This is a genomic window from Agrobacterium sp. ST15.16.055, from assembly GCF_027956555.1.
Lineage (GTDB): Bacteria > Pseudomonadota > Alphaproteobacteria > Rhizobiales > Rhizobiaceae > Agrobacterium > Agrobacterium salinitolerans.
Window position 1 is genome coordinate 56,258 of record NZ_JAQKGN010000010.1, and the last position, 53,676, is coordinate 109,933.

Consider the following 53,676-nt stretch of genomic DNA (forward strand, 5'->3'; position numbering starts at 1 on the left):
GGACACCGTCATGGACCGCAAGAAAATCCTGCCCCTTAACGAAGACGCCATGGACGAGGATTTGCTCGATCTCGACATCGACTCCCTGCCCGCCAAGGGAGAGATTCCGCAATCCATCGAACAGGAAATCGAGGAAGAAGAGGCGGAGACCGAGGACGACCCCTATCAGGAAAGCGACGAGGCCCTGCCCGACGATGCCGAGGAACGGGTGATCAACCGCAACCCTTCGCGGGAAGGCGGAGCTTTCGACGAGGTTTAGGGAAGATTCAGGGCGCGACGGGACGAAAGGCGCGTGAGCATATGGCGTAGATGATCCTGCCCGCCGAAAAAGACTGCAAGAATACGCACGATTTTTTCGCCCTCATCGACATCGAAATAAAAGACAGCCTGATTTTTCGTTACCCGGCGAAGGCCGGGTAATATTTCGGGCAACAATGTCCCCTGAAAAGGCGCTTTGTGAAGCGCTTCCATGTCCGCTTCAATCGACCCCACGCGTCGCGCGGCGCGCGTGAAAGCCGCTGGCAAGGCATCGCCGAGGTAGAGATAGGACTGGATAAGATGATCGAGAATGAGGTCGAGGTCCTGATCCGTCTGCGTCGAACGCAGGACCTTAAAGGCCATGGCTGGCCTTCCGGGCTGCTATCATCGCTGCCGTTCTTTGCTTGCCGTCTTCCACGGAGACGAAGTCACCCTGCCCTCGCTCAACCAGCAAATCACGAAGCGCGGCAAGTTCGGCGTCCCGCAGCTCCGTTTCCTGCCGAAGCAGTTCCAGCCCACGCTGCACGACGGCACTGAGGCTGGCATAACGCCCTTCCTCCACCAGCCTGCGGGCGAAGCTATCCTGTTGATCGGAGATGGAAACTGACGCCTTGACGGACACTGTGGCACTCCCGGTTCAAAAGAGATACTACTCAGTAGCATATTTCGCCCATTGTTCCAATGGGTGTTCTCAGGCGGGATCGATCATGCTGATGACACGACCGGCGATTTCGTCGATCGTCGCATCGTCAAGGGTTTCGATATATTTCGCTTTCTTCTGGGCGGCACGGGCAACAATGTCCATGCTTCTCACCTGGTTGCATAGTGCGACACCGGTTGTCTTATGGCCCGATATGTTCACGGCAAGCCCCGCCCTGCGCGTGAATAGCCCGCCCGTGGTCACGGGAACGACAAGGCACAGTCCAACCGCGTTGATTTCTCTGGGCGTGATGACGATACAACGATGTTCGTCCCTGATTTCGCTGCCGATCACAGGATTGAGGTCGACCAGATAAACGTCGCCACGTTTTGGAACCTGACTGCGGACCATCAAAGAGCTTCTTTGCCGACTGGCGGCGCTTCGTCCCATTCCCGCGCGCCGGCATTGAGAGCGGCGACTTCATCGGCCCCCTCCAGCAATTCGGCAAGCGTGAAGCGTTTCTTTTCCTGCCGAACAGGGCTTGCGACCAGCGCGCCGTTATCGACCTCCAGCGTCAATTGCTCACCGATTTCCAGTCCCAGCATTTTCAAAAGAGCGGGCGGGATGGTCATCACCGCCGCACCGCCCTGACGTCTTATTCTCGTCGTTACGGTCATCAGTCTGCGCTCCATTTTGTGCAATATATGTAGCACATTTTCAAGCCTGCGCAAACGGAGGTCGTGCCTCAACCCGCCCGTTCCGGCGAATAACCGGCTTCGCGGATCGCCGCTTCCGCGGTTGCGGCGTCACCCGCCACGGTCAGCTTGTGGGCATGGAGGTCGATGCTGACGGATGCGCCGGGAAGAGCCTCCGTCAGAGCGCCGCGCAGCGTCTTTTCGCAATGGCCGCAGGTCATGTCCGGAATGAGGAAGGTGGTTGCACTCATGGTTTTCTCCTTCTGGCCGGTAGCGATATTGTCGCGCCGGTTGTCATTAAAGTTCAGTGAGTTCTGGCTGGCTTGTCGTCTGTCTTGTCGGCACCCGCGAGATCATCGAGGATGGGGCAATCGGGCCGGTGGTCGCCGCCGCAGCAATGGGCGAGATGAGAGAGCGTCTTCACCATGCTCTTCATCTCGGCGATCTTCTGCTCGAGATCGGCGATGTGGACGAGCGCAATCTCCTTCACCGCCGAACTCTCACGGCTTTTGTCCTGCCAGAGTTTCAGCAGCGTCTCGGTTTCTTCCAGCGAGAAACCGAGCGTGCGCGCCCTCTTGATGAAGCGCAGATTGTGCACGTCCTGCTCGCCATAGACCCGGTAATTATTGCCGGTGCGGGCGGCAGGCGTGATGAGGCCGATCTGCTCGTAATAACGGATCATCTTGGCGGAAACGCCCGATGCTTCCGATGCCTGCCCGATATTCATGACGTCACCTCCCGATGGACCACCTTCGCCCGTTTCAATCTCAGCGCATTGGCGAGAACGAAGACGCTGGAGAGCGCCATCGCACCCGCGCCGATCATCGGCGACAGGGTGATGCCGAAGGCCGGATAGAGCACGCCCGCCGCAACCGGTATCAGCGCCACGTTATAACCGAAGGCCCAGAACAGGTTTTCCTTGATGTTGCGCATGGTCGCCCGGCTCATTTCGATGGCGTTGACTGCGCCCAGAAGATCGCCGCCAACCAGCACCACATCGGCGCTTTCGATGGCGACATCCGTGCCCGTGCCGACGGCAATGCCAATATCGGCTTCGGCGAGCGCCGGCGCATCGTTAATGCCGTCCCCCACGAAGGCCAGCACCTTGCCGCCTGCCCGCATCTCATGGATCGCCTTCACCTTGCCCTCGGGCAGTACTTCCGCCACCACGCGGGAAATGCCGACCTGCCGGGCTATGGCGTTTGCCGTGCGTTCATTGTCGCCCGTCACCATCGCCACTTCTATGCCCATCGCCTGCAATGCTTTGATCGCAGCGATACTCGAGGGTTTCAGCGGATCGGCGACGGCAATCGCAGCCGCCAGCCTGTTGTCAATGGCGGCATAAAGCGGCGTCTTGCCTTCATCTCCCAGCCTTGCGGCGACCTCAGCGAAAATATCGACGGAATGGCCGAGTTTGGCCATATAACGATCCGCACCGACTTCCAGCCTGCGGCCATTGACGGTGGCGGCGATGCCGTAACCCGTCACGCTCTCGAAGTTTTCGACGGTTGTGGGTTCGAGTCCCTCCGGGGTCGTCACATTCTTTTCTTCCGCAGCCCGGACGATGGCTTCGGCAATCGGATGTTCCGAGCGGTCCTCGACGGCGGCGACCAGCCTCAGCACCTCGTTGTCGGCAAATCCTTCGGCAACCACAAGATCGGTCAGTTCCGGGCGGCCCTTAGTGACAGTGCCGGTCTTGTCGACCACGACGATTTCAGCCGAACGTAGCTCCTGCAACGCCTGCCCCTTGCGAAACAGCACGCCCAGCTCCGCCGCCCGACCGGTGCCGACCATGATGGATGTCGGCGTGGCGAGACCCATGGCGCAGGGGCAGGCGATGATGAGCACCGCGACCGCATTGACCAGCGCGAATGTATAGGCGGGTTCGGGGCCGAAGATCGCCCAGACGATGAAGGTCAGAACAGCGATTGCTATGACAACGGGCACGAAAAGCGCGGTGACGCGGTCCACCAACAGCTGGATCGGCAGCTTGGATCCTTGCGCCTCCTCCACCATGCGGATGATCTGCGACAGCATGGTATCCGCGCCCACCTTGGTCGCCTTGAACTTGAAGGCGCCTGTCTTGTTGATAGTGCCGCCGACGACCGTTGCGCCGATCTTCTTTTCCACCGGCACGGGTTCGCCCGATATCATGGACTCATCGACATAGGACGAGCCTTCGACGACTTCGCCATCCACCGCCAGCCTCTCGCCGGGCCGGATGACGACGATATCGCCCATCACCAGATCGTCAGGGGAAATATCGATGGTGGCGCCGTCGCGCTCTACGCGGGCAGTCTTCGCCTGCAGGCTCATCAGCTTGCGGATGGCGTCTCCCGTGCGGCCGCTGGCGCGGGCTTCGAGAAGCCGTCCGGTCAGGATCAGCGTCACGATGACGGTTGCCGCTTCATAATAGACGAACTGCGCCTCCGCCGGCAGCAGATCGGGCGCGAAAGTCGCCACGACGGAATAGGCGTAAGCCGCCGTGACGCCCAGCGCCACAAGCGAATTCATTTCCGGCGCACCGCGCAGCAGGGCCGGAAAACCGGTCTTGAGAAAGCGCAGGCCCGGCCCGAAAATCACCGCCGTCGCCAACACGAAATAGATGTAATAGAGGTTCTGCGTCTCGATGATGCCCATCAGCCAGTGATGCATCGGCTCATAGAGATGGCCGCCCATTTCCAGCACGAAAAGCGGCGCGGTCAGGATCGCGGCAATCGTCAGGTCGCGTTTCAGCGCGCCCTCTTCGCCCGCATGCTGCATATGGTCGTGGCCGCCAGTCGCGCCCGCCGCCATCTGGCCGTGGCCCTGATGATGTCCGTGGTGCTGGCCGTGACCTTGATGGGCGGAATTGTCGCGCGGTCCCGGCGTCTTCAGCGCAAAACCGGCGAGCTTTGCCGTTTCCACCAGCGTATCCCGTTCACGTCTGCCGCCAATCGTTTCCACGGAGGCCTTGCCGGAGGCCGCATCGACCTTGACGACGATTGTGGTGGCGACCGCTTCCAGAACGGCCTTCAGCCGCCCGGCCTCAGCCTCGCCCCGCAAGCCTTCCACCGCGAATTCGTGACGCTCCGGCGCGATGTCGTAACCGACCTTCTTGATGGCGGCATCAAGCGTTCTGGCCGAAAAACCTTCGGCCGGCTCGACGGTGAGCTTCTTCGTGGCGAAGTTCACGGAACTCGACATGACACCCGGCACCTTGGCCGCGGCCGTTTCCACCCGACGCACGCAGGAAGCGCAGGTCATGCCCTCCACAGGAATGGAAACCGGTTCATGTCGATGGGCGTGTTTGACTGTCTCGTTCATGGGAAATCCCCTTTCGAGACCCTATGTAGAGATTCCCATGATGGGAAGGTCAAGGGAAGCGGAAACTTTTTGTCGAACACACAATCGTGAGTGCGGCCGGGCTTGTTGTCGTCGCCCGCGCGGCAAAGGAGAATACGAAGGGGCAGCAATACACTCGTTGAATTTGATGCTCATTTGAGCTACATACAGCTTTTTATAAAAGGAGGTCGATCATGACCGCAAATGCTTATGTGAGAGCGCGCATCGATCAGGCGCTCAAGGATGACGCGACTGCCGTGCTCGACAGTCTGGGGCTGACTGTTTCCGATGTCATGCGAATGATGCTGACGCGCATTGCCCGAGAAAAAGCACTGCCGATAGAACTGACGCAACCGAACGCTGAAACGCTCGCCGCGATTGAAGAAGCGCGCGCCATCGCGGCTGCCAGGCGCAATCGTTTCGGCACGGCGGAAGCCCTGTTTGACGCCCTTGATGGTAACAAACGGTGACGGATAAAAAAGGTCACGGAAAAGACGCGGCATCGAAACGAACGGTGTTGCCGCGTAGTTCGGATTTCACCAGGCAATTTATCAAGGACTGGCAACGGCTGAACAATTCCGGGCGCTATGACATGGTGAAACTGAAGGAGATCATGCTCCTTCTCATCGCCGGCGAAGCGCCATTACCGGCGCAGTTTCGTGACCATGAACTGAACGGAGAATGGCACGATCATCGCGAATGCCATGTCGGCGGGGACTTTCTGTTGATCTATAAACTTGATGAGAAGCAGAACCTTCTCATCTTCACCCGCGCAGGAACGCACGCCGAGCTTTTCAGGTAAACGCGCAATCCGAAAGATATTGAGGTCGATCTCGCTATCGGTGCACGGCCAGCCGGGGAATATCGCGCAGGAAGGCATCGCGCACGGCGGGGCCGAGTGGCTCGTTTGACGGTTTGTCGGAAACGCGCAGTCTCGCAAAGACGATGTGCTGGCCTTCGCGCTCCGCCCAGCCGACGAACCAGCCGAAGGGACGGTTGCGGTCGGGATCGCCCTTTTCGTCGCGCATGTAGCCGGTTCCGGTCTTGCCGTGCACGGCCCAGCTTTCCGGCCCATCGAAGACCGGCACGATTGCCCTGGTCTTCGCCTGCGCATCGCGCGAAACCGGCAGATTGCCGGCCAGAAGGCGGCGCAGGAAGCCGACCTGTTCCACCGGCGAGACCGTCAGCGACGATCCGAGCCAGGAATGGGTCAGGCCGTTATTCTTGCCCGGCTCACCGGAGACATCGGCATTGCCGTAACCGAGACGCTTCACATAGGCGGCGAATTTTTCCGGACCGAGGCGGCGGGTGATCTCACGCGAATACCACAGGACCGAATCCTGTTCCCATATGGAGGGATCGACCGTCTTGCGGTCGGAGGCGCGCGCCTCCGTGCCGGGTTTCCAGTCCCAGGCGGGCGTCTTTTCATCCTGAAGGATGCCGGCGTCGTAACCGATCAGCGCCAGCGGCACCTTGAAGGTGGAGGCCGGCGCAACGCGCTGGTCACAGGCGCCCTGCTGGTTGATGATGGCACCGGTCTCGATGGACGTGACCAGCGTGCATTCGAAGGCCTGTGGCTGTTGCTGGGCATCAGCGGAAAACGGCAGGAGCCCCGGAAGGGCAAGGCATGAAAGAACGATGGCGGGCAGCCGGTAGCGCATGCGTTTCGATGTCCCTCGTCCGCTTCTGCGGATCATTTGCCGGAATGGCCGGAAGCTGTCTTTGTTTTCAGACAAGTCGTACCCCGAAACCGTGACACGCTTTCGGATGACATGCCTTTAGGAGACGGATGGGGCAGGAATAGGACCAAACAAAAATTGACGTTTTCCGTCAGGTCCGTTCCTTTTCGCCCGCCCTCTCGCCGACCGTCTCACCCACTGTCAGGGGCCAGTCGACCACATAATCCTCGAAGTCGTCAACATCCACATCGGCCTCGCTGACGGTGCGGCCGCGGGCGGAAATGCCGGCCTGATGCACCGTTTGCGTATCGCCGGAGACGAGATAATGCCACCAGTAGAGATCCTTGCCGTCGCGCACCAGCGCATAGGCACAGGTTGGCGGCAGCCAGCCGATCTCATGCACCTTCTTCAGGTCTAGCTGAATACAGTCCGGCACCGTGGCGCGGCGGTTTTCGTAATCGGAGCATCGACAGCTCTCGCCGTCGAGCAGCACGCAGCGGACCGAGGTGAACACGACTTCGCCGGTGTCCCAGTCTTCCAGCTTGTTCAGACAGCACAGGCCGCAGCCGTCGCACAGGCTTTCCCATTCCTCGCCGGTCATCTCCGTGAGTGATTTGGTTTTCCAGAACGGCGCGTCATTCATCGTTAACATTTCCGTTTCATTTTGATCTCTTGGACGGGAGTGTTTAACCGGTCCCTAATCCTTTATATCGTATCGCCAAGGGCTGGTTTGTACGATATTTTAGCATATTGGCAGGCGGCTGGGGGTCATTGGCCCGCGAAAGGCCGCCGCGTCAAGCACTTCCGACACAACCATGCCACGGTTTTGCGTCGGGAATGGGTTGAAGCGCAGAATATCGATGATCGCGTTGCGTTGAACAGGAAAACATCGCCAGGTGCAGGAAGAAAAAAACGAAAAAAAAGGCCGTAAAAAACGGCACATCCTGCTCCGGATCGATAGCTTCATCGACTCCGGCCTGTGGACGGCTGCGGCAAGACTGGTGGATTTCTGGGAAGACGTCACCATCGCCTCGCGCAAGCTGCATGTGCGGGGCTGGAAGAAGCTTCTCGTCAACCTGACCTGCGACGCACTGACGTTCGGAACGGCGGGGTCCGTCGTGCTTCTGGCGCTCGCCATGCCCGCCTTCGAGGAAACCAAGAAGGACTGGCGGTATCGTGGCGACTTCGCCGTCACCTTCCTCGACCGTTACGGCAACACCATCGGCCACCGCGGCATCATCCACGAGGATTCCGTTCCGATCGACCAGATGCCGGATCATTTCATCAAGGCGGTTCTGGCGACCGAGGACCGGCGTTTCTTCGACCATTTCGGCATCGATTTCATCGGCCTTGCCCGCGCCATGAGCGAAAACGCCCGCGCCGGCGGCGTGGTGCAGGGCGGCTCGACGCTGACGCAGCAGCTCGCCAAGAACCTGTTCCTGACCAATGAGCGCTCGCTGGAGCGCAAGATCAAGGAAGCCTTCCTCGCGCTGTGGCTCGAGACCAACATGTCGAAGAAGGAAATCCTCAGCCTTTATCTCGACCGCGCCTATATGGGCGGCGGCACCTTTGGTGCTGCTGCGGCGGCGCAGTTTTATTTCGGCAAGAATCTTACCGACGTGACGCTCGCCGAATCCGCCATTCTGGCTGGCCTGTTCAAGGCCCCGGCCAAATATGCGCCGCATGTCAACCTGCCCGCCGCCCGTGCCCGCGCCAACACCGTGCTGTCCAACCTGGTGCAGAGCGGGTTGATGACCGAGGGGCAGGTGATCGGCGCGCGGCGCAACCCGGCCACCGTCATCGACCGCGCCGATGTGAAGGCGCCTGATTATTTCCTCGACTGGGCCTTTGACGAGGTGCAGCGGCTGGCCGCGGAAGGCAAGTTCAGGGACCACACCGTGGTCGTGCGTACCACAATCGATACCGGCCTGCAGCAGGCGGCCGAGCAGGCGATGGAAATGGGCCTGCGCGAATTCGGCGAAGGTTACCGCGTCAAGCAGGGCGCGATGGTGATGATCGAGAACGGCGGCGGCGTGCGCGCCATGGTCGGCGGGCGCGACTATGGCGAAAGCCAGTTCAACCGCGCCACGGCGGCGCTGCGCCAGCCGGGCTCCTCCTTCAAGGTCTACACCTACTCGGCCGCCATGGAAAAGGGCATGAAGCCGGAGACGCTAATCTCCGACGCGCCGGTGACCTGGCGCGGCTGGTCGCCGCAGAATTACGGCCGCTCCTATGCCGGCAAGGTGACGCTGCAGATGGCGCTCGCCAAATCCTACAACACCGTGCCCGTGCGTCTTGCCAAGGACGTGCTCGGCACGCAGGTCATCGTCGATACCGCCAAGGCCATGGGTGTCGCCACGCCGCTGCGCAGCGACAAGACGATTCCGCTCGGGACATCGGAAGTCACGGTGCTCGATCAGGCCACCGCCTATGCCGTTTTCCCGGCCGACGGCATGCAGTCGCGCCGCCACGGCATCGAGCAGGTGCTGGATTACGAAGGCAATGTCCTCTACGATTTCAGCCACAACGAAGCGCCCGCCAAACGGGTGCTTTCCGAAGACGCCAATTCGAAGATGAACCAGATGCTGGTGACCATTCCGGTCATGGGCACGGCCCGGCGAGGCGCGCTGGATAACGGCATCGTTTCCGGCGGCAAGACCGGCACCTCGCAGGCCTATCGCGATGCCTGGTATGTGGGTTTCACCGGCAATTACACCACGGCCGTCTGGTTCGGGAACGACGATTTCACGCCGATGAACAATATGACGGGAGGCGCGCTTCCGGCCATGACTTTCAAGCGGCTGATGGACTATGCCCATCAGGGCATGGAGCTGCGCCCCATTCCCGGCATCCAGAACCCGTTGCCGACAGGTGCGCGCCCGCAACCTTCGGCGCAAGTGGCGGCCGCAGCCGCCAGTACCCCCGCTTTGCCGGCCCTCACCCGCCCACGCTCGCTCTCGGCCGAGGCAACGCGTGTGATCCGTTCCATCGCCAGGAAGATGAAGGACGCTTCGGCCTTGAGTGTGACGACGCAGAAAGTGGCGGATGCGTCTTTGCGCGAGGGCAAGGAGGATGCGGCACGGCGGTGAGGTTCACCCCCCTCTGCCCTGCCGGGCATCTCCCCCTCAAGGGGGGAGATCGGCAGGAGGCGCTACCGCCACTTCATTCGTAAACGTTGAGATGGGCGAGACCTATCCGCGCGTCGATCTCCCCCCTTGAGGGGGAGATGCCCGGCAGGGCAGAGGGGGGTAAAGCCATGCACCCCATCGCCACCGCTTCTCCAAACCGCAACTTATCGCAACAACACTCCCCTCGCCGTCTCCACCACATGCGACGTCAACACCCCCAGCCGCTCCGCCGCGAGCCGGTTGACCTGCCAGTAAAGCGGAATATCGAGCGGCGTGCCGGGAACGACCTCCACCAGCCTGCCCGTCTTGAGGTGATCCCCCACAAGCTGCACCGGATTGAGCCCCCAGCCCATGCCGGAAAGGCTCGCCTTCACGAAACCGTCCGTCGAAGGCAGCCAGTGGGTGGGATAGGCGATTTCCTCGCCCAGCACCTTCCTGACCCAACTCGCCTGCAGCCTGTCCTTCTGGTTGAAGGTGAGCCCGGGCGCGCGGGCAAGGGCGGCGGGCGTGACACCTCCGGCGAAATGGCGGGCCATGAAATCCGGGCTGGCGGTGGCATGATAGCGCAACACGCCGAGCGGCGTTACCCGGCAACCCTGCACAGGCTTGGCATGGGCCGTGACAGCGGCGAGCACCCTGCCGCCGCGCAGCCATTCCACCGTGTGGTCCTGATCGTCCACCGCGATATTGACGAGATAATCGCTGCCGCCGGTGAATTTCGAAACCGCATCCAGAAACCATGTGCCGAGGCTGTCAGCGTTTGTGGCGATGTTGAGCGTCACGCGCTCCTGCGCTGCGCCGGCTTCCGCCAGCACCGGAAGCTGTCGGAACAATTCGCTTTCCAGCATGCCGACATGATCGATGTGACGGCAGAGCCATTCGCCCTTTTCCGTCGCCACGCAGGGGTTGCCGCGCACGATCAGCACCACACCCAGCCGCTCCTCCAGTTGCTTGATGCGCTGGGAGACGGCCGATGGCGTGACGCACAGCACCTGCGCCGCCTTTTCGAAGCTGCCGGTCTGGGCCACGAGCGCCACGGCCCGCATGGAGGGATAGTCGAGCATTACGGCACCTCATGCGGGGTTTGGAGGTGGCGTGATGGCCTTGGAAGCCATAGGCGACGGCCTCTCCTTCCCTCATTCTTGTTCCGGGGAACAGGAATGACGGTGGAGAGATGGCAACGTGGCGGAAAATCGAGACGTTGAAGAGAGAAGTGCGCCATTAGCTAAGCTTATCTGGATTGAGTTTATTTAACTGGATTAAACCATCTGGCGGAAATATCCAAGCACTCGGTCGGGAGCAACGCCCCCGGCCATTCCACAATGGACAGAGGCAGGGGCCGCGACGCGCATGGACATCCAGATTTTCTTCACCGGCCTGACGATGGGCCTCAGCCTCATCGTCGCCATCGGCGCGCAGAATGCGTTTGTGCTGAAACAAGGGCTGGCGCGTTCGCATGTGTTTGCCGTCTGCACCACCTGCGCCCTTGCCGATGCGCTGTTGATTACGGTGGGCGTGTTCGGCTTTCAGCGGATCAGCGCCATCATGCCGGCGCTCGATCCCATCATGCGTTATGCGGGGGCCGCCTTCCTCGTCTGGTATGGCGCCAAAAGCCTGCATTCGGCGCTGCGCTCTTCCGCGGCGCTTTCGGTGTCGGAGCGGCAGGAGGCGAGCCTGTGGCAGACTTTGGCCATTTGTCTCGCGCTGACCTTTCTCAATCCGCATGTCTATCTTGATACCGTCGTGCTGCTCGGCACCATTTCAACGCAGTTTCCCGGCTTCGAAAAAACCTTCGCGGCGGGCGCGGCCACCGGTTCGCTGGTGTTCTTCTTTTCACTTGGTTACGGCGCGCGCTGGCTGCGGCCAATCTTTGAAAAACCCTCCGCCTGGCGCATTCTTGAAGGCGTCATCGCCGTCACCATGTGGGCCATCGCCTTCAAGCTTGTCATGGGGGCCTAAAGCGGCGGCGTGTCGCCGGCTCCGATATCCCAATAGAGCCCGGCCATAAGGGTAAGCGCCTCGCGTACGATCTCCTTCGGCAAATGTTCGTTCGGCGCATGCTGCGAGCAGCCGGGATAGGAATGTGGCACCCAGATGGTGCGCAGTTTGAGGATATCGGCAAAGATATCGTTGGGCAGCGAACCGCCGAGATTGGGCAGAAGCGCCGGTTTTCTGCCCGTGGTGCGGGCAATGGAGCGCAGCGTGAAATCCACCCATGGATCCTGCGGATCGAGCCGGGTCGCGCGGAAAATCTCGTCGCCGGCAGGCGCGATTTTCACCATGGCAAAACCCTGCCGGTCGAGATGACGCCGCACGGCGGGCAGAACCGCCTCCGGATCGATACCGACAACGAAGCGCAATTGCAGCCGCGCCCACGCCCGAGGCGGAATGGCGTTGACCGGCGCACGCGGATTGCCGGTCTCGAAAGCCAGCACTTCCAGCGCGCACCAGCCGAACACCCGCTCGGCGGTGGAAAGGCCGGGCTCGCCCCAGTCCGGATCGATCTTCGGGCCGTCCGGCCCGCCATCGATTTCACAATCGGCAAGAGCCTCACGCACCGCTTTCGGCAATTCCTCCGGCACCAGTTCCGGCACGCGGATCTGGCCGGTCGGGCCGACGAGACTTGCGACGGCATGGGCCAGCTGCACGCCGGGATTGGAGAGCGCCCCGCCCCAATTGCCGGAATGATGGCCGCCCTCACGCGCCTCGATCACCAGATCGAAGGTGATGCCGCCGCGCGCGCCGAGAAAAACCGTCGGCCGTTCCGCATTCAGGCGCGGGCCGTCGGAGGCGATCAGAAGATCGGCTTTCAGCCGCTCGCCATGGTTCCGGCAAATCTCCCTCAGGCCGGGAGATCCCCTCTCCTCGCCCATCTCGATCAGATATTTGGCGTTGAAACCAAGCCTGCCGCGTGTCTCGAGCACGGCCTTCAACGCCGCCATATTGACGGAATGCTGCCCCTTGTTGTCGGCCGTGCCGCGCCCATACCACCTGCCATTGCTTTCAGACATCACAAAGGGCGAAAGGCCCTCGGCCCAGCCCTCGTCCTGACCGCGCACCACATCCCCGTGGCCGTATCCCAGCACGGTCGGTAGCGTGTCGCCCTCGAAACGCTCGGCGATCAGAAACGGCAAATCCGCCGCCGGATCGCGCAGGATGGTGCAGGAAAAACCCATGGCGGCGAATGCGGGCAGCATTTCCTGTTCCAGATAAAGCGTCAGTTCCTCGCCCTGCTCCTCATTCTGGCTTTCGGTCCGTCGCAAAACGCGTCGCGACAAATCCCGCTCGAAGCCGCCATCGTCAAAACAGGCGGCGGCACGGTCGATTGCGGATTGTCGCGACATGATGGAATATCCCCGGTTGTGATCATTTTCACGAAGACTAAACAAGCCGCGCCATTTTCCAAACAGGGAATCAGTGATAGTCCTCGACCTGTTCAAAAACGGGAAAACAGCGTGTTCCGAGTTCCATTCCTTGTCGGCATCGCCCTTCTGATCGCCTTTGGCGGCGGTATTGCCGCAACGCTGGCAGCCCTTGAGGCGACATCCGGCTTTGGATCGATCCGCGTCGGCTCCTGGGACGCCTTTCCCGTCGCGCAGACGATCGAGGCCGATCCTTACGCCAAATCGCACCGCGCCGACGCCGGCAAGCTGCTTTACGGAACCGCGGAAGGGCTGGCCTTCACCGCCTCCGTCGACAGCGATGGGCAACGCTTGAGCGGCGAGTGCCGCTACCGGCTGGCCGGCGCCGTGCCGCCCGCACGGTTCTGGACGATTTACACCGCCGATCAGCAGGGCAATGTGCTGGCGGAAGATGCGGGGCGGCCCTTCGCGCTGAATTCCCGCACGCTTTTGCGCAGCGCCGATGGCGGCGTCGACATCACCATCGCCGCTGACGCCCAGACCTATAACTGGCTGTCGGTGCCGCAGGGCCAGACCTTCAGGCTGGTCATGACCCTGCTCGACACGCCCGTTGCGGGCAGTTCCGGCCTGATCGACATCTCCATGCCGCAAATCCGCAAGCTGGGGTGTGGCAATGCTTAGGGTTCTGCTCGCCATCCTCACCGGTCTCGTCGGCGCAGCCGTGCTGCATGTCATCATTCTTCTGGCGATACCGCATTTCAGCAATCGCGACGCCTATACGCGCGCGGTGGCGGAAGGAAAGCCGCATCAGTTTCATCTGCTCGAAGAGACGGCGGAGAAAAAGACGCTTGGCAGCGGCGATCCCTTCATGCGGGTCGCGGTCTGCACCTTCGATATCGAGGACAAGCCGGTCAGGCTGACTGCCATCGGGGCCGTGCCCTTCTGGTCGGTCGCGGTTTACGACAAGGCCTCGAATGAGGTTTTCAGCATGAATGACCGCACGTCCGCCGGCGGGGTGATGGATATTCTGGTGGCGGATGCGGTGCAGATCGCCGCCATCCGCAAGGCGCAACCACCCGCGCTTTCGCAGGCCATTCTGGCGGAATCGGATCAGACGAAAGGGTATGTGGTGTTGCGGACCATGGTCCCGCAGCCGAGTTTCGGCGAAGAGGCGGAACGGTTCCTGAACGAGGCGAAATGCCAGCCGACGGCGTGGAAATAACGTCGGTTGTCGTGCGCCGTCAGGATTTGAGGGCAGTTTCCGCTGCGGATTTGCCCTTGCGCGCGACTTTTCCGGTCGGCTCGGTATCGCGTTTTTCATAGCGCACGCCGGTAAACAGCACGACTTTCGCCGGGCCGATCACGGTTGCCACCGCGCCGGCGGGGCGCAGGTTTCGTCGGGCGTCGCCGATTGGAATAATCTCTGCCATGCTCATCTCCTCTTCGGGACATGATTGTCAATGTTGCCCATGGGAACCGCGCAAGCCTCGTCTTGCGTCGGGAATTTCATCACCATCACATTGCGCATAGGCCAGTCCACAGACTGGTTTTCGCACGATCCAAAAATCCAAGGCGATTCTTATAAGGGGACCGTGCGCAGATTCAGGCTTCACATGCCATTTTCTCATTTATTCCGTCGATAAGAATAACATGGAATCCTAATACTGCCCATGAAATTACAAACAGACAGAGGTTAATGATCCGTTAACCTTAATTGCCGGACCCCAACTTATTCCGGCCGGAGCTGCCCGCCTTGAAAACAAAGGCGATGCGGTAAAGTTCCACGGTCCTGCGTCCGTCATCAAGGTTTTAAAATTTCCTTGTTGAAAGATGCGGATTCTCTCTTGCCACCCCCCATAGTTAACAGGGCGTCAACGCATTTGCTCTAATTTGAGTCGATATTGTGTTTGCGTTTGTTGGGTAGTGCGTTGACCGACCGGTTTCGAGAACTTGAGAGGCCAAGAGCCGTGAGGAAGAAAGATGTGGTGCTGATGGCCACCGTGACGAATTTCGAGAATGTTTCGCATCCGTCAAAAACGGACCTTCGGCAGTTCGCCGAACTTTTCATGCCGCTTTTCAACGCCTCCACCGATGAAGCCAAGCGGGAGGCGATCGCCGCGCTCTCGCAGCATCCGAGCGTGCCTTCGGCTGTCGCCTTCTTCATCGCCTGCCAGCCGATTTCGCTTGCAGCGCCATTCCTCATTTCCTCCAAATGCCTCGATGACGACACGCTGATCACCATTGCCCGCACGCAAGGGGCGGCGCATGCGCGCGCCATCGTGCGCCGCGAGGACCTTTCCCCCACCGTCATCGACGCGCTTGTCGGGCTGCGTCACGCCGAAGATCTGAAGCGGCCGGATGAACAGACGACGGCTGCCGAACCGCAGGCGGCGGAAAGCCCTGAAGAGCCGAAAGCGGAAGAAAAGACGGACAACATCGCCGCCGCCTCCGCGCTCGAAGAGGAAATGCGCCAGCGGATCAAGCAGATGGCGCATCACCTCAACCGCCCGGAAAGCGACGTTCTCGGCCTTCGCCGGCTGAGCGAGGTGCAGGAAGCGCTGCTGGTGCGTTTCGCCCGCGAGCGCAACGCCCGGCAATTCGCGGTGACGCTGGCGGATTCTCTCTCCTCCAGCTACTGGCTGTCGGAGCGCATCATGCTCGATATATCAGGCGCGCAGCTGGCAACGACGCTGACCGGCCTTGGCATGGAATTCTCCGAGGCGGCTTTCGTGCTGCAATGTTTCTATCCGCATCTTTCCGCCGCCGCAGGCGATATGAACCGTGCCGAAGCCCTGCTCGACGGTCTCGACATCGTGGAATGCGAAGAGCGGCTGGAAAGCTGGCGGCGGGCCGACAGCTATACGCATGGCCGCGAACGACCGGGCCACAACACACCGTCTGCGCAAAGAACCGGGACGCAAGGATAATCAGGTCTGGCCTTGCGCCTTCACGGATTGAAGAGGCGGGCCATCGCCGGCCAATTCTAGGCCTTCGGCCCATCAACCAGCGTCAGCAGGCTCCCGATCTCATCGGTTTCGATCTCCACCACCCACAGGTCGCTGTCGAAGCGTCGTTCCCTCTCAAGAAGAGCGGCACTTTCCTCGCCATCCGCACCCGCAAGACGCGTTTCGAAACGGCGCTCGGCGCGGATGTCCTCATCATCGGCAAAACTTTGCGGCGCGGGCCCATAGAGGTTCTCGCGGCCATCACGCAGGCGCTGGCGGATAAAGATCGCCCCCGCCTCCTCCGCCCCCTTCTTTTCGACAGCCGCAAATCCGCCGGCGGCGAAGACGCGGCGGATGAGGGCTGAGACGAACATTTCGGATTTGAGGCGCATGGGGTTGCTTTCGATGGAAACGGTGGGCGTGCTTCGCAATGTTGGTTTTAGGCGGGCGAAGGTGCGTGGGGCTTACCCCCCTCTGCCCTGCCGGGCATCTCCCCCTCAAGGGGGGAGATCGGCAGGAAGCGCTACCACCACTTCATTCGCAAATGTTGAGATGGGCAAGACTTATCCGCGAGTCGATCTCCCCCCTTGAGGGGGAGATGCCCGGCAGGGCAGAGGGGGGTAAGCCCCACGCACCTCAGCCGCTGTCAAAATCTAAAGCGCCCCGATCGACTTCAGCTTTTTCAGCACGACCTCACTCGGCTCGCCGGTTTCCGGCAGGCGATAGTGTTTCTCAAACGCCCTGATAGCATTGCGGGTTTGTTGCCCCGCCACGCCGTCCACTTTCACATCGGCATAAGCGATGTTGATCAGCCCCTGCTGTATCCTGGCGATAAGATCCCGGCTGGCAGGCTTGGACGTGCTATTAAGGGAAACGGGTTCGGCCTTTACCTGCGGCTTCTCCGCCTTGCGGATGGCGGCCGCGACCGGGTCGATTTCCACTCCACCGCCGCTGGTGTCGGAAGGCCGGTCTTTCGGGATCGCGGCAACGGTCGCGCCATCGATCTTCAGCGCCGCCAGCACCCGGGTCGTCGGCTCGCCGGTCTGTTCCATGCCGAGCGTTTCCTCGAAGAACATGATGGCGGCGGCGGTGCGTGGGCCCATGCGGCCATCCGCCTCACCTTCGTAAAGCCCGCGTTTCTTCAGTTCTGTCTGAATATCGGCAACGATCTGCTCCGGCTTCTGGCTTTCTGCGACGGATTGCGCCGGCGTTTCGGCCGTCGCTTGCTGCGCGTTTTGCGTCTCCGCCGGTCGTTCTATGCGGAAGGTGGTGACATCGCCCTGCACGCCGAGATGCTCGGCCGGGCGATAACCGGCAATGCCATTTGGGTTTTCCGCGTCACGCGTGCGCAGGAAAGGCGATGGGTGCACGCCCGGCTGATACCAGAGCGCATTGGCGGCGACAAAACCGAAGACGACCGCAAAGGCGCCTGAGCCGCCCACCAGTTTCGGACGGCGCAGGATTTCTCGCCCGATGGCAGAAACCACCAAGGAAACAAGCCCGGCGCCAATCTGGGCCGTTGTTTTCTTAGGCGGTTTTCGCTTTCGCGGGGCCATTGTCACCATCCTTTTTCATCATTGCGGCCATATCGCCGAGCTGCCGGATGCGGGGCGGAAATTCCACCATGCTTTCGGCTTCGGCGCTTTCGCCACCACCCGCCATGCCGGAACCGTCGGCAGGCAGGGTGATCGTTACGACCGTTCCCTCGCCGGGCTTGCTGGCGATGGCGAAAGTGCCGCCATGCAATGCCACAAGCCCCTTGACCAGGGACAATCCCAGACCCGTGCCCTCATAGCGACGGGTATATTCATTCTGAACCTGCATGAAGGGCTGGCCCAGCAATTCGATCTTGTCGGAAGCGATGCCGATGCCGGTGTCGCTCACCGTCAGCTTCAACATCGCGCCCTCACGCGCGGCGTCGATCGACACCACACCACCCGCATCGGTGAATTTTATGGCGTTGCCGGCAAGATTGATCAGAACCTGCCGGATGGCGCGCTGATCGGCCGAGATTTCGCCGACACCGCGCTGGATGCGGCTGGTCAAAGTCAGACCCTTTTCCTTCGCCTGCAGGCTGAGCATCGCCTCGCAGGACGAGATGGTCTCGGCAATCGGGAAGCTTTCCATCATCAGCTCGTAACGGCCGGCTTCCAGCTTGCTCATATCGAGCATGGTGTTGACGACAGAGAGAAGATGCGCACCCGACTGGCGGATGAGACCGACATATTCCCGCTGGCGGTCGTTCTCCAGCCGGCCGAAATATTCGCCGGCCAGAATATCGGAAAAACCGAGGACGGCGTTGAGCGGCGTGCGCAGCTCGTGGCTGACGGCGGCGAGAAAGCGCGATTTCGCATCATTGGCCGATTCCGCCTCGGCCGCCTTGCGGGCGACATCGCGGCGCAGGCGTACCATGTCGGTAACATCGGTCAATTGGGCGACGATACGGCGCAGGCGGCCCGTTGAACCGCGAATGGCCGTCATTTCGATGCGGCCGTGCATGAATTGCGCCTGACGCGACTTCGCGCCGGTCTCGAAGCGAAGTTCCACCGTCGCCCTGTCCTCCCCCTGCCGCAACATGTCGAAAGCCTGCATCAGTTCGATGCGGTCGGAAACATGGACGTATTCAACGAGGACATGGCCCTTGCTGGCCTGGAGGTCGTTCGGGAACGCCGCGAGATCTCGACCGGAGACGTGCTCGACGAAACCGGTCTCACCGATCATCAACACGAGGCCCGGCACCTGCGATGCCATGATAAGATCGTCGTGCACCGGCGAGACCGAATGAGAAGATGCGCCGCGTGCGGAGTGGGAAAAGGCGATTAGAAGTGCGGCGGCAGCCAGAAACAGCGCCAGCACCAGAGCAGCGCCAATCGGCAGTGCGATGGCGGGGCTGACGACAAGGCTGAAAAGGGCCGGCGTCACCACAAGACCGACGGCGCTGAAGGCGATCAGCCAGCGCAGGCGCGCAACGGTTCCGGCGCGCCTTTCGGTGTCCTCTTCCATGCGCGCAAGCCATCTGCCTGCGGCATGGTCGACCAATGCGACCGCTTTTTCTCTCATATTACGCAATACCAACACCGAATCCCTGAGGCGGTTCTAACGGCTCCGACAATAGAAGGCGGCGGCTTAAGGAATGGATAAAAAGAATGGCCTCAAAGGCCCGTCAAATGCTGCGCAGTCCCATTACGGGGCATTTCTTCGAAGCTTTCCCAATCATGGTTAATGACGGGTAAGCGACGGATTTCGCTTCATTTTTGCCATCATGTTAACTTTTGTGGCAAAGCCGTGCGCCGCTTTCGCCCGGAACGCGCGGCCTCTGTCGCAATTATGCTTAACATCGACTGTTAAAATTCGAATGAATTCTCGGCAGGCGTCCCGATACGAGGAGAATAGGTACAATTTGAATTAAATTGCGTCGCTTTTTGCAATCGGCTGTTCGCCGGTCGCCTGTAGCTTCTTCACAAGCCCGAAAAACGGGACAAAGGCCGATGACCCGAAACCGGGCGGGGCTTTAGAAAACAAAGATCATCTGGCAGGGTGTCTGACAATGTGGTTTCTGATCAAGGGAACATTCTGGTTTTCGCTGGTACTGGTGGCACTGTCCTATTTCGGCAGCAGCAACGATCCGGCCAAGGAACCTTCGGCCTTCGATATTCCCAGCGCCGTTTCGGCCGCCGGTGAAGCCTATCGTTATGTCAGCGCGATCTGCATCGAAAAGCCCGATGTCTGCGTCAAGGGCGCCGAAACTTTCCATGCGCTCGGCGAGCGGGCAAAGGAAGGGGCGAAGGTCGCCTATGAATTGCTGGACAAGCAGCTCGCTTCCGGCGACAAGCCCGCTCCCGCCGCTGAACTCGCGGCCGAGACCGAAAAACTGGCCGAAACCCCGGTCGTCAGCGTCGAATTTCCGAAGGATACCGACATGCTGAAGACCGGCACCGTCATTCCTCTGCCGCAGAAGCGCCCTGCGCCCTGATGCTGTCGCCCTGATCCCTGCCGGCCAGCGCGCCACAACCCCTTTTTGCAGCCGAAAATATCCGGCTGCCGATTGCCTGCCTGACTTGCCCACGGAAACCTGTTTTCCGTGGGCTTTTTCATGATCCATGGTTCAAAACCGGCCGCACTTCCCCTATATCCTAGCAAACACCTTGCAATGATGGATGATACGGCGCGCAAATGGCCTCTCTCGAAACGATCCTTGACGACTTCGCCTTCCTCGACGACTGGGAGGATCGCTATCGCTATGTCATCGAACTCGGCAAGGCGCTTCCCGATCTGCCGGAAGACAAGCGCGCGCCCGAGAACAAGGTGCATGGCTGCGCAAGCCAGGTCTGGCTCGTCAGCCATAGCGATGGCGCCGAAGACCCTCTCCTGACCTTCGAAGGCGATTCGGATGCACATATCGTGCGCGGCCTCGTCGCCATCGTGCTCGCCGTCTATTCCGGCAAGAGAGCCTCCGAAATCGCCGATCTCGACGCGATTGAGGTGTTCGACAGGATCGGGCTGGTGGAACATCTGTCGTCGCAGCGCGCCAACGGCCTGCGCTCCATGATCAAGCGCATCCGCGAGGAAGCCCGGCTGCTGGTGGCCTGACTTTCACCTCGTCATCGACGGGCGATAATCCGCATCGCCCCAATGGTGTTCCTTCCTGCCCGCGCGGGCCGCAGGCGGCGCATAATGGCGGGCAAGCGCCAGCAGTGCTGCGCGCAGCAGCAGTTTTGCCGACCGCGCCGGCCATTGCCTTTCGCGCTCCACCGTCTCCAGCCCCTTTTCGAAGCAGCAGATATCGATGGCGACGCCCGCCAGTTCAGGCCCCATCGCATCGGCCGCGCGGGAAAACCGCGTTCTTGCGGCCATTGCCGCCTCGGTGAGATCGAGCGCCCCTCCCGCCTCACCTTTGGTGCGGTTCGCTATTCTCGGCTCCCATGTCGCTGTTACCTTCGGATTGAGATGGCCGCGATGAAAATCGGCGGCAAGGCGTTCACCCGCCCCCAGAGCATCCGCCGGGAAAAACGCCGCACCGTCCCGTTCCTTCAGCCTTGCAAGGCTGGTCAGGGGAGAGCTGTTGAGATTGCGCCGGGCCGGCTGCTTTCCTTCGCCGACATCCACAATAACCGTCTGCATATGCCGGTGCTGGTCCTGAAAAACCTCATCCCGGTCTTTCGCCATTGCACGTTTCAGCCAGGAAGCGAGCGGCGGCGCGGCGGAAAGGGTGTTTTCCCGCTGCTCGACCAGCCCGGAAGAAATGGCAAACCGCACCGTCGCGGCCGAAAACCGCAACACAGGATGGCCTGCCCGCGCCCGGCGCAGGACGATGTCGCCACCCTCCTGCGACATCTCCACCGCGCCCGCGGCGATGCAACGCAGCAGCCGCAGGAGAGGTGGGTTCTGGGGGGAGATCGGGGCGCTTTTTTCCTCACTCATCCCGGGCGCCTTTCATCGCATTGAAGATATTGCCGGTAAGCCGCTCCAGCGCGGCGACGAACTCATCGAATGCCGGTTCGTCACGCCGGTCCTCCACCACCTGGCAGGCATGGCCCACCGTCGTCCTGTCCCGGCCGAAACAGGGTCCGATATCCGACATGGGAATGCCCAGCTGCACATGGCACACATACATGGCAATCTGGCGGATGTGGCATTCCGTGCGCCGGCTGTCGCGGCGCACCAGCGTTCGGTCGCCCGTCAATTGCACCATCTCGCCGGTGAGCTGCCGTACCAGACGGCAAAGACGGGAAATCTCCTCCCGCCCCGCCGCAGACGGCCAATGACGAAAAGGACGATCACCGACCCGCACGCAAGGCCGCGCGGCGGCAGGCAGAAACACAGTATCCGACGGCATATGCAACTCCTCTACGAATAGGAATTAATTCATACACCTGAGGAAGTACGTGGGGAAGCGTGAATTTGCAGAAGAAGAACATGCCTCTGATATGGTTCTATATTTTTTAGAAATGAGGTCTTCTATAAAGGATTTTTTTCCTCACCAAATATTCGAAGCGGCAATAAAAAAGCCGGTCTACGGACCGGCTGGATATTCATGTGATGTAAAGACAGTTTCTAAGGAAACGTGGGGAGCGGGCGAATGCGCACTGCCGCCTTCTCCCCGCCGGGGGGAAGGTCACGGCAGCAGGTTGAGGGGGTAAGGGTACAGATATGCGGAGAACTTGCCCCCTCATCCGACCCTTCGGGCCACCTTCTCCCTGACGGGGAGAAGAAACAACCCCCGCAGACCCGCGTTAAAATCAACGGCTGGCCTTGCGGCGCTGACCGAGACCCATTTCCTTGGCGAGCCGCGAGCGGGCTTCGGCATAGGCGGGCGCAACCATCGGATAGTCGACCGGCAGGTCCCACTTTTCGCGATATTCTTCCGGCGTCATGCTGTGATGCGTCGTCAGATGCCGCTTGAGCGACTTGAACGAGCCGCCGCATTCCAAACAGACGATGTGGTCATCCTGAACCGACTTGCGGACGGAGACGGCAGGCTTCTGCTTTTCGACATTGACCGCCACCGACGCCGGCGCCGATGTTCCGCTGAGCGCCGTGTGAACATCCGAAATAAGACCGGGAAGGTCAGTTACCGGAACGACGTGGTTGCTAACATAGGCAGCCACAATATCCGCCGTCAGTTCGACCAGCAGATCCTGGGCGTTACCGTATGCAGTTTCCGTCATTTAAGTATCTCCTGTTTATTGATCCCCTGACGCGGGCAAACGCCGCATCGAGCGATGTGAAGTTACCCGGTGCCCCACCTTCGCCTTGTTGAAACCAACATGAAACCTACCCCTAGATTTCGAGCGAAAACCGGAAACGAATTGGTCCGAGATTCAACGTATGGCCCGCGACATGGGCAGCAATGGCCCGGCGGGCCATAGATTAGACATTAATAAAATGCCTATGCCGACTATGAAGAGGCTAGATGCAAATTGCGACTAGCAATTTTACACTTAATTTGGATAACAGCAAAACAGCAAAAGTCAAATTCCTATTGCGGTTTTTTCAGTTCAAAACAGTCTAATCGGAATACAAAAAATTACGGGTGATAAAATACTAGACCAAGTAGCAATTGAAAATGAATACCCCCAATTATTGGGGGTATTTTCAACTTGAAATTTTCTTCATGTCATCAACTACCGATTTAACGGCAAGCGGATAACCTGCCTTATGAGCGGCCATGGCAAGAAGATGCGCCGAGACCGGCGCTGTAAGGACAAAGAAGAAGAAACCGGCAAGCGCCCGCGCCAGCGTCGATATTTCCATGGAATGAATGCCGACCGCCAGAAGCAGCAGGCCGGAACCCACCGTTCCCGCCTTGGAAGCCGCATGCATGCGGGTATAGACATCCGGCAGCCGATTGAGCCCGATTGCCGCGATCAGCGAGAAAATGGCGCCCGAGAGCAGCAGCACTGAAACGAAAATAGTCACAACCCAATTCATCATCGCCGGCCCTTTCCCTTTCCGCCTACAACACCTTTTTTCATCGTTTTTTCAACGACTTCAGATGCCCTTTCACCGTCGAGAACCGTCGTCGGCCCGCGCCGCTCGTCCAGGCCCCGGGACAATACGAAGCGGGCGAAGGCCACCGTTGCCAGAAAACCGACCAGCCCGAGCGCGATGGCGATGTCGACATAAAGATTGAAGCCGGTGCGGATGGCGATGACCGCGATGAAGCCGATGGCGATGCCCACCAGCATGTCGAGCGCAACGATACGGTCCGGCAAGGTGGGGCCGACGACGACCCGATATACTGTCAGCAAAAAGGCGGCCGACAGAACAACCGATGCAAGTATAGTTGCAAATGAAACTGTCTGTTCTGGCGTCATATTTGAAACGCCTCCATGATCTTTTTTTCAAAGCCGTTGCGGATGTCGTTTTTCGTGGCCTCGACATCGCTGCAGTCGATCGCGTGCACGTAAAGCGTTTTTCTGTCCGCCGAAACATCGACCGAAAGCGTGCCCGGCGTGAGCGTGATGAGGTTGGCGAGCAGCGTGATCTGGAAATCCGTCGTCACCGTCAGCGGATAGGCGAAAATGCCGGGCTGCACGTCGAGCTTCGGCCGCGTCACCAGCATGGCGACCTTCCATGCGGAGAGCGCCAGCTCCTTGAAGAACAGCAGCACCAGCGACAGCATACGGGCGAACCTCAGCCAGTGGTTACGTCCGGCGGGAAGCTGGTGGCGGATGATGCCAAGCGCGAGCGTCGAAACGACGAGGGCGAACAGGATGTTTGCCAGACTGACGCTGCCCGTGACAGCGAGCCATACGGCGACGAAAAGCAGTTGTACGACATAGAGGCTCATGGTTTGCCCCCTTCGGAAAAGACCGAGTTGATATAGGCCCGCGGGTCACCGAGGCCTGCGGCCGCCTGCTGGCTGAGATTGAGCAGGCTTTCCGGAAACAGGCCGAAGAATACCACCAGCAACGTCAGACCCACCAGCGGCGTAAAAGACGGCGCTGCCGAGGGTGGCGCCTGCGGCAGGGACGACTGACCTGAGGATGCCGCCACCGGACGCCAGAAACACAAAAGGAAGATTCGCCCGAAAGCGATGGTGGCGATGAAGCCGGAGGCGAGGATGGAGCCGGCGAGCCACCACGCGCCGATATCGATCGCCGATTTGACCAGCACCGCCTTCGGCCAAAAGCCGGAAAAGGGCGGCAGGCCGGAACCGGCAAAGAACAGCGCCAGCGCCAGCGCCGAAAACCACGGAGCCTGCTGGTAAAGGCCCCTGAGTGAGGTGAGGCTGAAACCTCCGCCAAGGCGGGCGGCGTGGCCGGCGGCAAGATAGAGCGCCGTCATCAGCACCATGGAGTGCAGCGCGTAAAAAATTGCGCCGGACACACCTGAGGGCGTGCCGATGGCGATACCGGCCATCATGTAACCGATGCCCGAGATGACGATATAGCCGAGCATGCGGCGGATATCGTTCTGGGCGAGCGCGCCCATGGCCCCGAGCACCATGGTCAACGCCGCCGAGATGGCGATGACGATGCTGAGTTCTTCCCGCTCGACCGGAAACAGCATGACCATGACGCGCAGGAGCGAATAGATGCCGACCTTGGTGAGCAGGCCGCCGAACAGGGCGGACACGACGATGCGCGGCGTGTGATAGGAGGCCGGCAGCCAGAAATTCACCGGAAAGGCCGCGGCTTTCATGGCGAAGGCGAGCGCGAACAGGCTCGCAAGCGTCATCAGCGGCGCTGCGTCGCGCAGCGTCGTCGCCTTCCGGGCTATATCGGCCATGTTGAGCGTGCCGAAGATGGCGTAGAGATAACCGACCGTGATCAGGAACAGCGTCGTGCCGATGAGGTTCAGAATGGCGTATTTCAGCGCGCCGTCGATCTGCTCGCGCGTCGAGCCGAGCACGATGAGACCGAAGGACGAGATCAACAGCACCTCGAACCAGACATAAAGATTGAAGATGTCGCCGGTCAGGAACGCGCCGGTGACACCGGCCATCAAAAGCATCAGGAAGGGATAAAAACCGTATCGCCTGCCGCTGGCATCGATATCCGCGCCAGCATGGATGGCGCCCGCAAGCGCCACGATGGCGGCCGCAAGCGACAGCAGCGCGCCCGTCAGGTCGGCGGTAAAGGCAATGCCGAAGGGCGGCAGCCAGCGGCCCATCACCATGGTGAACGGGCCTTCAGCGGCGACCTTCCACAAAAGCGCGGCGTCGAGCAGCACCAGCAGGAACAGCGCCGCTATGGCGACGGTCGCGTGGTGGCGGATGGCGTGGCGCATCATCATCAGCACCGCGCCTGCGCCAATGCAGAGCGCGATGGGAAGAATGATCAGCCAGTCGGTGAGCGGCACGGGCGTCGTGACGAGCGCTGCGGAAAGATCGGTGACTGCGGAAGTGGTGGAAGATGCCATGTTGTCTCAGCCTCGCCGCTCAATAACCGAGCGGCGGCATCGGCTCGCCTGCGGGTTCTGCGGTGCGCATTTCGTCCGTGTCGTCGGTCTGCAATTCCTGAAACGCACGCCAGGTCAGCACCAGAAGGAAACAGAAGAAAGAAAAGGAAATGACGATTGCCGTGAGGATGAGCGCCTGCGGCAGCGGATTGGCCGCACCCGGGGGCAGCGTGTCCATGCCGGGCGGAATGATCGGCGGCACTTCGCGCGTCAGCCTGCCCGCAGTGAACAGCAGGAGGTTCACTGCATTGCCGAGAATGGCGACGCCGAGCAGCATGCGGATGCTGTGACGCGACAGCATGAGGTAGATCGCCACCGAAAAGAAGATGCCGACGAGAATGGAGAAGACCGCTTCCATCAGTCGCTTTCCCTTTCTTCCAGCGCCAGTGCGATGGAGGTGATGGCGCCGACCACGACAAGGTAGACACCGATATCGAAGGACATGACGGTGGAGAGCGGAATTTCGACACCGAAAAGGCTCGGATAGACCCAGAGCCCGGTCATGAAGGGCACGCCCGCGGCCATTGAGACGAGGCCGGACAGCATGGACAAAAGCAGCCCCGCCCCGGCGATGGCGAGCGGATGAAACACGATGGCGCGCCGAACCGCGGTCACGCCATAGGCGATGCCGTAGATCGCCAGCGCCGAGACCGCAATCAGGCCGCCGATGAAACCGCCGCCCGGCTCATTATGGCCGCGCAACAGCACGAAGATGGAAAACAGCACCATGAGGCTGGTGACAACGGGAGTGACGGTGCGCAGAATGAGCGTGTTCATACCCGCGCTCCTTTCTTCTTCGCGGTTCTGGCCGGTCCCTTGACGGCGGCTCCCTTGACGGCGGCGGCCGGGCGGATGCGGATCAGCGCAAGGATGGCAAGGCCCGTTATCATCACGACGGCGATTTCACCGAGCGTATCCGTGCCGCGGAAGTCGACGATGATGACGTTGACCACATTGGCGCCGTGGGCGATGGCCTTGGAATAGGTGTTGTAGAAGTCCGTCAGGCGGTTGTCGAAGCTCGCCTGCGTCGCGCGCATCAGGAACAAAGCGAAGCCGGTTCCGCAGGCGATGGCGATGGTGCCGTCCATCAGCTTCTGGCCAAGGCCGCGATGGTCTGACGGCGACAGGCGAAGCCGCGTCATGACAAGCGTCAGAATGACCACCGAAAGCGTCTCGACCATGAATTGCGTGAAGGAGAGATCAGGCGCGCCGAACAGCAGGAAAATGACCGCCACCGCAAAGCCCTGAATGCCGAGCGCGATGATGGCGGTGAGCCGGCTCGATGCCGTCGGCACCGCGATGAGGCCCGCCACGGCAATGACGATGAAGGTGAGTTCATGGACCTGCATATCGTGCGGCCATGACGGCATGGACGGCAGCTCCCCATAAAGGAACAGCGGCACAAGCAGCACGGCGGCGATGACGGCGAAAGTGGCGGTAACGTAAAACTCCAGCCTACCCGGCTGAATGAGCCGGGTGATGTGGAACGAGACTTTCACCAGCATGTCGATGAAAACGTCAAAGCCCCTGTCCGGCCCCGCCCCCAGCGCCTTGAAGGTGCGGTCGATCAGCCCACGGGCGGTGGAAAGCTGCGCATAGAGAGCAATGCCGAGCGCGATCGTCAGCAGCGACAGGCCGAGCGGCACGCCAATATGCGGGATGAGCGAGATTTCCACCGGGCGCGCTTCACCGGCGATGGCGCTCGCCATCGGCGTGGAGACATAGAAGTGCGCGACGCCGGAAAAGAGCGCGATCGTCAGCCCCTTCAGCGCCAGAAGCGCCGGTCCTAGCCAGAGCAACAGCGGGCCTTCATGCGCGTGTTTCGGGGTCTTCACCGGCTTGCCGAGAAAGGGTTTCAGCGCCACCGCGAAGGCGACGGCGAACATCAGCGCGTTGCCGAGGATGGCGATGCCGGTGAACAGCACGGCCCGCGGATTGCCATGCGCCAGCGCGTAATAGATCTCTTCCTTGGCGAGAAACCCGAAGAAGGGCGGCAGGCCGGCCATGGAAATCGCAGCCGCCAGCGCCGCTGTAAAGGTGATCGGCATGGCTTTTCGCAGGCCGCCGAGCTTCGTGACGTCGCGGGTGCCGGTCTCATGGTCGATGATGCCGGCGACCATGAACAGCGCGCCCTTGAACAGCGAATGCGCCACCAGATAAAGCACCGCCGCCTCGATGGCATGGGCGGAACCAAAGCCCGTCAGCATGACCAAAAGGCCGAGCGACGACACCGTGGTATAGGCGAGCATCAGCTTGAGATCGGTCTGGCGCACGGCCAGCAGCGCGCCGATAAGCATGGTCAGCCCGCCGAAGAAAGGCAGCAGGATCTGCCAGGCGGCGGTATCGCCGAGCACCGGGTTGAGCCGCATCAAGAGATAGACGCCCGCCTTCACCATGGTCGCCGAATGCAGATAGGCCGAAACCGGAGTGGGCGCTTCCATGGCGTTGGGCAGCCAGAAATGGAAGGGAAACTGCGCCGATTTGGTGAAGGCCCCGCCGAGAACCAGAAGCAGCGCGGCCAGATAAAACGGGCTGTCGCGCAAGACATCGCCGCCGCGCACCAGCATCGACAATTGCGTCATGCCGCTGATGTCCCAGATGAAGATCAGCCCTGCGAGCAGCAGGAGACCGCCGCCGCCCGTCACCACCAGCGCCTGCAACGCGGCGCGGCGCGAGGCGGCGCGCTCATGATCGAAGCCGATCAGCAGGAAGGAGGTGATGGAGGTGAGTTCCCAGAAGACGAACAGCATCAGCAGGCTGTCGGAAACGACGACGCCCAGCATCGCGCCCATGAAGAGCAGCAGGAAGGACAGGAACCGGCCCTGCTGCGGATGGCCCTTCATATAACCACCCGCATAGAGCACGATCAGCAGGCCGATGCCGGTGATCAGCAACGCGAAAGTCAGCGACAGGCCGTCGATGAACCAGGAAAAGCTGAGATTGAAGCTCGGCACCCAGGCATAACCGCCTGTCACCACCCCGCCTGCCGCGATCTGCGGCAGCATCAGCGCGAAATGCGCAAAGGCGAGAGCAGGCGCAATCGCCAGAACCCATGCCGCGTTGTGGCCAAACCGCTTCACCAGGGCCGGCGCAGCGAGCGCTGCCAGAAACGGCAGAAAAAGCGATAGGAATGTCAGCGGCGTGACATCGGATGTCATTCACGTCTCCCGGGATATACCCCATCCCTGCGCGCCAATAAATGGCGTTCTTCTTTCAAATCGATTTTCCAGTTAAGGCATAGACACGCCCTTCTCAACCCAAATCGGTACTCCCGTCCCATAACGAACGCGTTATGACGTCGTTCCCCTTTCAATCGGCGGCGGCGATGACTATCTGAGACGCAAAGAAAGGATCATTCCATGAGCGATCTGACATCCCCCAAGATCAAAAAGACCGATGCCGAATGGCGTGAGCAGCTGACGCCGGAACAATATCGCATCCTGCGCGAACACGGCACCGAGCGCGCCTTCACCGGGCCCTATTGGGATACATTCCAGAAGGGCCTCTATCGCTGCGCGGCCTGCGACGAGCCGCTGTTCCTCTCCGATACGAAATTCGATGCCGGCTGCGGCTGGCCGAGCTATTTCGAGCCGGTAAAACCGGGCGCGGTGACGGAACATCGCGACGCCAGCCACGGCATGGTGCGCACGGAAATCCGTTGCGCCAATTGCGGCGGCCATCTTGGCCACGTCTTCCCGGACGGCCCGAAGCCCACCGGCCTGCGTTATTGCATCAACGGCCATTCGATGGTGTTCGAGCCGGTTTGAGCGGCAAGACCGTGCCGCGAGTTTCTTCTCCCCGCCGGGGAGAAGATGGCCCGAAGGGTCAGATGAGGGGGTAACGTTGCCGTATTTCGGGGAGCTCGCCCCCTCATCCCGCTGCCGCGGACTTCTCCCCGGCGGGGAGAAGAAACAAGCGGCATAAGCCCGATCCATGGCTGGCCTTCAGCTTTCAGCCCAGCTTCAGTTCCATACACGTCAAATCCAGCCAGCGTCCGAACTTGGTGCCGACTTCCGAGAACCGGCCGACGACCCGGAAGCCGAGGCTTTCATGCAGGCGGATGGAGGCCATGTTTTCCGCCTCGATGGCGGCGATCAGCACATGCACGTCGTTGCCGCTCGCATGACCGATCAACGCCTGCATCAGCCGCTTGCCGATGCCGTGGCCGCGGGCATCCTTATGCACATAAACCGAATGTTCGCGGGTGTGGCGATAACCGTCAAAAGCGCGCCAGTCGCCATAAGAAGCGTAGCCTGCGACCTTGCCGTCGAGGATGGCGACGATGACCGGAAAACCGCGCGATGTGCGGGCTGCGAACCATTCCTTGCGGTTCTCCAGATCGACCACGACCTCGTTCCAGATCGCGGTCGTGTTCACCACCGCATCGTTATAAATCGCCATGATGCCGGAGAGATCGTCCACGGTCGCGTCGCGCAGTTCCACGCTCATTATTGCTTCGCCCTCATATTTCTAGATGAGCGGCTGCAAAAGACAGCTGCTCCTCTGACGAGCCTTAAGGGATGACGCCGCGCAATGTCCAGCGCGTTGCTTACCCCGTCAAAAAAAGGGCGTCAGGACGCCATCGGGACGAGGCTGAAGGCGGTGACAACGGCGAAATAATGGACAGCGGCTGCCGAGACGACGAAACCGTGCCAGATGGCATTCTGGAAGCGCAGCTTTTCCCAGACATGGAAAATCACGCCGAGCGAATAGATGACGCCGCCGGCGACGATGAGCCAGAGCGTGACGGGGGCGAGGTGCGACGACAAAGGTTCCACCACCATGATGCCGCTCCAGCCCATGGCAAGATAGAGACCAATGGCGACCCGGTCGTAGCGGCCGGGAAACAGGCATTTGAGGAGGATGCCGCAGATGGCGGCAAGCCAGATCAGCCCCAGCATGACGGCGATCAGCGGATCGTGAATGCCGCGCATCAGGAATGGCGTGTAGGTGGCGGCTATGAGGATGAAGATTGCCGAGTGATCCAGCCGGCGCAGGAACCATTTTACCCTTGAGTGCGGCCAGATATTATAGGTGAAGGACACGGAGAGGCAGGCGACAAGTCCGAGACCGTAAATCCACGCGGCGGCGATTGCGCTGAGCGTCCCCCAGGCGGTCGCGTAGAAAATCAGCGCCGTGGCGCCGATAAGCGCAAACACGATGCCGACACCGTGGACGATGCCATCGGCGACAATCTCGTGAAAATCATATTGGCGTCCGAACCGCCATAAATCGCTCATAGTCCAATCCCGTCTGCGTGCTTTCATCAAAGCATGGAGACAATATTAGACAGGAACAAGACAGCGGCCGGTTAACGGCGATCAAATTGCGTTCGGCGTTGTTGCGAAAGGAGAGGTCTTGTTTCGGCCTGTACCGGTGTAGCGAGCGACCGCCGCTTGTTTCTTCTCCCCGCCGGGGAGAAGGTCGCGGCAGCGGGATGAGGGGGCGAGGGTAGAGATATCCGGAGAGCTTGCCCCCTCATCCGACCCTTCGGGCCACCTTCTCCCCGGCGGGGAGAAGAAACCTGCCGTGATGTCGTACCACGCAATAGTCCTTTTTAGCCGCAATCACAAAGCCGCAGCGCATTCCTGGCAGAACGGCGTGTATGGCACCGCCTTCAGCCGATCCTCCGAAATCTTCTTGCCGCATTTGACGCAGGTGCCGAAGGTGCCGCTGGCGATACGGTCGAGGGCTGCGTCGATGGCGCGCAGCTCGTCCTGACCCACCTGCCCCAGTTCGTCCAGCACCTCGTCATTGCTGCGTTCGGTGGCGCGATCCTCGTCGTCGGGATTGCGAGGCTCTTCGAAATCGGCCTCGATTTTGTGCAGGCGGCGATAAAGCTCGCGCTGGCGGTCACGCAGGATTTTCTCGTAAGTTTCGACATTCATGTTTTTTCCTCCAGCCGATCTTCTTGCATCGTCGCATTTCCAGACGGAAAACCCGCCCGCAACCCTGAAATGTCAGGCTTTTATCGGTCGACCAGCACCGAGCATTTGGCGTGGCGCACCACGCGGTCGGCGGTGGCGCCGATGAAATAATTGCTGAAATCCGGCGTGTGCGACGCAATGATGATGAGGTCGGCCTTGTGTTCCTCGGCGGCGGCGATGATTTCGCGCGCGGGCGCGCCGCTTCGGATTTCCTGGCTGCCCTTGAAACCGGCCCTGGTCTTGATATCCGAAAGCCTGGTCTTGGCGTCCTTGATGGCGTTTTCGATCAGGTCGACCGGCAGGTCGATCGCCATATAGCCCGGCAGCTCCTCGACAACGTTGATGAGAACGATCTCGCCATCGGGATCCAGAAGCGCCTTGGCCTTTTCGAGAATCTTTTCGCCCTTGTCGGTGGCGCTGAGGTCTACCGGTACGATGATCTTCTTGTACATGGCTGTCTCCTTTGGCTTGATCCGCCGTTTGGCGTGTCGGACTAGGCTTATATTCCCCGTTGGCACGGCCTTCACCTTGATCGAAGTCAAAGCCGGAGCCGGGCCGGAGCGGGGCATTGTCAACGAATAGTGGACGGTCAATCGCCAGACGACGATCTTTGCTGAACGACGAAACCAGCCCATATTTGCCTTCGACAAACGCCGCAAAGCGGCGTCGGCCGATAATTTCGGCGACCGATCCGCCCCAGGGCGCTTCGGATTCAATATGGAGATCATGATGAGTGAAATCAAACAATTCGCCCTGACGCGGCCGGCCTATGTCGGCCAGGCGCATCTCGTCGTTCACGATCTGCCGCGCGTTTCGGATTTTTACCGGAAGATCATCGGTCTTTCCGTTCTTGAAAACAACCCGAGCGGCGAAGTGCTGGGTGTCGGCGGCCAGCCGCTGCTCACACTTTCCACCTCCGGCACGGCGCAACGCGCGCCGCGCAACGCCGCGGGCCTGTTCCACACCGCCTTCCTGATGCCGAGCCGGAACGATCTGGCCCATTGGCTGGCGCATGCCGCCCACAACAATGTCCAGTTTCAGGGCGCGTCCGACCATCTGGTCAGCGAGGCGATCTATCTTGCCGACCCGGAAGGCAACGGCATAGAAGTCTACCGCGACCGTTCGCCGGACGAATGGACCTACCAGCAGGACGGCACGGTGGAAATGGCCACCCTCGGCCTCAACCTTCAGGCGCTTTACGACAGCGCGCCGAAGACGGCCTTTACCGGTGCTGCGGCAGGAACAGCCATCGGCCATATCCATCTGCAGGTGGGCAATATTCCGCAGGCGGATGAATTTTATCAGGATGTGCTGGGGCTGAAGATCATGGCGCGTTATCCCGGCGCGAGCTTCTTCGGGTCGGGCGCCTATCACCACCACGTCGCCGCCAATATCTGGAACAGCAGGGGTGCGGCCGCCCGCAAGGACAATATGACCGGTCTTTCCGGCTATTCGCTGACCTTTAACGAGCCGGCTGCGCTTGAGACGGCGATTGCCGCGCTCGACCGGCTGGAAATCGCCACAGAGCGGCAAAGCGACGGCATTGCGCTGAAGGATCCGTGGGGCATCGGGCTGAAGCTTTCCGCATAAACACAACAGGGGCGGCAGAAATTTGTGCCGCCCCGGAACCGCCGGATTTGTCGGACGTTAGCCACCTTATTGGGGGATAGTTCGATGAATGAGAACGCCAAGCCGGATCTCGCCGACACTGCGGCCTTGCTGCTGGAAAAGGCCGATCCACTTGCGACACCGGCTTCGGTTTCGCAGCGCGATGACGCGCGCAGCCAGCAACCGCTTGGACGAGAGGCGCTTGATGTCTTCGTTGCCTGGTCGATCATCGGCATTTTCCTGATCGTGTCCATGGCGGTCATCCATGAATTGTCGATGATCCTGATGCCCGTTGTGATGGCGGTTGTCGTCGGTATGATCCTCGGCGTCTCCGCCGAGAAACTGGCCTCCTACGGCATACCGGGCGCAGGCGTCGCCATCATCCTGTCCACACTCGTCGCCGCCGTCATTTTCTTCGTGGTCAATTCGCTGGTGGACCCGGTCTCGCAGCTGGCATCGGAGGGCCCAGCCCTGATCGAGCGGACCATTGATCGCTTCTTGCCCTATTTCGAAAATATGAGGTGGCTGAATATTTCTGCGGCCACCTTCAGCATGGGCTCCATGTCCATGGAATCGCTGCTGTCGCGTAGCGGCGAAATCATCTCGTTGCTCGGCGCGAACGTGACGCCCGCGATCGTGCAGGGGCTGATCTTCCTTGCGGCGCTCCTGATGTTTCTCTACAGCCGCCTGCGGCTGCGCAAGGCCCTCATCATGGCCTTCCCGGCGCGCCATCAGCGACTTAGAACCATCCGCATCATCGGCTCGGTGGAAAAAGTGCTCGGCACCTATTTTGCCACGGCGAGCCTGATCTACGCCGCGCTTGGCGTCACCATGATCGTGATCGCTTATCTCGGAGGCCTCTCCATGCCGCTATTGTGGGGTCTTTTTGCCTTCCTTTCGAGCTTCGTGCCGTTTCTCGGCATTACCCTCATGACCATATCGCTCACCGTCGCCGGCATCATCACCCATGACAACATGGTCCTCGCGCTGCTGCCGGCGGGCGCCTTCTTCACCATTCACCTGTTGATGGAGAACCTCGCCTTCCCGGCTGTCGTCGGCCGTAACATGGAAATCAATCCCTTCCTCGTTTTCGTGATGATCATCTTCTGGACGTGGATGTGGGGGGCGGCCGGCGCGATGCTCGCCCTGCCGCTATCGTTGATCGCCATGACGGTGACACGCGAACTCTTCCCCACCCGCCGGGTGGTGCCGAACCTGCCCGACTAGCCTCTTCTTCGGCGCCATCAGGAGGCGAGCGGAACTTTTTGCACGCCGCGGAGCGTCTGCGCCATGCGGCGCTCGTGCTCGATCAGCCATTTCTTGCGCCACAGCCCGCCGCCATAGCCAGTCAGGCTGCCATCGGCGCCCAGCACACGGTGGCACGGCACAACAATGGCGATCTGGTTCGCGCCATTGGCACGCGCGACCGCACGTATGGCGGATGACCTGTCCATGGCGGTTGCGAGCGAGGAATAGCTGACGATCTCGCCCGCCGGGATTTCCCGCAGGTTGCGCCAGACATCGCGCTCGAAAGGTGTACCATGGCCGGCAAGACGCGTTTTGAAGGCAGCTGAATGACCGGCGAAATAGGCCTTGAGTTCCGCTTCGATCTGGCCGGTCACGGCCGTCCGGCCAAGCACCATATCCGCGCCGGTGCGCGTCTTCAGCCGCTTCAATTCAGCGGCGAGCGCCGGCCGGTCGGCAAATTCGAGGAGATGCAGGGCGTGATCGTCAGCGACGGCGAGCATCGGGCCGATCGGCGTATCGATCCAGTCGCCCTTCAAGAACCCCTTGCCCTTCATCGCGACGGGCGAAGAGCCGAAGAACTGGTTGATGGCGGCGCGGAAGCCGCTGCCGGATTCATAACCGGCATCGATCTGGGCGCCTATCACCGCTTCGCCGGAAGCGAGGCTCTCCGCCGCACCGCCCACCCGCCGCAATCTGGCGATTTCCAGAAAGCTCATGCCGAAACGGCGCTTGAAGGTGCGGCGCACGGTGGAAGGATCATGGCCGAGCGCCACCACATCCTCCTCGCGCCAGCGCCGCGCCGGGTCGCTTTCCAGCGCCGTCAGCAGCGACGTCACGGTTTCGTCGGCGGAGCCATAGGACAGCATCGGCTTGCAGCGCTTGCAGGGACGGAAACCCGCCTCCAGACATTCGGCGATGGTCTCGCGGAACCGGCAGTTTTCGATCTTCGGCTTTCGCGCCGTGCAGGTGAAGCGGCAGAAAATCTTCGTCGACGTCACACACACATAAGCCACGCCCTCATAGGCGGGGTCCTTGTTCACAAGGGCGGAATAGAGCGTTTCGGTATCGGGGCGTTTGAACAGCATCATGGGGAGGATGCTAGCGCAAATTTTTGACCCGCGCCGCCGAAAAACGGGCATGGATGTGGAAGGATGTATCTTCATCCTTCAGCCCTGACGACGGCTGCTTTCAGTGAGGTGAGCCGGTGCGGCATATTTCTTCTCCCCGCCGGGGAGAAGGTGGCGCGCAGCGCCGGATGAGGGGGCGACGGTGGAAAAATGCGGGGAGCTTGCCCCCTCATCTGCCCTTCGGGCATCTTCTCCCCGGCGGGGAGAAGAAACGGGCGGCGACCTTGCGGATCAATTCACCGGCGGCGCGAAGGACGGGTCGTCCAGCCGTGAAAAAATCACGCCCCGCGCCTTCAGCGCCAGAAGCCCTTTCACCACGCCCTCGCCCGCCTCATGGGTGGGCTGGTTGATGTGGGAGATGATGACATCGCCATCTTTTGCCGAAGCGATGTGTTTCGCCGTCATGGCTGCACCCAGCAGCGAGCCGCCATCGCCATTGATGGAATAACCGGCCACCCGCATGCCCAGCCGGTTGATGGTGGCCATGGAGGAGCTGGTATATTTGGCCGTCGCACCGCGGAACCATTGCGGCTGGAGGCCGGTGGCGGCGACGATGGCCTGACGGCCGCCCTCCACCTCCTGCTCGACCGCCGCTTCGGAGCCGGCGGCGGCGATGCCGTAGATGGAGACCGGCTTGTCCACTGCCGGCACATGATTCTCGCCGTGATTTTCAATCTCGAACAAATCCGGATGCGCCATGAGCACGGCCAGCGCCTCGCCATTATGCTTCAGCCAGCGGGCGGTGACGAAGATCGTCGCGGGAATGCGCTCCCTCACCAGCGTATCGAGGATGCGGTGGTCGGTCTTGCCCATGCAGGCGTCCAGCGTCATCGCCACCCGCACCTTGCCGTCATGCTGCGGCGACATTTTCAGCGACGGCTCGACAAGGCCGGTTCCCGCAAAGGCGACGGATGAGGCGGAGAAAAACAGGGTGGCGATGAAGAGGCGACGCAGCATTTTGTGTTCCGGAGTGTGAAGAGCTGGCAATCCGCCCGCAAAGCGCCCGAATTAAGGCGCGGTTTCCAGCGCAGACAGCGCCTCCAGCGCCTCTTCCACCCGCTGGCGTTCGGCGCTGGTGAGCGGCAAGATCGGCCGGGGCGGTTCGCTCACCGTCAGCGTCAGCATGTTGGCGGCGGCATAAACCACGCGAATGCTGCCGAATTCCTTAAACAGCGTCCAGAGCGGCTGGAAGGCCACTTCGATCCGCTTGACCTCTTCCGCATTGCCGGCCTGAGCCGCCCGCATCAGCCGCAGGGCTGGAACCGGCAGCAGGCCGGCGACCACGCTGTACCAGGCGTCGCCGCCGGCAAGCGTGGCGTCAGCGCAGCCCCAGTCACCGCTGTAACCGATGGCGAAATCTTGCCCCAGCTTCGGGCGCAGCCGCGCAAGCTCGCCAGCGTAATCGGAATCGGCCGGCAGCGGCATCTTGATGGCGCGGATATTGGGGATATAGGCAAGCCGCACCAGAAGCTCGTCGCTGAAGGTGAAGCGCGTGGTCGTCGGGTTGTTGTAGATGGCGAGCGGCAGCGCCGTCGCACCCGCCACGGCGGCGAAATGGTGATAGGCCTCTTCCTGCGTCAGCGGCGTGTAGGACACGGGCGCCAGCAGCAACGCATCGGCGCCGGCGGCTTCCGCATCCTTTGCCAGCGCCACGGCGTCATCGGTGCGCAAGGCGCCGACGCCTGCCATCAATATGCGCTTGCCCTTGAGGATGCCGGCGGCCGCTTCGATGGCACGGCGCCTCTCCTCACGCGTGAGATACATATAGATGCCGGTGCTGCCGAGAATACCGACGGAATCGACCGCCGCCGCATCCAGCCGCTCGATCAGGGCGCAGAAGGCCTCGACATCGACCCGCCCGGCCTCATCGGCGGGCGTGATCGGAAAAGCAGAAAGCCCCTTGAATCGTCTCGCCATGTCTATGTCCCTCACTTCGATCGGAAGTCAGGGTTACAGAGCCGGCCGCACGGCCGCAACAAAAGCGGCGGTTAAAGGCTGACCTGAAATCGAAAAATTCCGTGCTCAGTCATAAAGATACAACTTCTTCCACTGCTGTTCGGGAATTTTGTCGCCCACACGGTAGTCGAAGGACTGGATGCTGAGACTGTCGCTCTTGAGCTGGCACTTATATTTCAGCTTGTACCATTCGCCCGCACTCCTGAAGACTGCGCCGGGCGCCTTGATGGAGTTCTTGCCCACTTCCGGATCGCCGAAAGTATAGGCGATGACCTTGTCGGGTTTCATGCCCTTCTGCTCCGTTGCAATGCGCTCCATCGCCTCGATATCGCAGCGCTGTTCCAGCCGCTCCTCGGGGGCCAGCGCGTTCAACTGCCGCATGACGCTGGCATCGATCGCAAAAGCGGGGGTGAAGGTCTGCAAGCCAAGGAAAAAGGCAGAAAGGGCAGCGGGAAGAAGCTTTCGCATGGGGTCCTGTCAGTTTTTTCGTTTGTTCTTGTGGTGGGCGGCAGGCCGGGCAGCCTGCATCCATCATCGCTGATTTGCCGGATATTGCCAAAATGTGATCGAAAGCTGACGAAATTGTGCCCGAGCCGCATTCCGCCTCTGGAGATTTGAAACTTGATCGGCCGCAAGGCCCGCTCTACATCTTGGTGCCGCCCAAGATTTTTTACAGGAAAGCGAGTTTCCCTTGCCGATTTTCAAGAACCTGCCCGCCGCCCCGACCGCCGAAAAAAGGCCCGTTCAGGATACGCATCACGGCATTACCCGCACCGACGATTACGCCTGGTTCCGGGCCGATAACTGGCAGGCCATGTTCAAGGACACATCCATTCTCGACCCCGCCATCCGCGCCCATCTGGAAGCGGAAAACGCCTATATGGAAGCAGCGATGGGCGACACCAAGGCGCTTCAGGAAAAGCTGTTTAACGAAATGAAGGGCCGCATCAAGCAGGACGATTCCTCCGTTCCGGTCAATGACGGTCCTTACGCCTATGGCACCCTGTTCGTGACCGGCGGCGAGCAGCCGCATTATTTCCGCACCCCGCGCGGCGGCGGCGAAAAACATGTGCTGCTGAACGGCGACAAGGAAGCGGAGGGCAAGGATTATTTCCGTCTTGCCGGTCTCGACCAGTCTTCCGATCATAGCCACGGTATCTGGGGTTACGATGACAAGGGCTCGGAATATTTCACGCTGCGCATCCGCAACCTCGAGACCGGCGAGGACCTTGCCGACGTCGTCGAAAATACCGGCGGCGGCGGGGCATGGGCACCCGACGGCAAGAGCTTCTTTTATACGCTGCAGGACGAGAACCACCGTCCGTCGAAAGTCTTCCACCATATCATCGGCGAGCCGCAATCGGCCGACCGGCTGGTCTATGAGGAAAAGGATCCCGGCTTCTTCATGGGTGTCGGCGCGTCCGTGCTCGACGATTTCATCTTCATCGACATTCACGACCATGAGACCAGCGAATATCGCATTCTCTCCACGAAAGACCTGACCGCCGAGCCTGCTGTCGTGGCGGAGCGCGAAGAGGGCGTCGAATATTCGATGTGCGAAGGCGGCGATGTGTTCTTCATCCTCACCAATGACGGCGACGCCAAGGATTTCCGCATCGTGGAAGCGCCCGTCACCGCACCCGGCAAGGAAAACTGGAAAGAAGTCGTGCCCCACGAGCCGGGCCGCCTCATCCTCTCCGTCGACGCCTATGCCCGCCACCTGATCTGGCTGGAACGCCGCGACGGCCTGCCACGCATCGTCATCCGCGATCGCCGCACCGGCGACGAACATTCCATCGCCTTTGCCGAGGAAGCCTATTCTCTCGGCCTGCATGGCGCGGCGGAATATGACACCGATGTCATCCGCTTCTCCTATTCCTCGATGACGACGCCGAGCCAGCTGTTCGACTACGACATGGTGACCCGCGAGCGCACGCTGCTGAAGACGCAGGAAGTGCCTTCCGGCCACAATCCGGACGATTACATCACCCGCCGCATCATGGCGCCTGCCCATGACGGCGAACTGGTGCCGGTGTCCCTGCTCTATCGCAAGGATGTGGCGCTTAACGGTTCCGCCCCCTGCCTGCTCTACGGATACGGCGCTTACGGCATCACCATCCCCGCCTCCTTCTCCACCACCACGCTGTCGCTCGCCGACCGTGGTTTCATCTATGCCATCGCCCATATTCGCGGCGGCAAGGACAAGGGTTTCGAATGGTACGAAACCGGCAAGATGGAAGCCAAACAGAACACGTTCAAGGATTTCATCGCCGCTGCCGATCATCTCGTTCAGGAAGGTTTCACCTCCTATCAGGGCATCGTCGCCGAAGGCGGTTCGGCCGGCGGCATGCTGATGGGGGCGGTGGCCAATATGGCGCCGGAAAAATTCGCCGGCATCATCGCCGCCGTTCCCTTCGTGGACGTGCTGACCACCATGCTCGATGACACTTTGCCGCTGACACCGCCGGAATGGCCGGAATGGGGCAACCCACTGGAATCGGCGGAGGAATATGGCTGGATCGCCGCCTACAGCCCCTATGACAATGTGGGTGCTAAGCCCTACCCGCCAATTCTCGCGCTTTCCGGTCTCACCGATCCGCGCGTGACCTATTGGGAACCGACCAAATGGGTGGCGAAGCTGCGCGAAAAGACGATAGGGGAAGCGCCCATCCTGCTAAAGACCAACATGGCGGCAGGCCATGGCGGCAAGTCCGGGCGTTTCCAGCGGCTGGAGGAAATCGCCTTCGAATATGCCTTTGCGCTGAAGGTGGCCGGCAAGGACGCTGTTTGACATCTGACCGTTGTCGGGCGGCGACAGGGCCGCCGCCCGCATCGAAACAGCATAAAAATACCTTCACAAACCCTCTTTCCGAATATTTTTTCCACAAAATCGCGACTTTATTTTCTCCTTGAATTCCGACTTGATTCCACCGGGATTTTTATTTCGCCATACTGAAATATGTAATATATTTCCGAAAAACTAGAATATATTCCATGTATTACACCAAATAAAAAACGCTCCAAAAATCGAACGCATGACTGCGATGCGCCATTTTGCGTTGCAATATCACTTTTTGGCCGTATTATGCCGACCGTTGACATATTCATGCGCATTTTCGCCGTTGTTCTTGCGGCAATTCCGCAGCGTGTTCTGCGGTTATTCTTCTTGCCGTCAATTTTCGGCTTTTTCACGCGCTATGTCAGTTCGCCCTTGGCAATCCGGGCTTTGCAGTGCTCCCGCTTTGCCAACTGAAAACACTGCATCAGACTTGGGGGTCTTACACCATGAAGAAACTCCTAGCCTCGACCATTCTCGTAACGGGCTTTACCATCGCTGCCGGTGCAGCAAATTCCGCCAATGCCGCCGAAGAGTGCGGCAGCGTCACCATCGCCGAAATGAACTGGGCATCCGCCGGCGTCGCGGCTTATGTCGACAAGTTCATCATGGAAAACGGCTATGACTGCACGGTCAATGTCGTCAGCGGCGACACCATGCCGACCTTCGCTTCCATGAACGAAAAGGGCCAGCCGGACATGGCGCCCGAATTGTGGGTCAATGCCGTGCGCGAGCCGCTTAATGCCGCCGTCAAGGAAGGCCGGCTGATCGAAGCCTCGAAAATTCTCACCGATGGCGGTATCGAAGGCTGGTGGATCCCGAAATTCATCGCCGACGAACACCCCGACATCAAGACCGTCGAGGATGCTCTGAAACATCCCGAACTGTTCCCGGCGCCTGAAGACGCCAGCAAGGGCGCCGTGCATAATTGCCCCTCCGGCTGGAACTGCCAGGTGACGACCGCCAATCTCTACAAGGCGCGCGAAGGCGACAAGAAGGGCTTCACGCTGGTCGACACCGGTTCGGCCGCCGGCCTTGACGGCTCCATTGCCAATGCGTTTGAAAAGAAGCAGGGCTGGCTCGGCTATTATTGGTCGCCCACCGCCATTCTCGGCAAATACGAAATGGTGAAGCTGGACGATGGCGTCGAACTAGACCGCGCCCATTTCGACGAATGCACGGCGAAGGTCGACTGCGCCGACCCCAAGGTCAACGCCTATCCGGTGGCCGATGTCTACACCGTCATCACCAAGGACTTCGAAAGCAAGGCCGGCGTGACGCTGGACTACATCAAGGCCCGCAGCTGGGACAACAAGACCGTGGCCGAAATCCTCGCCTGGATGGATGAGAACCAGGGCACCAACGAGGACGGCGCGGAATATTTCCTCGAGAACCATGAGGACATCTGGACAAAGTGGGTGCCGGCCGAGGTGGTCGAGAAGATCAAGGCTTCGATGTGATTGCTGGCGGGGTTGGCGCAAGCCGCTTACCCCCCTCTGCCCTGCCGGGCATCTCCCCCTCAAGGGGGGAGATCGGCTGGGTGCGCTTTCACCGCTTCATCCTCAACCATCGAGATGGGCGAGACCTTGCCGCAGATCGATCTCCCCCCTTGAGGGGGAGATGTCCGGCAGGACAGAGGGGGGTGCCCGCGCACTCCAACCTCCACCACCCATCCCCCAAAACCCATAGGGAAAACAACAATAATGGCCCTCTGCAATTACTTGCCGGACATGCTCTGCAAGTTCCCCGCCATCGACAATTCAACCATGCGTGTGGCACGCAAGACCATCGATGACGGCTTTCGCGATCTCGTGCGCAACTACGGCGATGCAATCGACGTCGTCGTGCATCCGCTGCAACTCTTCCTCAATTCCTCGGAGCGGCTGTTTATTCAGACGCCGTGGATCATCACCATGCTGGTCATTCTTGCCATTGTGCATTTCGCCGGTCGCAGCATCAAGATCACCGCCGGTACCGCGGCGTCGCTGCTGATGATCGGCGCAGTGGGCCTCTGGCGCGACGCGATGACAACGCTGTCCATCGTCGCCATCGCCACCCTGATCGCCATCGTCATCGGCCTGCCGCTCGGCATCCTGATGGGACGCTCAGAACGCCTTCAGCGCCTCATCAACCCCGTGCTGGACGTGATGCAGACCATGCCGAGCTTCGTTTATCTCATCCCCGTGGTGGTGATATTCGGCATCGGCAAGGTTCCGGGCCTGATCGCAGTGGTGATCTACGCCATTCCGCCCGTCATCCGCCTGACCAGCCTCGGCATTCGCCTGGTGGACCGGGAAGTGCTGGAAGCGGCGGACGCCTTCGGCTCCTCCAACCGCCAGAAGCTGTTCAATGTGCAGCTGCCGCTGGCGTTGCCCACCATCATGACCGGCATCAACCAGACTATCATGATGGCGCTCGCCATGGTCGTCGTCGCCTCCATGGTCGGTGTCGGCGGGCTCGGCAAAAACGTGCTGCAGGCCATCAACAACCAGTTCTTCACGGTAGGTTTCCTGAACGGTTTCGCTCTGGTCGCCATCGCCATCATGTTCGACCGGGCGAGCCAGGCTTTCGGCAAACGCCTGCAGAAATACCGCGAGGTCTCCCATGGCTAAAAGCATCGAAATCCGCAACCTTTACAAGATCTTCGGCAAGCATCCCGAGAAATATCTCGAAGCGGTACGAAGAGGCATGGACAAGGTCGAGCTGAACGACAAACACAACCACGTACTCGGTCTCAACAACATCAACATCACCATGCCGGGCGGCAAGATCACCGTCGTCATGGGGCTTTCCGGTTCCGGCAAGTCGACGCTGATCCGCCACATCAACCGGCTGATCGACCCGACCGCCGGTGAGGTTCTCTACGACGGCGAAGACATTTGCGGCATGAGCACGTCGGCGCTCAGGAAATTCCGCCGCCACAAGACGGCGATGGTGTTCCAGAAATTCGGCCTGCTGCCGCATCGCACCGTGCTGGAAAACAGCGTTTACGGCCTGGACATCCAGGGCATACCGCGCAAGGAGAGCGAAGAGAAAGGCCGTTACTGGCTCAATCGTGTCGGCCTTGACGGCTACGAGGATTATTATCCGAACCAGCTTTCCGGTGGCATGCAACAGCGTGTCGGCCTTGCCCGCGCGCTTGCCAATGACGCCGATATTCTCCTGATGGACGAAGCCTATTCGGCGCTCGATCCGCTGATCCGCGTCGATATGCAGACGATGCTGCTCGATCTTCAGCAGGAACTGAAAAAGACCGTGGTGTTCATCACCCACGATCTGGACGAGGCTCTGCGGCTCGGCGACCACATTGCCATCCTGAAGGACGGCGAAGTGGTGCAGCAGGGCGACGGCCAGAGCATCATCCTTTCACCGGCCGATGGTTACGTCTCCGACTTCGTTCGCGACGTCAATCGCAGCCGCGTGCTGCAGGCGACGACGGTGATGGAGCCGCTGGACAGCAAGCCGGAAGGCATGTCCGTGCCTGAGAACGCGACGCTGGAAACCATTGCCCGCGACATGTCGGAGGCCAATGAAACCCAGGCCCATGTGGTGGATGAGGACGGCAAGCCGGTCGGCAGCATCGGTCTCGACACGCTGGTGGCCGCCATGGTGACGCCTGCGCAGCAGGAGACGGTGGCGACGGTTGAGGTGGAGGTGAAGGCGACGGATAAACCGGAGAAGGTACCGGAGCCCGTTGCTCCGGTGCAGAAGGAAACGGTGTGATCCGCTTGATCCTGTCTATAAAGTTCTAAAACTCTCCACGTCATCCTCGCCCTTGAGGCGAGGATGACGTGGAGTGTGAGGCAGGCCTTTCGGCACCCATGCGATCCTGCCTCGTCTCGTATATAAACGGCTGCTGCATCCTCGCACGCCCCGCCCCCTCCATGCAAAAACGAAGCACTACTTCGCCGGCTGTCAACCCTCGGCGATCGCTGCAACGCAGCAAGCGCAAGCTTCGGACAAGTTGCCGCCGTTAACCATTCGTTAACTTTTGAACGCGGAATCATCGACATGCAGATCGAAAGCAATATTGGCGGATATAATTATCAGGGTCGCATCCGCGACATCGAAAAAGCTGGCAGCGCGCAAAGTGCGCCGGAAGAGCAGGCCGTGAAGCGCGGCCCCGGCAACCCCACCGTTTCCAGCACCATTCTTTCCCAGTCGCTGGCCAATGTTCTGTGGGCCGTGGGCAATGGCAGCGCGCCCGCTTATCAGGAGACGGTCGCGGCCTCCGCCGAAGACACGGCGGAAGCCCAGGCTGAATGGGTGCGCAGCGCCTATTCGGAATATACCGAATAGGCGATTCCAATCAGGCCCTTGCCGGGCTGACCTCCACCGTCACATGCGACAGTTCATGTATGGCGGCAAGTTTCTGCTTATAAAAGGCCGGCGCTTTCGGCGCCCGCGAATGGATTGCCACAATGGCCGCATGGTGGCCGGGGCCTACCTGCCAGACATGCAGGTCGGTGATACGATCTTCTTCCGTTTCCACACTTTCACGGATTTCCTGCGGCAGGTCGTCCGCCAGCGGCACCGCATCGACAAGCGTCGTTGCCGTGGAACGAATGAGCCCCCATGACCAGCGGGCAATGACCAGACCACCGACGATACCCATCAACGGGTCGAGAAAGTTCCAGCCGTTCCACTTGCCGAGCAGCAGTGCAACGATGGCAAGGACCGAGGTCAGCGCATCCGCCAGCACATGCAGATAGGCGGCGCGCAGATTATTGTCCCGCCCGCCCTTTGCACCCTGCTCCGCATGCGAACCGTGATCGTGGTGGGCATGGCTGCCATGGCCGTGATGGGCATGCGAGCCATGGCCGTGGCCATGATCGTGGTGATGGTCATCCTTCAACAGCACGGCGCTTACGAGATTGACGACAAGTCCGATGACGGCAACGAGAATCGCCTGGTTGAAATCGATCTCGACGGGGCTGATGAGGCGCAGGCCACTTTCAACCGCGATAAGCAGCGCCACCACGGCGAGCACGACGGCGCTGGCGAAACCGGCGAGATCGCCGAACTTGCCGGTGCCGAAGCTGAAGCGCGGATTGCGCGCCTCGCGCCTTGCATAGAGATAAGCGAGCGCCGAAATCAGCATTGCGCCCGCATGGGTGGACATGTGCCATCCGTCAGCCGTCAGCGCCATGGAGCCGAACCAGTGGCCGGCGACGATCTCCGCCACCATCATGACGGTGGTCAATGCAATGACCATCCAGACACGCCTTTCATTGCGCTCGTGATTCTGGCCAAGATAAATATGGTGATGCTCCGCCGTGGCGAAGGGTTCGGAAGTCGTCGTCATGTCGCTCAATCCTCTCTCGACTCTACCGGCCCTTCTCAACTCTGCCGGCTTTTTCCGTTCTGCTGGCCTGCATTGACCTACCGGATGTAGGTCTTCAGCACCTGGGCCAGCTCTTCCGCCGCCCGCGCCCTCTCGTCTTCATTTTCGGCATGAACGACATGTTCGTGCAGGTGCTCCTGCATCACCTCCCCGGTCAGGCCTGAAAGCGCGCCGCGCACGGAGGCGAGCAATTGCAGCACCTCACCGCAGGGCTTGGCCTCGTCCAATGCGCGCTCCACCGCCTCCATCTGCCCTTTCAGACGGCGGATGCGGGCCAGCAGCTTGTCCTTGTTGCGGATCGTGTGGGACATATGCACCTCATATACTATAGGGGGGTATATTATATTGCGTCTAATTTTTGCACAAGGCGTGCATGACGCAATCTTCGGGAATGTTTCGGACCTTAAAAATGCCCCATCAGAACTAGGGGACTCACAGTCATGACGACTATCGCAGCAACCAGCAGCATCAATTTCGCCTCTCCGGTCCGCGGCATCGCGCCTGCGCACAACCGGGAGAGCCAGTCCACAACCGAGGCTTTGCAGGAGCTGACGCGGGCGGCCCATCGCGCCATTTCGGTGGCAGGCAATGTCGCCACTGCCGTAGCCCCGCTTGCCGGTGCCTCCGCCAGCCTGGCCGCCGCTCTCTGGAACATGGACAGCGGCGCTTCCGCCCCCACTGGCGCCAATGCTGACGTGGTGGCTTCCGCCCAGCCGGACATGGCAAGCCTCGAATCGCAGATTCTGAAGGCGCTGGCCCATGCTCTTGGCGTCAACGACGCCACTTGAGGCCATTGAACCGGGCGCGAAAAAGCCATATCTCTAGAGACTGGAGATATGGAGAAGACCATGCTGTCCATCGGTGAACTATCGAAACGCACCGGCGTGAAAGTGCCGACGATCCGCTATTACGAGCAGATGGGCCTCATCCGCGAGGCGGATCGTTCGGAGGGAAACCAGCGCCGTTACGAGAAATCCGACCTCGAAAGGCTGACCTTCATCCGCCATGCGCGCGATCTCGGCCTCAACATTGATGCCATTCGCGAACTTATCGCGCTCAGTCAGCACCGGGAAATGCCGTGCGAGGGTGCGGATCGCATCGCCGCCGAACATCTTGCTGACGTGCGCGAGAAGATTGCCAGCCTGAAGAAGCTGGAACACGAGCTGGAACGCATCGTCTCCCATTGCCACGGCCATTCGATCGAGGATTGCTACGTCATCCGCGCGCTTTCCAACCATGGCATGTGCGAGGGTGAGCATTGAGCCGAAAACCGGGCTTGACAGAATATGGATTCGAGCGCATTGCATTTCCCATGATCAACGAACGCGCACCCATCTCCTGCTCGTATTTTTGGGCCTTCCTCTAAGGGCGGCTCGACAGATCATATTGTCAACAAGCCGCCGTCAGGCGGCTTTGTTGTTTTCAAACGTCCTGACGGCACCGATAAGACCAAAGGACCGAAAAAATGACCGAAGATAGCTCCCTGACACTGGAAAGACCGCCCGTCGTCATCATTCGCGGCGCGCGCAAGACCGATCTGCCCGAACTCAATGAGATGATCACGCTGCTTGCCTCCTACCATGGCGATGCGGCGGCGATCACGCCGGCGAAGCTTGAGCGCGACCTGTTCGGCGCCCTGCCCTGGGTGCATGGTCTCGTCGCCGAAGCCGATGGCGCGCTGATCGGTTACGCCCTGCTTCTGCCGCTCTACAGAGCGCAGGAAGGGCGGCGCGGACTGGAGCTGCATCATCTCTTCGTGCGTGACGGTCATCGCGGTCATGGCACCGGCCAGCATCTGGTTTCCCGCGCCCGCGATATCGCCAAGCGTCTCGGCTGCGACTATCTTTCCGTCAGCGCCACAACCGGCAATGTGGCGGCGCATCGTTTCTACGAAAACATGGATTTCGCGCCGCGGCCGGTTACCGGCATGCGCTACATGCAGTCCATCGCCTGATTAAAGCCCACGGAGACAGCCATGACACGGATCGCCATTGCGCTCGCGCAGGATTTTGCCGACTGGGAGCCGGCGCTGCTTGCCGCCGCAGCTCGCAGCTATCTCGGCGTCGAAATCGTCTATGCCACCCCTGATGGTGGGCCGGTGACGTCGATGGGCGGGCTGAAGGTGACGCCGGACACATCCTATGACGCGCTCGATCCCGTTGACATCGATGCGCTCGTCATTCCCGGCGGTCTCAGCTGGGAAAAGGGAACGGCTGTCGATCTTGGCGGGCTGGTGCACCGGTTTCGCGACAAGGGCCGGCTGGTAGCCGGCATCTGCGCGGCGGCAAGTGCGCTCGGCGGCACGGGTGTTCTTAACGATATCGCCCATACCGGCAATGCACTGGCATCCCACAAGGCCTATCCGGCCTATCGCGGTGAGGCGCATTATCGCGATCAGCCCAAAGCGGTCAGCGATGGTGGCATCGTCACGGCACCCGGCAGCGCGCCGGTCAGTTTCGCCGTGGAAATCCTGAAACACCTCGGCCTCTTTGGTCCGGAAGCCGAGGCGGAACTTCAGGTTTTTGCGGCGGAGCATCGGTGAGGCGTACCGGCCTTTGCTGTCCGTAACATGTTCTCTCCGTCATTCCGGCCTTGAGCCGGAATGACGGAGGCGAGAACGGCGATGACTACCCCCGATCAAGCACCCGGCAAACGCGGGGCGTGACGTCCTCCACCTCACCGGCAATTGCACGGCGAATGTCGCGGCTGTTCAGATGCAGGCTGCGACCCGCGGGCAAATTCGAGCGTTTTATCTTGCTGAGCGCAGCAGCGATAAAAGCAGCCTGGTGTTTATGAAAACAGGAGAGAGCCGCCTCGCGCCCCGGGGTTGCCCCGAGGAGCGCCTTGAAAGCAAGGCGATGCACGGCGCAGAAAGCGCCGTGGCCGGGAACGGCAAAACGCAGCGCATCGAGCTCCTCACTCCATTCCGCTGCGTCCTGCATGGTTTCAAGCCTCTTGGAAGCGCTTCAGGAAAAACGCACTCAACGTGCCGAGAAGTGCCCAGAAGACGAAGCTGGTGACGGTGGCGGCAACGATGAACTGACGTTCCAGCGGCAGCGGCGCCAGCGCATGTTCGCCTTCCGGCGGCAGGGGGGCGCCCACCACATGCGGCGCGACGATCAGCACCATCGCCAGCAGAGCTGCCCACGGTTCGCGGCGGAACGCGATCAGCGCAATGCCGCCCGCGGTTGCGGCAACGGTGGCGAGCCACCAGATCTGGCGCGCCTCAAGGGCGGCGGCCGGGATGCCCGGCAGTTCCGGCGGCAGGCCGATCATCGGGGCCAGCATGACGGCAGCAAAACCCGCAACGCCCCAGAGAAGGCCTTCACGCCAGCCGGTATCGGCACCACGCAGCGACATGAGGCCGGTCAGCACCAGCGCATAACCGATGGCGGTCAAGACATTGGCGGCGACGGTATAGGCCGTGCGCTCGAAGCCATCGGCCGGCGCCCAGGCCTCGTCATTGTGCTCATGGGCGGGAGCCGCAACGCCAGGCGCCGGCGCATCATGGCTGTGCGGCGCTTCGCCAGCGCTTTCAAAAGTTTCCGCCTGAAGGATGAGCGGCGTGGTGCCAAAAGCCTGCATGGCGGAAACGGCAAAGCCACCAAGGATACCGACAAGAATGGCGGTAAAGACGATATTGCGAAAAAACGACATGCTATTTCCCCTCAATGGCAGGGGAAGGCATTGGCATGGCGCGTGTCATGCGCGGCATTGTGAACGGCTTCCACGTGGGAAAAGCCGACAAAACCGACGACGAACAGGCCAAGCACGATCGCTGTCAGCGACTGCGCGACGCTGGCTGTTTTTACGGAAACGGCTGAATTGGCCGTATTCAGGTTGGTGGACATGGTGACCCCTCTCCCGGCGCGACCCCGCGCCTTTAGATGCGGCCGAACGGCAAAGCCGCAGGACCGCATGCGATATACTTCACCACGGGGATACGAGACTGATACAGGGAGGCATTGATGCCACCACCCTGAAATTCCGCTCTTCCGGACACCCCGCCGGCATGGATATTTCCGTGATGGCAGGTCTCCTGGCTTACGGGTCAAAACCTGAAACACCTTCCCGGCATCGCCTTCGCCCTTGATGGAGGCGAGATGGCTTGCCAGTGGCATTTCGTTTCAGGCTCTCCGCTCACAGTTGCGGGGGCAGCCACGAATGAGGATTTCTCCCTATCGTGTTCCCTTTTCACCTTCCGGAACGCCCGGAAGGAACCATCACGGACATGTTATCGGATGGGCGGGGCCGGGAGTCAATGGCGCTTACCCACCTCTCGTTCGTCATCCTCGGGCTTGACCCGAGGATCCATGGGCTGGCGTGGTGGTGGATCCTCGGGTCGAGCCCGAGGATGACGGAGGAGAGGTATCAGGCCCTACCGCGCCGGTATGGCCTTCAGATAGGCGGAAATCGCATCGCGGTCTTCGGCCGTCAGATGCGCCATATTCTGCTGCACCTTGACCATCGAGCCGCCGACGCTGTCGAATTCCGGAGTAAAGCCGGTTTCCAGATAGCTGGCTATATCCGCTTTGGCCCAGCTGCCGATGCTTTGCGAGCCGGGGGTAATGTCGGGAATGCGGCCCTCGCCTTCCGGATTGGGGCCGCCGGCCAACCACTTGTCTTTCAGGAAACCGCCAAGCGCGTTGCGCGGCGTGTGGCATTCGCCGCAGTGGCCCGGCCCCTCCACCAGATACTGGCCGCGCAGCAATTCCGCATTGGCATCGGCAAGCTCGACGCGGGGCCGCGCCGAGGGGTCGAAATAAAGGAATTTCCAGCCGCCCAGCACCATGCGCAGATTGAAGGGGAACGGCAACTCGTGATCCGGCGCATCGTTCTGGCTGGCCGGCAGGGCTTTCAGATAGCCGAAGAGATCGTTGACGTCCTTCTGCGTCATGCGGGCATAGGAGGCGTAGGGAAAGGACGGATAGAGATGTTCGCCGTTCCTGCCCACCCCGCGCGTCATCGCATCGCCGAATTCCGCCAGCGTCCAGCCGCCGATGCCATGCTGTGGATCGGAGGAAATATTGGGGACATGGAAGGTGCCGAAGGGGCTTTTCAGCGCCTGCCCGCCCGAAAGCGTCAACAGCGCCTCGCCCTTCGCGTCGGGTGCTGCATGACAGCTTGCGCAGCCGCCCGCCCAGAACAGCGTTTCGCCATTGGCCAGATCCGGTTCGCCCAGGCTCACCCAATGGCTCGGCGCCTGCCGCTGCGGCGCGGTAACCCAGGCGAAAATGCCGTAGCCCGCAATGGCCGCGACGACGGCCCCGCCGACGAGTTTCGTCCAGATGGAGGACATGCCCCTCTCCCCATTCTCACCTGATCCGGTCAGATGCCTTTCGTGCCTTGAGAAAACGCCGCCGGGAAGCGGCGTTTTCAAAGTGCTGCGACTACTTCTTCAGACGATAAGTCTGGTGGCATGCGCCGCAATCGGCGCCGAGCGTCTTCATGGCGGTGGCGACGCCGGCCTGATCGGTGGGGAGATTGGCGAGAACCATGTCCGCATCCGTGCCGAGCTTGGCGGCCTTGGCCTTGAAGTCGTCGAAGTTTTCCCAGATGGCGGGAGCAGCCGCGCTGCCGGTCTCTGAGCCGACGGGGAACTGGTCCGGGAAAGCCTTGGCATTGGCGCCGATGGTGGTTACGGCAGTCTTGACGGTATCGGCGTCAAAGGGCTTTTCACCCTTGGAGATGGCGGCAAGCGAACCCATCGCCCCACCGATCTGCTTCATCATGCCTTCACGTTTTTCGACTTCGCCGGCAGCGTAGACCGCTCCGGCGCAAAGACAGCCGAACAACATGGCCGCCGTGATGGTTTTCAGTTTCATGCAACTCTCCTTGATTCCGGCCGGGACACCGGGCGCTAGATGGAACGGCGCGAGGATGCCCTTTCCGGATGGCGAAAAGAAGTCACATTGCGGTGAATTCCATCGTGAAAACAGAAGCCTAAGACGAGGTGACAATGCAGATCACCCCCCGGCTCTAGGGCCTCACTCTGACGGCAGGCTGAATGAGAATAATTGGCTGAAAGCAAGCGGCGCGGCGTATTCCCCCACGCAGTTGCCGATTGGAGAAGCCGAGGCCCGGCTTAGAGGGCCAAAATGCGGTCTTCCTCACGCCCAAAACCGCGGATCGCTATGCGGTCGACAAAGACGTCTGCGATGGCGAAGGTGTTCTGGTCAGGCGTATCGACCATGCCCTTGAAATTCACGAAGTGGGTATTGCCCAACAGGCCGTAATTGCCCTCGTGATTATGGCCGTTGAACCATGCGACGGCTGACGGGTGGGAGCCGAGAAGCTCAAGGATACGCGGCGCGTCCCACATGTTGTGGGCGTTTTCCGGATAGACAGGATAATGGCAGAGAACGATCACTTTTTCGCCCGCCGCATCCGCCTTTTGCAAAACCTCCCGCAGCCATTCGAACTGCTCGTCGCCAAGCGAGGCGTTCCAGTCCTGCGCATTGATGGCACCCGCATCGTTGAGGCGCTTCAGCCGGTCTGCGGCAAGCGCGCGTCGCGGATCGCCAGGCGGCGGCGCGAACAGGCTGACCTCGTTGCCGTCAAGCACGACGAAGCGGATATCACCGATGGAAAAATCATGCCAGGGGGCGGACATGCCGAGGCGGGCGTGGATAGCCGGCAAATGCTCGGCGGCGACGGCGAAATCGTGATTGCCCGGCAGCAGGACCGAGCGGTGTCGAAGCCCGTCGTAAACGGCAAGGATCGCGTCGAAATTGTCGAAGCCGCGATCGATGATATCGCCGAGCGTTACCACGAAGGCCAATTCCTCGCGGTTGAAGGCGTCGATCGCGTCTGCGAGCTTTTTCGGGCTCTCGGCGTAATAACGACCCATCTCCGGGCGCGGATCGGCATCGGCATATTGGGGATCGGCGACAATGCCGAAGGAGAAGAGAGGCGTGGTTTTTTCAGTCATGATGCGCCGCGATAAACCCGGCGGATGACAAGCTTGTGACAACGCGCGACATGCCAAAAAACAGAACACCCGGCACGAAGGCCGGGTGTTCGAAAAATTCCGTTCGCCAAGCCTTACTTGGCAGCGGCTTCGTAACGCTCCAGGACGTAGTCCCAGTTGATGAGGTTATCAACGAAGGCTTCGAGGTACTTCGGACGCAGGTTGCGGTAGTCGATGTAATAGGAATGTTCCCAGACGTCGACGCCGAGGATCGGCTCTGCACCGTGAACCAGCGGGTTTTCGCCGTTCGGGGTCTTGGAGATTTCAAGCTTGCCGTTCTTGACGGAGAGCCATGCCCAGCCGGAGCCGAACTGCGTGGTGCCGGCAGCGATGAAATCTGCCTTGAACTTGTCGTAGCCGCCGAGATCGGAGGCGAATGCCTGTTCCAGCTTGCCCGGCAGCTTGTTGCCGCCGCCGTCCTTCTTCATCCACTTCCAGAAATGGACGTGGTTGTAGTGCTGCGCGGCGTTGTTGAAGAGACCGGCATTGGTGCCAAAGGACTTCTTCACGACTTCTTCGAGCGACAGGTCGGAAAGACCTGCTTCGGCAGCCAGCTTGTTGCCGTTGTCGACATAAGCCTTGTGGTGCTTGTCGTGATGGAACTCGAGCGTCTCGCGCGACATGTAGGGTGCAAGCGCGTCGTAGTCGTAGGGGAGTTCAGGAAGTTCGAAGGCCATGGTTTTTACTCCTTTTTGCAGCGGGTTACCGCTCCTAGAAACCGTG

General features: G+C 60.7%; 64 protein-coding genes and 1 riboswitch. Of the genes, 22 read left to right on the plus strand and 42 right to left on the minus strand.

The features are described from left to right. Positions 1-10: 10 nt before the first annotated feature. Entirely contained in the window at positions 11-259 is a 249-nt protein-coding gene (locus PL599_RS15325; protein ID WP_077982678.1) for a hypothetical protein, read from the plus strand. On the opposite strand, the gene PL599_RS15330 is transcribed toward PL599_RS15325, so the two are convergent. The 7 genes from PL599_RS15330 to PL599_RS15360 all read right to left on the minus strand — a co-directional run bounded on the left by PL599_RS15330 (position 256) and on the right by PL599_RS15360 (position 4,899). Further along, positions 256-621 (minus strand): type II toxin-antitoxin system RelE/ParE family toxin, encoded by a 366-nt coding sequence (locus tag PL599_RS15330; protein WP_173988440.1) that lies wholly within the window; start codon positions 619-621, stop codon positions 256-258. The genes PL599_RS15325 and PL599_RS15330 overlap by 4 nt on opposite strands. Then, positions 611-880, minus strand: a complete 270-nt coding sequence (locus PL599_RS15335; RefSeq protein ID WP_077982680.1) for a ribbon-helix-helix domain-containing protein — start codon at positions 878-880, stop codon at positions 611-613. Before PL599_RS15335 ends, PL599_RS15330 begins: the two co-directional genes overlap by 11 nt. A 69-nt stretch (positions 881-949) precedes the next feature. Further along, complete coding sequence (locus PL599_RS15340; RefSeq protein ID WP_142912434.1) at positions 950-1,309, minus strand: type II toxin-antitoxin system PemK/MazF family toxin; 360 nt, start codon at positions 1,307-1,309, stop codon at positions 950-952. Next, positions 1,309-1,575 carry an AbrB/MazE/SpoVT family DNA-binding domain-containing protein gene (locus PL599_RS15345; RefSeq protein WP_127758200.1) on the minus strand — a complete coding sequence of 89 codons (267 nt, stop codon included), beginning with the start codon at positions 1,573-1,575 and terminating at the stop codon, positions 1,309-1,311. The genes PL599_RS15340 and PL599_RS15345 overlap by 1 nt, the downstream gene beginning before the upstream one ends. Positions 1,576-1,643: 68 nt before the next feature. Then, the gene (locus PL599_RS15350) at positions 1,644-1,844 is read right to left on the minus strand and encodes a heavy-metal-associated domain-containing protein (protein ID WP_269824413.1); all 201 of its coding nucleotides are present in this window, start codon (positions 1,842-1,844) and stop codon (positions 1,644-1,646) included. A 53-nt stretch (positions 1,845-1,897) separates the two neighbouring features. Further along, the gene (gene cueR / locus PL599_RS15355; RefSeq protein ID WP_269824414.1) at positions 1,898-2,320 is read right to left on the minus strand and encodes a Cu(I)-responsive transcriptional regulator; all 423 of its coding nucleotides are present in this window, start codon (positions 2,318-2,320) and stop codon (positions 1,898-1,900) included. Then, complete coding sequence (locus PL599_RS15360) at positions 2,317-4,899, minus strand: heavy metal translocating P-type ATPase (protein WP_269824415.1); 2,583 nt, start codon at positions 4,897-4,899, stop codon at positions 2,317-2,319. The genes cueR and PL599_RS15360 overlap by 4 nt, the downstream gene beginning before the upstream one ends. A gap of 212 nt (positions 4,900-5,111) precedes the next feature. Here PL599_RS15360 and PL599_RS15365 point away from each other — a divergent pair, with 212 nt between their 5' ends. Together PL599_RS15365 and PL599_RS15370 are read left to right on the plus strand one after the other, a co-directional pair. After that, positions 5,112-5,387, plus strand: a complete 276-nt coding sequence (locus PL599_RS15365; RefSeq protein WP_077982683.1) for a type II toxin-antitoxin system RelB/DinJ family antitoxin — start codon at positions 5,112-5,114, stop codon at positions 5,385-5,387. After that, on the plus strand, positions 5,384-5,719 hold the full coding sequence (locus PL599_RS15370) for a type II toxin-antitoxin system YafQ family toxin (RefSeq protein WP_217004406.1): 336 nt from the start codon (positions 5,384-5,386) through the stop codon (positions 5,717-5,719). The genes PL599_RS15365 and PL599_RS15370 overlap by 4 nt, the downstream gene beginning before the upstream one ends. A 34-nt stretch (positions 5,720-5,753) precedes the next feature. On the opposite strand, the gene blaOXA is transcribed toward PL599_RS15370, so the two are convergent. Together blaOXA and PL599_RS15380 are read right to left on the minus strand one after the other, a co-directional pair. Next, a complete protein-coding gene (gene blaOXA / locus PL599_RS15375) occupies positions 5,754-6,578 on the minus strand; it encodes a class D beta-lactamase (protein WP_269824416.1) in 825 nt (274 codons plus the stop codon). Between the two features lie 169 nt (positions 6,579-6,747). Further along, positions 6,748-7,239 (minus strand): YcgN family cysteine cluster protein, encoded by a 492-nt coding sequence (locus PL599_RS15380; RefSeq protein ID WP_077982686.1) that lies wholly within the window; start codon positions 7,237-7,239, stop codon positions 6,748-6,750. 253 nt (positions 7,240-7,492) lie between these two features. Here PL599_RS15380 and PL599_RS15385 point away from each other — a divergent pair, with 253 nt between their 5' ends. After that, entirely contained in the window at positions 7,493-9,685 is a 2,193-nt protein-coding gene (locus PL599_RS15385) for a transglycosylase domain-containing protein (protein ID WP_136903022.1), read from the plus strand. A 203-nt stretch (positions 9,686-9,888) separates the two neighbouring features. Here the strand turns inward: PL599_RS15385 and PL599_RS15390 are convergent, their stop codons facing one another. Next, complete coding sequence (locus tag PL599_RS15390; protein ID WP_077982688.1) at positions 9,889-10,788, minus strand: LysR family transcriptional regulator ArgP; 900 nt, start codon at positions 10,786-10,788, stop codon at positions 9,889-9,891. Positions 10,789-11,074: 286 nt separating this feature from the next. Here PL599_RS15390 and PL599_RS15395 point away from each other — a divergent pair, with 286 nt between their 5' ends. Then, the gene (locus PL599_RS15395; protein ID WP_269824417.1) at positions 11,075-11,683 is read left to right on the plus strand and encodes a LysE/ArgO family amino acid transporter; all 609 of its coding nucleotides are present in this window, start codon (positions 11,075-11,077) and stop codon (positions 11,681-11,683) included. Here PL599_RS15395 and PL599_RS15400 read toward each other — a convergent pair. Continuing rightward, entirely contained in the window at positions 11,680-13,068 is a 1,389-nt protein-coding gene (locus PL599_RS15400; protein ID WP_269824418.1) for a M20 family metallopeptidase, read from the minus strand. The two genes, PL599_RS15395 and PL599_RS15400, sit on opposite strands and share 4 nt — an antisense overlap. A 111-nt stretch (positions 13,069-13,179) precedes the next feature. On the opposite strand from PL599_RS15400, the gene PL599_RS15405 reads away from it, so the two are divergent. Together PL599_RS15405 and PL599_RS15410 are read left to right on the plus strand one after the other, a co-directional pair. Then, positions 13,180-13,767: a DUF1214 domain-containing protein gene (locus tag PL599_RS15405; RefSeq protein ID WP_077982691.1), complete on the plus strand. Its 588-nt coding sequence runs from the start codon at positions 13,180-13,182 to the stop codon at positions 13,765-13,767. Continuing rightward, positions 13,760-14,308, plus strand: a complete 549-nt coding sequence (locus tag PL599_RS15410; protein ID WP_077982692.1) for a DUF1254 domain-containing protein — start codon at positions 13,760-13,762, stop codon at positions 14,306-14,308. Before PL599_RS15405 ends, PL599_RS15410 begins: the two co-directional genes overlap by 8 nt. A gap of 19 nt (positions 14,309-14,327) precedes the next feature. Here PL599_RS15410 and PL599_RS15415 read toward each other — a convergent pair whose 3' ends face one another. Next, positions 14,328-14,516, minus strand: coding sequence for a hypothetical protein (locus PL599_RS15415; protein ID WP_162854287.1), 189 nt, complete (start codon positions 14,514-14,516; stop codon positions 14,328-14,330). A gap of 561 nt (positions 14,517-15,077) precedes the next feature. On the opposite strand from PL599_RS15415, the gene PL599_RS15420 reads away from it, so the two are divergent. Then, positions 15,078-16,013, plus strand: a complete 936-nt coding sequence (locus PL599_RS15420) for a DUF2336 domain-containing protein (protein WP_202048193.1) — start codon at positions 15,078-15,080, stop codon at positions 16,011-16,013. 56 nt (positions 16,014-16,069) lie between these two features. Here PL599_RS15420 and PL599_RS15425 read toward each other — a convergent pair whose 3' ends face one another. The 3 genes from PL599_RS15425 to PL599_RS15435 all read right to left on the minus strand — a co-directional run bounded on the left by PL599_RS15425 (position 16,070) and on the right by PL599_RS15435 (position 19,091). After that, a complete protein-coding gene (locus PL599_RS15425; RefSeq protein ID WP_173988424.1) occupies positions 16,070-16,423 on the minus strand; it encodes a DUF1491 family protein in 354 nt (117 codons plus the stop codon). A gap of 261 nt (positions 16,424-16,684) precedes the next feature. Further along, positions 16,685-17,587: a peptidoglycan-binding domain-containing protein gene (locus PL599_RS15430; protein ID WP_269824419.1), complete on the minus strand. Its 903-nt coding sequence runs from the start codon at positions 17,585-17,587 to the stop codon at positions 16,685-16,687. Next, the gene (locus PL599_RS15435) at positions 17,559-19,091 is read right to left on the minus strand and encodes a sensor histidine kinase (RefSeq protein WP_269824458.1); all 1,533 of its coding nucleotides are present in this window, start codon (positions 19,089-19,091) and stop codon (positions 17,559-17,561) included. The genes PL599_RS15430 and PL599_RS15435 overlap by 29 nt, the downstream gene beginning before the upstream one ends. Before the next feature lie 487 nt (positions 19,092-19,578). On the opposite strand from PL599_RS15435, the gene PL599_RS15440 reads away from it, so the two are divergent. Both PL599_RS15440 and PL599_RS15445 read left to right on the plus strand, forming a co-directional pair. Continuing rightward, positions 19,579-20,004 carry a DUF5330 domain-containing protein gene (locus tag PL599_RS15440; RefSeq protein WP_142912426.1) on the plus strand — a complete coding sequence of 142 codons (426 nt, stop codon included), beginning with the start codon at positions 19,579-19,581 and terminating at the stop codon, positions 20,002-20,004. A gap of 200 nt (positions 20,005-20,204) precedes the next feature. Next, a complete protein-coding gene (locus PL599_RS15445) occupies positions 20,205-20,621 on the plus strand; it encodes a SufE family protein (RefSeq protein ID WP_191216937.1) in 417 nt (138 codons plus the stop codon). Positions 20,622-20,624: 3 nt separating this feature from the next. Here PL599_RS15445 and PL599_RS15450 read toward each other — a convergent pair whose 3' ends face one another. The 10 genes from PL599_RS15450 to PL599_RS15495 all read right to left on the minus strand — a co-directional run bounded on the left by PL599_RS15450 (position 20,625) and on the right by PL599_RS15495 (position 29,095). Continuing rightward, entirely contained in the window at positions 20,625-21,452 is an 828-nt protein-coding gene (locus PL599_RS15450; protein WP_269824420.1) for a DUF6456 domain-containing protein, read from the minus strand. After that, positions 21,445-21,867 carry a helix-turn-helix domain-containing protein gene (locus tag PL599_RS15455; protein ID WP_077982700.1) on the minus strand — a complete coding sequence of 141 codons (423 nt, stop codon included), beginning with the start codon at positions 21,865-21,867 and terminating at the stop codon, positions 21,445-21,447. The genes PL599_RS15450 and PL599_RS15455 overlap by 8 nt, the downstream gene beginning before the upstream one ends. 403 nt (positions 21,868-22,270) lie before the next feature. Beyond that, on the minus strand, positions 22,271-22,699 hold the full coding sequence (ros, locus tag PL599_RS15460) for a MucR family transcriptional regulator Ros (protein WP_003497181.1): 429 nt from the start codon (positions 22,697-22,699) through the stop codon (positions 22,271-22,273). 427 nt (positions 22,700-23,126) lie between these two features. Then, positions 23,127-23,465 carry a monovalent cation/H(+) antiporter subunit G gene (mnhG, locus tag PL599_RS15465; RefSeq protein ID WP_077982701.1) on the minus strand — a complete coding sequence of 113 codons (339 nt, stop codon included), beginning with the start codon at positions 23,463-23,465 and terminating at the stop codon, positions 23,127-23,129. After that, positions 23,462-23,848 (minus strand): cation:proton antiporter, encoded by a 387-nt coding sequence (locus PL599_RS15470; RefSeq protein WP_137409957.1) that lies wholly within the window; start codon positions 23,846-23,848, stop codon positions 23,462-23,464. Before PL599_RS15470 ends, mnhG begins: the two co-directional genes overlap by 4 nt. Beyond that, complete coding sequence (locus PL599_RS15475; RefSeq protein WP_077982703.1) at positions 23,845-24,324, minus strand: Na+/H+ antiporter subunit E; 480 nt, start codon at positions 24,322-24,324, stop codon at positions 23,845-23,847. The genes PL599_RS15470 and PL599_RS15475 overlap by 4 nt, the downstream gene beginning before the upstream one ends. Next, complete coding sequence (locus PL599_RS15480) at positions 24,321-25,898, minus strand: Na+/H+ antiporter subunit D (RefSeq protein WP_077982704.1); 1,578 nt, start codon at positions 25,896-25,898, stop codon at positions 24,321-24,323. Before PL599_RS15480 ends, PL599_RS15475 begins: the two co-directional genes overlap by 4 nt. Positions 25,899-25,917: 19 nt before the next feature. Beyond that, positions 25,918-26,295 (minus strand): Na+/H+ antiporter subunit C, encoded by a 378-nt coding sequence (locus PL599_RS15485; RefSeq protein ID WP_077982705.1) that lies wholly within the window; start codon positions 26,293-26,295, stop codon positions 25,918-25,920. Next, positions 26,295-26,714, minus strand: coding sequence for a Na(+)/H(+) antiporter subunit B (locus tag PL599_RS15490; protein ID WP_077982706.1), 420 nt, complete (start codon positions 26,712-26,714; stop codon positions 26,295-26,297). The genes PL599_RS15485 and PL599_RS15490 overlap by 1 nt, the downstream gene beginning before the upstream one ends. After that, positions 26,711-29,095, minus strand: coding sequence for a putative monovalent cation/H+ antiporter subunit A (locus PL599_RS15495; protein ID WP_142912420.1), 2,385 nt, complete (start codon positions 29,093-29,095; stop codon positions 26,711-26,713). The genes PL599_RS15490 and PL599_RS15495 overlap by 4 nt, the downstream gene beginning before the upstream one ends. A 201-nt stretch (positions 29,096-29,296) precedes the next feature. Between PL599_RS15495 and msrB the strand changes: the two genes are divergently transcribed. Continuing rightward, positions 29,297-29,704 (plus strand): peptide-methionine (R)-S-oxide reductase MsrB, encoded by a 408-nt coding sequence (gene msrB, locus PL599_RS15500; RefSeq protein ID WP_077982708.1) that lies wholly within the window; start codon positions 29,297-29,299, stop codon positions 29,702-29,704. Positions 29,705-29,888: 184 nt separating this feature from the next. On the opposite strand, the gene PL599_RS15505 is transcribed toward msrB, so the two are convergent. The 4 genes from PL599_RS15505 to PL599_RS15520 form a co-directional block, all read right to left on the minus strand. Then, on the minus strand, positions 29,889-30,386 hold the full coding sequence (locus tag PL599_RS15505) for a GNAT family N-acetyltransferase (protein ID WP_269824421.1): 498 nt from the start codon (positions 30,384-30,386) through the stop codon (positions 29,889-29,891). A gap of 122 nt (positions 30,387-30,508) precedes the next feature. Next, positions 30,509-31,177 (minus strand): PAQR family membrane homeostasis protein TrhA, encoded by a 669-nt coding sequence (gene trhA / locus PL599_RS15510; RefSeq protein ID WP_173988408.1) that lies wholly within the window; start codon positions 31,175-31,177, stop codon positions 30,509-30,511. A gap of 327 nt (positions 31,178-31,504) precedes the next feature. After that, the gene (locus PL599_RS15515; protein ID WP_077982711.1) at positions 31,505-31,825 is read right to left on the minus strand and encodes a TraR/DksA family transcriptional regulator; all 321 of its coding nucleotides are present in this window, start codon (positions 31,823-31,825) and stop codon (positions 31,505-31,507) included. An 80-nt stretch (positions 31,826-31,905) separates the two neighbouring features. Beyond that, positions 31,906-32,316, minus strand: a complete 411-nt coding sequence (locus PL599_RS15520; RefSeq protein WP_077982712.1) for a universal stress protein — start codon at positions 32,314-32,316, stop codon at positions 31,906-31,908. A 277-nt stretch (positions 32,317-32,593) separates the two neighbouring features. Between PL599_RS15520 and PL599_RS15525 the strand changes: the two genes are divergently transcribed. Further along, positions 32,594-33,454: a VOC family protein gene (locus PL599_RS15525; protein WP_077983010.1), complete on the plus strand. Its 861-nt coding sequence runs from the start codon at positions 32,594-32,596 to the stop codon at positions 33,452-33,454. A gap of 84 nt (positions 33,455-33,538) precedes the next feature. Beyond that, positions 33,539-34,699 carry an AI-2E family transporter gene (locus PL599_RS15530; RefSeq protein WP_269824422.1) on the plus strand — a complete coding sequence of 387 codons (1,161 nt, stop codon included), beginning with the start codon at positions 33,539-33,541 and terminating at the stop codon, positions 34,697-34,699. 17 nt (positions 34,700-34,716) lie between these two features. On the opposite strand, the gene PL599_RS15535 is transcribed toward PL599_RS15530, so the two are convergent. The 4 genes from PL599_RS15535 to PL599_RS15550 form a co-directional block, all read right to left on the minus strand. Continuing rightward, entirely contained in the window at positions 34,717-35,808 is a 1,092-nt protein-coding gene (locus tag PL599_RS15535; protein WP_269824423.1) for a bifunctional transcriptional activator/DNA repair enzyme AdaA, read from the minus strand. Positions 35,809-36,078: 270 nt separating this feature from the next. After that, the gene (locus tag PL599_RS15540; protein ID WP_173988402.1) at positions 36,079-36,804 is read right to left on the minus strand and encodes a polysaccharide deacetylase family protein; all 726 of its coding nucleotides are present in this window, start codon (positions 36,802-36,804) and stop codon (positions 36,079-36,081) included. Positions 36,805-36,855: 51 nt separating this feature from the next. After that, complete coding sequence (locus PL599_RS15545) at positions 36,856-37,764, minus strand: dihydrodipicolinate synthase family protein (protein ID WP_077983011.1); 909 nt, start codon at positions 37,762-37,764, stop codon at positions 36,856-36,858. A 105-nt stretch (positions 37,765-37,869) separates the two neighbouring features. Continuing rightward, complete coding sequence (locus PL599_RS15550; RefSeq protein ID WP_077982716.1) at positions 37,870-38,271, minus strand: DUF930 domain-containing protein; 402 nt, start codon at positions 38,269-38,271, stop codon at positions 37,870-37,872. Positions 38,272-38,494: 223 nt separating this feature from the next. Here PL599_RS15550 and PL599_RS15555 point away from each other — a divergent pair, with 223 nt between their 5' ends. The 5 genes from PL599_RS15555 to PL599_RS15575 all read left to right on the plus strand — a co-directional run bounded on the left by PL599_RS15555 (position 38,495) and on the right by PL599_RS15575 (position 44,938). Further along, complete coding sequence (locus PL599_RS15555; protein ID WP_269825855.1) at positions 38,495-40,594, plus strand: S9 family peptidase; 2,100 nt, start codon at positions 38,495-38,497, stop codon at positions 40,592-40,594. A 494-nt stretch (positions 40,595-41,088) separates the two neighbouring features. Beyond that, positions 41,089-42,099 (plus strand): ABC transporter substrate-binding protein, encoded by a 1,011-nt coding sequence (locus PL599_RS15560; RefSeq protein ID WP_077982718.1) that lies wholly within the window; start codon positions 41,089-41,091, stop codon positions 42,097-42,099. A gap of 243 nt (positions 42,100-42,342) precedes the next feature. After that, positions 42,343-43,251 (plus strand): ABC transporter permease, encoded by a 909-nt coding sequence (locus PL599_RS15565; protein ID WP_077982719.1) that lies wholly within the window; start codon positions 42,343-42,345, stop codon positions 43,249-43,251. Further along, on the plus strand, positions 43,244-44,362 hold the full coding sequence (locus tag PL599_RS15570) for a quaternary amine ABC transporter ATP-binding protein (RefSeq protein ID WP_269824425.1): 1,119 nt from the start codon (positions 43,244-43,246) through the stop codon (positions 44,360-44,362). The genes PL599_RS15565 and PL599_RS15570 overlap by 8 nt, the downstream gene beginning before the upstream one ends. A 288-nt stretch (positions 44,363-44,650) precedes the next feature. Next, the gene (locus tag PL599_RS15575; protein WP_077982721.1) at positions 44,651-44,938 is read left to right on the plus strand and encodes a hypothetical protein; all 288 of its coding nucleotides are present in this window, start codon (positions 44,651-44,653) and stop codon (positions 44,936-44,938) included. A gap of 10 nt (positions 44,939-44,948) precedes the next feature. Here PL599_RS15575 and dmeF read toward each other — a convergent pair whose 3' ends face one another. Together dmeF and dmeR are read right to left on the minus strand one after the other, a co-directional pair. Next, the gene (dmeF, locus tag PL599_RS15580; protein WP_269824426.1) at positions 44,949-45,944 is read right to left on the minus strand and encodes a CDF family Co(II)/Ni(II) efflux transporter DmeF; all 996 of its coding nucleotides are present in this window, start codon (positions 45,942-45,944) and stop codon (positions 44,949-44,951) included. A 77-nt stretch (positions 45,945-46,021) separates the two neighbouring features. Next, a complete protein-coding gene (dmeR, locus tag PL599_RS15585; protein ID WP_077982723.1) occupies positions 46,022-46,294 on the minus strand; it encodes a Ni(II)/Co(II)-sensing transcriptional repressor DmeR in 273 nt (90 codons plus the stop codon). Between the two features lie 129 nt (positions 46,295-46,423). Between dmeR and PL599_RS15590 the strand changes: the two genes are divergently transcribed. The 4 genes from PL599_RS15590 (at position 46,424) to PL599_RS15605 (ending at position 48,525) form a co-directional block, all read left to right on the plus strand. Further along, a complete protein-coding gene (locus PL599_RS15590; protein WP_269824427.1) occupies positions 46,424-46,771 on the plus strand; it encodes a hypothetical protein in 348 nt (115 codons plus the stop codon). 60 nt (positions 46,772-46,831) lie between these two features. Beyond that, on the plus strand, positions 46,832-47,245 hold the full coding sequence (locus PL599_RS15595) for a MerR family transcriptional regulator (protein WP_077983013.1): 414 nt from the start codon (positions 46,832-46,834) through the stop codon (positions 47,243-47,245). 203 nt (positions 47,246-47,448) lie between these two features. Then, positions 47,449-47,937 carry a GNAT family N-acetyltransferase gene (locus tag PL599_RS15600; protein WP_077982725.1) on the plus strand — a complete coding sequence of 163 codons (489 nt, stop codon included), beginning with the start codon at positions 47,449-47,451 and terminating at the stop codon, positions 47,935-47,937. A 21-nt stretch (positions 47,938-47,958) separates the two neighbouring features. Then, a complete protein-coding gene (locus tag PL599_RS15605; protein ID WP_269824428.1) occupies positions 47,959-48,525 on the plus strand; it encodes a type 1 glutamine amidotransferase family protein in 567 nt (188 codons plus the stop codon). 85 nt (positions 48,526-48,610) lie between these two features. Here PL599_RS15605 and PL599_RS15610 read toward each other — a convergent pair whose 3' ends face one another. The 7 genes from PL599_RS15610 to PL599_RS15640 form a co-directional block, all read right to left on the minus strand. Further along, positions 48,611-48,925: a hypothetical protein gene (locus PL599_RS15610; RefSeq protein WP_137409943.1), complete on the minus strand. Its 315-nt coding sequence runs from the start codon at positions 48,923-48,925 to the stop codon at positions 48,611-48,613. A gap of 4 nt (positions 48,926-48,929) precedes the next feature. Further along, the gene (locus PL599_RS15615) at positions 48,930-49,640 is read right to left on the minus strand and encodes a CbtA family protein (RefSeq protein WP_269824429.1); all 711 of its coding nucleotides are present in this window, start codon (positions 49,638-49,640) and stop codon (positions 48,930-48,932) included. A gap of 11 nt (positions 49,641-49,651) precedes the next feature. After that, entirely contained in the window at positions 49,652-49,834 is a 183-nt protein-coding gene (locus tag PL599_RS15620) for a CbtB domain-containing protein (RefSeq protein WP_010971223.1), read from the minus strand. A 161-nt stretch (positions 49,835-49,995) separates the two neighbouring features. Further along, positions 49,996-50,223, minus strand: a riboswitch (cobalamin riboswitch). 138 nt (positions 50,224-50,361) lie between these two features. Next, entirely contained in the window at positions 50,362-51,282 is a 921-nt protein-coding gene (locus PL599_RS15625; protein ID WP_077982729.1) for a c-type cytochrome, read from the minus strand. 91 nt (positions 51,283-51,373) lie between these two features. After that, on the minus strand, positions 51,374-51,808 hold the full coding sequence (locus tag PL599_RS15630; protein ID WP_162520410.1) for a c-type cytochrome: 435 nt from the start codon (positions 51,806-51,808) through the stop codon (positions 51,374-51,376). Between the two features lie 260 nt (positions 51,809-52,068). Continuing rightward, positions 52,069-52,914 carry a metallophosphoesterase gene (locus tag PL599_RS15635; protein WP_269824430.1) on the minus strand — a complete coding sequence of 282 codons (846 nt, stop codon included), beginning with the start codon at positions 52,912-52,914 and terminating at the stop codon, positions 52,069-52,071. 113 nt (positions 52,915-53,027) lie between these two features. Continuing rightward, complete coding sequence (locus tag PL599_RS15640; RefSeq protein WP_077982731.1) at positions 53,028-53,630, minus strand: superoxide dismutase; 603 nt, start codon at positions 53,628-53,630, stop codon at positions 53,028-53,030. Positions 53,631-53,676 lie beyond the last annotated feature (46 nt).

Coding starts and splice junctions, on each gene's coding strand:
- PL599_RS15400 (WP_269824418.1), bottom strand. CDS start 13,068: ATGTCGCGACAATCCGCAATCGACCGTGCCGCCGCCTGTTTTGACGAT.
- PL599_RS15360 (WP_269824415.1), bottom strand. CDS start 4,899: ATGAACGAGACAGTCAAACACGCCCATCGACATGAACCGGTTTCCATT.
- PL599_RS15550 (WP_077982716.1), bottom strand. CDS start 38,271: ATGCGAAAGCTTCTTCCCGCTGCCCTTTCTGCCTTTTTCCTTGGCTTG.
- PL599_RS15620 (WP_010971223.1), bottom strand. CDS start 49,834: ATGTCCACCAACCTGAATACGGCCAATTCAGCCGTTTCCGTAAAAACA.
- PL599_RS15380 (WP_077982686.1), bottom strand. CDS start 7,239: ATGAATGACGCGCCGTTCTGGAAAACCAAATCACTCACGGAGATGACC.
- PL599_RS15390 (WP_077982688.1), bottom strand. CDS start 10,788: ATGCTCGACTATCCCTCCATGCGGGCCGTGGCGCTCGTGGCCCAGACC.
- PL599_RS15395 (WP_269824417.1), top strand. CDS start 11,075: ATGGACATCCAGATTTTCTTCACCGGCCTGACGATGGGCCTCAGCCTC.
- PL599_RS15595 (WP_077983013.1), top strand. CDS start 46,832: ATGCTGTCCATCGGTGAACTATCGAAACGCACCGGCGTGAAAGTGCCG.
- PL599_RS15525 (WP_077983010.1), top strand. CDS start 32,594: ATGAGTGAAATCAAACAATTCGCCCTGACGCGGCCGGCCTATGTCGGC.
- PL599_RS15495 (WP_142912420.1), bottom strand. CDS start 29,095: ATGACATCCGATGTCACGCCGCTGACATTCCTATCGCTTTTTCTGCCG.
- PL599_RS15425 (WP_173988424.1), bottom strand. CDS start 16,423: ATGCGCCTCAAATCCGAAATGTTCGTCTCAGCCCTCATCCGCCGCGTC.
- PL599_RS15560 (WP_077982718.1), top strand. CDS start 41,089: ATGAAGAAACTCCTAGCCTCGACCATTCTCGTAACGGGCTTTACCATC.
- PL599_RS15350 (WP_269824413.1), bottom strand. CDS start 1,844: ATGAGTGCAACCACCTTCCTCATTCCGGACATGACCTGCGGCCATTGC.
- PL599_RS15570 (WP_269824425.1), top strand. CDS start 43,244: ATGGCTAAAAGCATCGAAATCCGCAACCTTTACAAGATCTTCGGCAAG.
- PL599_RS15480 (WP_077982704.1), bottom strand. CDS start 25,898: ATGGCATCTTCCACCACTTCCGCAGTCACCGATCTTTCCGCAGCGCTC.
- PL599_RS15330 (WP_173988440.1), bottom strand. CDS start 621: ATGGCCTTTAAGGTCCTGCGTTCGACGCAGACGGATCAGGACCTCGAC.
- PL599_RS15590 (WP_269824427.1), top strand. CDS start 46,424: ATGACGACTATCGCAGCAACCAGCAGCATCAATTTCGCCTCTCCGGTC.
- PL599_RS15535 (WP_269824423.1), bottom strand. CDS start 35,808: ATGATGCTGTTCAAACGCCCCGATACCGAAACGCTCTATTCCGCCCTT.
- PL599_RS15515 (WP_077982711.1), bottom strand. CDS start 31,825: ATGAATGTCGAAACTTACGAGAAAATCCTGCGTGACCGCCAGCGCGAG.
- PL599_RS15545 (WP_077983011.1), bottom strand. CDS start 37,764: ATGGCGAGACGATTCAAGGGGCTTTCTGCTTTTCCGATCACGCCCGCC.
- PL599_RS15540 (WP_173988402.1), bottom strand. CDS start 36,804: ATGCTGCGTCGCCTCTTCATCGCCACCCTGTTTTTCTCCGCCTCATCC.
- msrB (WP_077982708.1), top strand. CDS start 29,297: ATGAGCGATCTGACATCCCCCAAGATCAAAAAGACCGATGCCGAATGG.
- PL599_RS15475 (WP_077982703.1), bottom strand. CDS start 24,324: ATGAGCCTCTATGTCGTACAACTGCTTTTCGTCGCCGTATGGCTCGCT.
- PL599_RS15600 (WP_077982725.1), top strand. CDS start 47,449: ATGACCGAAGATAGCTCCCTGACACTGGAAAGACCGCCCGTCGTCATC.
- PL599_RS15420 (WP_202048193.1), top strand. CDS start 15,078: ATGGCCACCGTGACGAATTTCGAGAATGTTTCGCATCCGTCAAAAACG.
- dmeF (WP_269824426.1), bottom strand. CDS start 45,944: ATGACGACGACTTCCGAACCCTTCGCCACGGCGGAGCATCACCATATT.
- PL599_RS15520 (WP_077982712.1), bottom strand. CDS start 32,316: ATGTACAAGAAGATCATCGTACCGGTAGACCTCAGCGCCACCGACAAG.
- PL599_RS15455 (WP_077982700.1), bottom strand. CDS start 21,867: ATGCCGTCGGATACTGTGTTTCTGCCTGCCGCCGCGCGGCCTTGCGTG.
- PL599_RS15445 (WP_191216937.1), top strand. CDS start 20,205: ATGGCCTCTCTCGAAACGATCCTTGACGACTTCGCCTTCCTCGACGAC.
- PL599_RS15325 (WP_077982678.1), top strand. CDS start 11: ATGGACCGCAAGAAAATCCTGCCCCTTAACGAAGACGCCATGGACGAG.
- PL599_RS15450 (WP_269824420.1), bottom strand. CDS start 21,452: ATGAGTGAGGAAAAAAGCGCCCCGATCTCCCCCCAGAACCCACCTCTC.
- PL599_RS15485 (WP_077982705.1), bottom strand. CDS start 26,295: ATGGAAGCGGTCTTCTCCATTCTCGTCGGCATCTTCTTTTCGGTGGCG.
- blaOXA (WP_269824416.1), bottom strand. CDS start 6,578: ATGCGCTACCGGCTGCCCGCCATCGTTCTTTCATGCCTTGCCCTTCCG.
- cueR (WP_269824414.1), bottom strand. CDS start 2,320: ATGAATATCGGGCAGGCATCGGAAGCATCGGGCGTTTCCGCCAAGATG.
- PL599_RS15345 (WP_127758200.1), bottom strand. CDS start 1,575: ATGACCGTAACGACGAGAATAAGACGTCAGGGCGGTGCGGCGGTGATG.
- PL599_RS15470 (WP_137409957.1), bottom strand. CDS start 23,848: ATGACGCCAGAACAGACAGTTTCATTTGCAACTATACTTGCATCGGTT.
- PL599_RS15340 (WP_142912434.1), bottom strand. CDS start 1,309: ATGGTCCGCAGTCAGGTTCCAAAACGTGGCGACGTTTATCTGGTCGAC.
- ros (WP_003497181.1), bottom strand. CDS start 22,699: ATGACGGAAACTGCATACGGTAACGCCCAGGATCTGCTGGTCGAACTG.
- PL599_RS15415 (WP_162854287.1), bottom strand. CDS start 14,516: ATGGCAGAGATTATTCCAATCGGCGACGCCCGACGAAACCTGCGCCCC.
- PL599_RS15575 (WP_077982721.1), top strand. CDS start 44,651: ATGCAGATCGAAAGCAATATTGGCGGATATAATTATCAGGGTCGCATC.
- dmeR (WP_077982723.1), bottom strand. CDS start 46,294: ATGTCCCACACGATCCGCAACAAGGACAAGCTGCTGGCCCGCATCCGC.
- PL599_RS15430 (WP_269824419.1), bottom strand. CDS start 17,587: ATGGCCCCGCGAAAGCGAAAACCGCCTAAGAAAACAACGGCCCAGATT.
- PL599_RS15440 (WP_142912426.1), top strand. CDS start 19,579: ATGTGGTTTCTGATCAAGGGAACATTCTGGTTTTCGCTGGTACTGGTG.
- PL599_RS15610 (WP_137409943.1), bottom strand. CDS start 48,925: ATGCAGGACGCAGCGGAATGGAGTGAGGAGCTCGATGCGCTGCGTTTT.
- PL599_RS15565 (WP_077982719.1), top strand. CDS start 42,343: ATGGCCCTCTGCAATTACTTGCCGGACATGCTCTGCAAGTTCCCCGCC.
- mnhG (WP_077982701.1), bottom strand. CDS start 23,465: ATGATGAATTGGGTTGTGACTATTTTCGTTTCAGTGCTGCTGCTCTCG.
- PL599_RS15505 (WP_269824421.1), bottom strand. CDS start 30,386: ATGAGCGTGGAACTGCGCGACGCGACCGTGGACGATCTCTCCGGCATC.
- PL599_RS15640 (WP_077982731.1), bottom strand. CDS start 53,630: ATGGCCTTCGAACTTCCTGAACTCCCCTACGACTACGACGCGCTTGCA.
- PL599_RS15410 (WP_077982692.1), top strand. CDS start 13,760: ATGCTTAGGGTTCTGCTCGCCATCCTCACCGGTCTCGTCGGCGCAGCC.
- PL599_RS15625 (WP_077982729.1), bottom strand. CDS start 51,282: ATGTCCTCCATCTGGACGAAACTCGTCGGCGGGGCCGTCGTCGCGGCC.
- PL599_RS15490 (WP_077982706.1), bottom strand. CDS start 26,714: ATGAACACGCTCATTCTGCGCACCGTCACTCCCGTTGTCACCAGCCTC.
- PL599_RS15530 (WP_269824422.1), top strand. CDS start 33,539: ATGAATGAGAACGCCAAGCCGGATCTCGCCGACACTGCGGCCTTGCTG.
- PL599_RS15435 (WP_269824458.1), bottom strand. CDS start 19,091: ATGAGAGAAAAAGCGGTCGCATTGGTCGACCATGCCGCAGGCAGATGG.
- PL599_RS15365 (WP_077982683.1), top strand. CDS start 5,112: ATGACCGCAAATGCTTATGTGAGAGCGCGCATCGATCAGGCGCTCAAG.
- PL599_RS15605 (WP_269824428.1), top strand. CDS start 47,959: ATGACACGGATCGCCATTGCGCTCGCGCAGGATTTTGCCGACTGGGAG.
- trhA (WP_173988408.1), bottom strand. CDS start 31,177: ATGAGCGATTTATGGCGGTTCGGACGCCAATATGATTTTCACGAGATT.
- PL599_RS15635 (WP_269824430.1), bottom strand. CDS start 52,914: ATGACTGAAAAAACCACGCCTCTCTTCTCCTTCGGCATTGTCGCCGAT.
- PL599_RS15615 (WP_269824429.1), bottom strand. CDS start 49,640: ATGTCGTTTTTTCGCAATATCGTCTTTACCGCCATTCTTGTCGGTATC.
- PL599_RS15630 (WP_162520410.1), bottom strand. CDS start 51,808: ATGAAACTGAAAACCATCACGGCGGCCATGTTGTTCGGCTGTCTTTGC.